General features: G+C 30.4%; 55 protein-coding genes (1 of these 55 cut by a window edge). 3 read left to right on the top strand and 52 right to left on the bottom strand.

The window, feature by feature from the left end; all coding sequences use genetic code 11:
* The 10 genes from whiA to uvrA all read right to left on the bottom strand — a co-directional run.
* A protein-coding gene (whiA, locus tag B3N22_RS15015) for a DNA-binding protein WhiA (RefSeq protein ID WP_073019208.1) crosses the window boundary here: on the bottom strand, positions 1-404 show its 5' end (the start). The gene continues 544 nt to the left of window position 1, outside the view; the window shows 404 of its 948 coding nt (coding positions 1-404); the start codon lies at positions 402-404; its stop codon lies off the left edge, out of view.
* 38 nt (positions 405-442) lie between these two features.
* Positions 443-1,768, bottom strand: coding sequence for a gluconeogenesis factor YvcK family protein (locus tag B3N22_RS15010; protein ID WP_073019206.1), 1,326 nt, complete (start codon positions 1,766-1,768; stop codon positions 443-445).
* Positions 1,765-2,646, bottom strand: coding sequence for an RNase adapter RapZ (rapZ, locus tag B3N22_RS15005; protein WP_073019203.1), 882 nt, complete (start codon positions 2,644-2,646; stop codon positions 1,765-1,767). The genes B3N22_RS15010 and rapZ overlap by 4 nt, the downstream gene beginning before the upstream one ends.
* Before the next feature lie 196 nt (positions 2,647-2,842).
* Complete coding sequence (murB, locus tag B3N22_RS15000) at positions 2,843-3,766, bottom strand: UDP-N-acetylmuramate dehydrogenase (RefSeq protein ID WP_238902209.1); 924 nt, start codon at positions 3,764-3,766, stop codon at positions 2,843-2,845.
* Between the two features lie 68 nt (positions 3,767-3,834).
* Positions 3,835-4,557, bottom strand: coding sequence for a phosphatase (locus B3N22_RS14995; RefSeq protein WP_286908409.1), 723 nt, complete (start codon positions 4,555-4,557; stop codon positions 3,835-3,837).
* A 31-nt stretch (positions 4,558-4,588) separates the two neighbouring features.
* Positions 4,589-6,451 carry an excinuclease ABC subunit UvrC gene (gene uvrC / locus B3N22_RS14990; RefSeq protein WP_181603659.1) on the bottom strand — a complete coding sequence of 621 codons (1,863 nt, stop codon included), beginning with the start codon at positions 6,449-6,451 and terminating at the stop codon, positions 4,589-4,591.
* 15 nt (positions 6,452-6,466) lie between these two features.
* A complete protein-coding gene (locus tag B3N22_RS14985) occupies positions 6,467-7,939 on the bottom strand; it encodes a peptidoglycan D,D-transpeptidase FtsI family protein (protein ID WP_286908407.1) in 1,473 nt (490 codons plus the stop codon).
* Positions 7,940-7,942: 3 nt separating this feature from the next.
* Entirely contained in the window at positions 7,943-9,163 is a 1,221-nt protein-coding gene (locus tag B3N22_RS14980) for an FtsW/RodA/SpoVE family cell cycle protein (protein WP_073019195.1), read from the bottom strand.
* 13 nt (positions 9,164-9,176) lie between these two features.
* Entirely contained in the window at positions 9,177-9,620 is a 444-nt protein-coding gene (locus B3N22_RS14975) for an FHA domain-containing protein (protein ID WP_073019194.1), read from the bottom strand.
* Between the two features lie 204 nt (positions 9,621-9,824).
* Positions 9,825-12,650 carry an excinuclease ABC subunit UvrA gene (gene uvrA, locus B3N22_RS14970; protein ID WP_286908405.1) on the bottom strand — a complete coding sequence of 942 codons (2,826 nt, stop codon included), beginning with the start codon at positions 12,648-12,650 and terminating at the stop codon, positions 9,825-9,827.
* Positions 12,651-12,888: 238 nt separating this feature from the next.
* On the opposite strand from uvrA, the gene B3N22_RS14965 reads away from it, so the two are divergent.
* On the top strand, positions 12,889-13,506 hold the full coding sequence (locus B3N22_RS14965; protein ID WP_286908402.1) for a lactate utilization protein: 618 nt from the start codon (positions 12,889-12,891) through the stop codon (positions 13,504-13,506).
* A 104-nt stretch (positions 13,507-13,610) separates the two neighbouring features.
* Here the strand turns inward: B3N22_RS14965 and B3N22_RS14960 are convergent, their stop codons facing one another.
* The 37 genes from B3N22_RS14960 to B3N22_RS14780 all read right to left on the bottom strand — a co-directional run bounded on the left by B3N22_RS14960 (position 13,611) and on the right by B3N22_RS14780 (position 49,841).
* Complete coding sequence (locus B3N22_RS14960; protein WP_286908400.1) at positions 13,611-14,699, bottom strand: DUF871 domain-containing protein; 1,089 nt, start codon at positions 14,697-14,699, stop codon at positions 13,611-13,613.
* 20 nt (positions 14,700-14,719) lie between these two features.
* Positions 14,720-15,457, bottom strand: a complete 738-nt coding sequence (locus B3N22_RS14955; RefSeq protein WP_286908501.1) for an anhydro-N-acetylmuramic acid kinase — start codon at positions 15,455-15,457, stop codon at positions 14,720-14,722.
* Complete coding sequence (locus tag B3N22_RS14950) at positions 15,454-15,774, bottom strand: hypothetical protein (protein WP_286908398.1); 321 nt, start codon at positions 15,772-15,774, stop codon at positions 15,454-15,456. The genes B3N22_RS14955 and B3N22_RS14950 overlap by 4 nt, the downstream gene beginning before the upstream one ends.
* An 18-nt stretch (positions 15,775-15,792) precedes the next feature.
* Complete coding sequence (locus B3N22_RS14945) at positions 15,793-16,104, bottom strand: PTS lactose/cellobiose transporter subunit IIA (RefSeq protein ID WP_073019188.1); 312 nt, start codon at positions 16,102-16,104, stop codon at positions 15,793-15,795.
* Between the two features lie 230 nt (positions 16,105-16,334).
* Positions 16,335-17,669 (bottom strand): PTS sugar transporter subunit IIC, encoded by a 1,335-nt coding sequence (locus B3N22_RS14940; protein ID WP_238902215.1) that lies wholly within the window; start codon positions 17,667-17,669, stop codon positions 16,335-16,337.
* A gap of 27 nt (positions 17,670-17,696) precedes the next feature.
* Positions 17,697-18,005, bottom strand: coding sequence for a PTS sugar transporter subunit IIB (locus tag B3N22_RS14935; RefSeq protein ID WP_238902216.1), 309 nt, complete (start codon positions 18,003-18,005; stop codon positions 17,697-17,699).
* Between the two features lie 156 nt (positions 18,006-18,161).
* Complete coding sequence (locus B3N22_RS14930) at positions 18,162-19,232, bottom strand: DUF871 domain-containing protein (RefSeq protein WP_286908394.1); 1,071 nt, start codon at positions 19,230-19,232, stop codon at positions 18,162-18,164.
* Positions 19,233-19,381: 149 nt separating this feature from the next.
* Complete coding sequence (locus tag B3N22_RS14925; RefSeq protein ID WP_286908392.1) at positions 19,382-20,791, bottom strand: PTS transporter subunit EIIC; 1,410 nt, start codon at positions 20,789-20,791, stop codon at positions 19,382-19,384.
* 52 nt (positions 20,792-20,843) lie between these two features.
* Complete coding sequence (gene murQ, locus B3N22_RS14920; RefSeq protein WP_286908390.1) at positions 20,844-21,755, bottom strand: N-acetylmuramic acid 6-phosphate etherase; 912 nt, start codon at positions 21,753-21,755, stop codon at positions 20,844-20,846.
* Positions 21,756-21,916: 161 nt separating this feature from the next.
* On the bottom strand, positions 21,917-22,753 hold the full coding sequence (locus B3N22_RS14915) for a MurR/RpiR family transcriptional regulator (RefSeq protein ID WP_021803532.1): 837 nt from the start codon (positions 22,751-22,753) through the stop codon (positions 21,917-21,919).
* 151 nt (positions 22,754-22,904) lie between these two features.
* On the bottom strand, positions 22,905-24,878 hold the full coding sequence (gene uvrB / locus B3N22_RS14910; protein ID WP_286908387.1) for an excinuclease ABC subunit UvrB: 1,974 nt from the start codon (positions 24,876-24,878) through the stop codon (positions 22,905-22,907).
* A gap of 175 nt (positions 24,879-25,053) precedes the next feature.
* The gene (locus B3N22_RS14905) at positions 25,054-26,322 is read right to left on the bottom strand and encodes a PDZ domain-containing protein (protein ID WP_073019181.1); all 1,269 of its coding nucleotides are present in this window, start codon (positions 26,320-26,322) and stop codon (positions 25,054-25,056) included.
* Positions 26,323-26,336: 14 nt separating this feature from the next.
* Complete coding sequence (locus B3N22_RS14900; RefSeq protein ID WP_073019179.1) at positions 26,337-27,593, bottom strand: S41 family peptidase; 1,257 nt, start codon at positions 27,591-27,593, stop codon at positions 26,337-26,339.
* Between the two features lie 71 nt (positions 27,594-27,664).
* Positions 27,665-28,555, bottom strand: a complete 891-nt coding sequence (ftsX, locus tag B3N22_RS14895) for a permease-like cell division protein FtsX (protein WP_238902309.1) — start codon at positions 28,553-28,555, stop codon at positions 27,665-27,667.
* Positions 28,542-29,231, bottom strand: a complete 690-nt coding sequence (gene ftsE / locus B3N22_RS14890) for a cell division ATP-binding protein FtsE (RefSeq protein ID WP_021803535.1) — start codon at positions 29,229-29,231, stop codon at positions 28,542-28,544. Before ftsE ends, ftsX begins: the two co-directional genes overlap by 14 nt.
* 216 nt (positions 29,232-29,447) lie before the next feature.
* Positions 29,448-30,293 (bottom strand): YitT family protein, encoded by an 846-nt coding sequence (locus B3N22_RS14885; protein WP_021803536.1) that lies wholly within the window; start codon positions 30,291-30,293, stop codon positions 29,448-29,450.
* Positions 30,294-30,307: 14 nt separating this feature from the next.
* Complete coding sequence (locus B3N22_RS14880; RefSeq protein ID WP_073019176.1) at positions 30,308-31,156, bottom strand: YitT family protein; 849 nt, start codon at positions 31,154-31,156, stop codon at positions 30,308-30,310.
* Between the two features lie 176 nt (positions 31,157-31,332).
* Positions 31,333-32,277, bottom strand: a complete 945-nt coding sequence (locus B3N22_RS14875) for a transketolase family protein (RefSeq protein WP_286908383.1) — start codon at positions 32,275-32,277, stop codon at positions 31,333-31,335.
* Positions 32,277-33,101: a transketolase gene (locus B3N22_RS14870; RefSeq protein WP_021803539.1), complete on the bottom strand. Its 825-nt coding sequence runs from the start codon at positions 33,099-33,101 to the stop codon at positions 32,277-32,279. The genes B3N22_RS14875 and B3N22_RS14870 overlap by 1 nt, the downstream gene beginning before the upstream one ends.
* Positions 33,102-33,326: 225 nt before the next feature.
* Complete coding sequence (locus tag B3N22_RS14865) at positions 33,327-33,680, bottom strand: type II toxin-antitoxin system PemK/MazF family toxin (protein WP_034856351.1); 354 nt, start codon at positions 33,678-33,680, stop codon at positions 33,327-33,329.
* A gap of 7 nt (positions 33,681-33,687) precedes the next feature.
* Entirely contained in the window at positions 33,688-33,930 is a 243-nt protein-coding gene (locus tag B3N22_RS14860; RefSeq protein ID WP_286908379.1) for a hypothetical protein, read from the bottom strand.
* A 107-nt stretch (positions 33,931-34,037) separates the two neighbouring features.
* The gene (gene alr / locus B3N22_RS14855) at positions 34,038-35,198 is read right to left on the bottom strand and encodes an alanine racemase (RefSeq protein ID WP_286908378.1); all 1,161 of its coding nucleotides are present in this window, start codon (positions 35,196-35,198) and stop codon (positions 34,038-34,040) included.
* Positions 35,199-35,222: 24 nt separating this feature from the next.
* Positions 35,223-35,843: a germination lipoprotein GerS-related protein gene (locus B3N22_RS14850; protein WP_238902224.1), complete on the bottom strand. Its 621-nt coding sequence runs from the start codon at positions 35,841-35,843 to the stop codon at positions 35,223-35,225.
* 53 nt (positions 35,844-35,896) lie between these two features.
* A complete protein-coding gene (locus tag B3N22_RS14845) occupies positions 35,897-37,399 on the bottom strand; it encodes an NAD(P)H-hydrate dehydratase (RefSeq protein WP_286908375.1) in 1,503 nt (500 codons plus the stop codon).
* Positions 37,400-37,407: 8 nt separating this feature from the next.
* Complete coding sequence (acpS, locus tag B3N22_RS14840; protein WP_021803545.1) at positions 37,408-37,779, bottom strand: holo-ACP synthase; 372 nt, start codon at positions 37,777-37,779, stop codon at positions 37,408-37,410.
* 134 nt (positions 37,780-37,913) lie between these two features.
* Entirely contained in the window at positions 37,914-38,222 is a 309-nt protein-coding gene (locus B3N22_RS14835) for a DUF6514 family protein (protein WP_021803546.1), read from the bottom strand.
* Positions 38,223-38,433: 211 nt separating this feature from the next.
* A complete protein-coding gene (locus B3N22_RS14830; protein WP_286908372.1) occupies positions 38,434-39,000 on the bottom strand; it encodes a hypothetical protein in 567 nt (188 codons plus the stop codon).
* A gap of 285 nt (positions 39,001-39,285) precedes the next feature.
* Positions 39,286-39,948: a ribulose-phosphate 3-epimerase gene (locus B3N22_RS14825; protein ID WP_286908371.1), complete on the bottom strand. Its 663-nt coding sequence runs from the start codon at positions 39,946-39,948 to the stop codon at positions 39,286-39,288.
* 23 nt (positions 39,949-39,971) lie between these two features.
* On the bottom strand, positions 39,972-41,501 hold the full coding sequence (locus B3N22_RS14820; RefSeq protein ID WP_286908369.1) for a phosphohexomutase domain-containing protein: 1,530 nt from the start codon (positions 41,499-41,501) through the stop codon (positions 39,972-39,974).
* 30 nt (positions 41,502-41,531) lie between these two features.
* Positions 41,532-41,978: a ribose 5-phosphate isomerase B gene (gene rpiB / locus B3N22_RS14815; protein WP_073019166.1), complete on the bottom strand. Its 447-nt coding sequence runs from the start codon at positions 41,976-41,978 to the stop codon at positions 41,532-41,534.
* 136 nt (positions 41,979-42,114) lie between these two features.
* Positions 42,115-42,786, bottom strand: coding sequence for a ribulose-phosphate 3-epimerase (gene rpe, locus B3N22_RS14810; RefSeq protein ID WP_021803551.1), 672 nt, complete (start codon positions 42,784-42,786; stop codon positions 42,115-42,117).
* A 76-nt stretch (positions 42,787-42,862) separates the two neighbouring features.
* The gene (locus B3N22_RS14805) at positions 42,863-43,894 is read right to left on the bottom strand and encodes a zinc-binding dehydrogenase (protein WP_286908366.1); all 1,032 of its coding nucleotides are present in this window, start codon (positions 43,892-43,894) and stop codon (positions 42,863-42,865) included.
* A gap of 89 nt (positions 43,895-43,983) precedes the next feature.
* Entirely contained in the window at positions 43,984-45,246 is a 1,263-nt protein-coding gene (locus B3N22_RS14800; RefSeq protein ID WP_286908361.1) for a PTS galactitol transporter subunit IIC, read from the bottom strand.
* 87 nt (positions 45,247-45,333) lie between these two features.
* Positions 45,334-45,612 (bottom strand): PTS sugar transporter subunit IIB, encoded by a 279-nt coding sequence (locus tag B3N22_RS14795; RefSeq protein WP_286908359.1) that lies wholly within the window; start codon positions 45,610-45,612, stop codon positions 45,334-45,336.
* A 29-nt stretch (positions 45,613-45,641) separates the two neighbouring features.
* The gene (locus B3N22_RS14790) at positions 45,642-46,100 is read right to left on the bottom strand and encodes a PTS sugar transporter subunit IIA (protein ID WP_286908356.1); all 459 of its coding nucleotides are present in this window, start codon (positions 46,098-46,100) and stop codon (positions 45,642-45,644) included.
* A 75-nt stretch (positions 46,101-46,175) separates the two neighbouring features.
* Positions 46,176-49,127, bottom strand: coding sequence for a sigma 54-interacting transcriptional regulator (locus B3N22_RS14785; protein ID WP_286908354.1), 2,952 nt, complete (start codon positions 49,125-49,127; stop codon positions 46,176-46,178).
* 264 nt (positions 49,128-49,391) lie between these two features.
* Positions 49,392-49,841 (bottom strand): COG2426 family protein, encoded by a 450-nt coding sequence (locus B3N22_RS14780; protein ID WP_286908352.1) that lies wholly within the window; start codon positions 49,839-49,841, stop codon positions 49,392-49,394.
* A 217-nt stretch (positions 49,842-50,058) separates the two neighbouring features.
* Here B3N22_RS14780 and B3N22_RS14775 point away from each other — a divergent pair, with 217 nt between their 5' ends.
* On the top strand, positions 50,059-51,288 hold the full coding sequence (locus tag B3N22_RS14775) for an FprA family A-type flavoprotein (RefSeq protein WP_286908350.1): 1,230 nt from the start codon (positions 50,059-50,061) through the stop codon (positions 51,286-51,288).
* Between the two features lie 44 nt (positions 51,289-51,332).
* On the opposite strand, the gene B3N22_RS14770 is transcribed toward B3N22_RS14775, so the two are convergent.
* Positions 51,333-51,689, bottom strand: coding sequence for a single-stranded DNA-binding protein (locus B3N22_RS14770; protein ID WP_021803560.1), 357 nt, complete (start codon positions 51,687-51,689; stop codon positions 51,333-51,335).
* A 96-nt stretch (positions 51,690-51,785) separates the two neighbouring features.
* Positions 51,786-52,616: a YihY/virulence factor BrkB family protein gene (locus B3N22_RS14765; protein ID WP_286908347.1), complete on the bottom strand. Its 831-nt coding sequence runs from the start codon at positions 52,614-52,616 to the stop codon at positions 51,786-51,788.
* Positions 52,617-52,775: 159 nt separating this feature from the next.
* On the opposite strand from B3N22_RS14765, the gene B3N22_RS14760 reads away from it, so the two are divergent.
* A complete protein-coding gene (locus B3N22_RS14760) occupies positions 52,776-53,657 on the top strand; it encodes an aldose 1-epimerase family protein (RefSeq protein ID WP_286908345.1) in 882 nt (293 codons plus the stop codon).
* Positions 53,658-53,743: 86 nt separating this feature from the next.
* On the opposite strand, the gene dapB is transcribed toward B3N22_RS14760, so the two are convergent.
* The 3 genes from dapB to B3N22_RS14745 all read right to left on the bottom strand — a co-directional run bounded on the left by dapB (position 53,744) and on the right by B3N22_RS14745 (position 57,491).
* A complete protein-coding gene (dapB, locus tag B3N22_RS14755) occupies positions 53,744-54,580 on the bottom strand; it encodes a 4-hydroxy-tetrahydrodipicolinate reductase (RefSeq protein ID WP_286908343.1) in 837 nt (278 codons plus the stop codon).
* 149 nt (positions 54,581-54,729) lie between these two features.
* Positions 54,730-56,829, bottom strand: coding sequence for a peptidoglycan-binding protein (locus tag B3N22_RS14750; RefSeq protein WP_286908342.1), 2,100 nt, complete (start codon positions 56,827-56,829; stop codon positions 54,730-54,732).
* A gap of 137 nt (positions 56,830-56,966) precedes the next feature.
* On the bottom strand, positions 56,967-57,491 hold the full coding sequence (locus tag B3N22_RS14745; RefSeq protein ID WP_286908340.1) for a ferritin family protein: 525 nt from the start codon (positions 57,489-57,491) through the stop codon (positions 56,967-56,969).
* Between the last annotated feature and the right edge of the window lie 180 nt (positions 57,492-57,671).

Raw genomic sequence — 57,671 nt, 5'->3', positions numbered from 1 at the left:
ATATATGCTCTAGCGTTTTCATCACTAGAAACCATTTGTTCTTCTATACCATAGCTTAAAGACATTATTCCTTCAACTTCTTTAAATATACCAGTTTCATAAAGTAGTTCTTTTACTCCCATTTCTTCTGTAACTAGAACCATATAAATATTGTTCTTTTTTAAAGAACTACTCTTTTTAACCATAAGTTTAGAGTGAATACTAAAGTGTTCTTTAAGAAGAGTAAATATTAATCTTGCTGAACCTGGGTTTTCTGTTGTTATCTTAAAACTAATCTGCCTACCACTAAAGGCTAAAGTTCCGCTTACCTTCATTATAGCTGATAATTCAGCTAAAGCCTCTTCCCTAGTTATATCTGTATATCTGCATATTTCTCCTTTAACCTTAGATGAAAATGATGACATAGGATCTCCCTTCCCTTTATACTTCCTTTAATATATAATTATTTACTTTCTTTTAACCTTTGGGATAGATACATATACTCTATTATCTTCTTCTTATCATAAAGAAGAGCTTTCTCCATAACTGTAGTCATTATTACTTTTGCGAGTTCCTCTGAATTATGTCTAATGAAGCCATCTTTATATTTAACTAAATTAGCTTCTATAATCTCTATTCCCATCTTATTTATAATCTCTTTATCAATTATTACTTCTTGAGAACCTTCTTCCCTATATTTTTCAATAAGATTTTTAGGTAATTCTTGAACATTTGCTATAACATAATCGACTATATCTTTCCCACAATGTTTATACAAAACTCTTAAATGATCTGAAACTTTAAAATTATCTGTTTCTCCTGGCTGAGTCATTATATTAGAAACATACATTTTTAAACCACTACTTCTCTTAATGGTTGTCGATATCTTTTTTACTAATAAATTTGGCAAAACAGAAGTATATAAACTTCCTGGTCCCATAATTATTACATCGGCTTCTCGTATAGCTGTTAATGCCTCCCTTAATGGCTCCGCATTTTCAGGTATAATCATTAACTTCGAAATCTTAGTTTTTTGTGCAATAGCTTCTTCTGGTATTTGAGATTCACCCTCTACTGTATTACCATTTTCATAAAATGCTTTCAATCTCATGTTTTCCAAAGTAACAGGTATAACTTTCCCTGTTACTGCTAATACCGAACTCATCTTCTGAACAGCATCCTCAAAATTATCTGAAATTCCATCCATTGCAGCTAAAAATAAATTACCGAAGCTTTGATTCTTAAGCCTTCCATCTTTAAATCTATATTGAAGTAGTTCTTCCATCAAGGGCTCTGTATCAGCCAAAGCTAATATACAGTTTCTTATATCTCCTGGCGGAAGAATACCTAAATCTTCTCTTAAATCCCCAGATCCTCCACCATCATCTGCAACTGTAACTATAGCAGTTATATTAGAAGTATAATACTTTAATCCTCTTAGCATTGTGGAAAGACCTGTCCCCCCACCAATTACTACTATTTTAGGTCCTTTTACTAATAATCTTTTTTCATATATAAGATTTTGCATTTTATCTGAATCTAAGGATACCTTTATATATCCTTTATTTATAAGTGCTATTATTCCCCTCATCACTTCAGTTACTGAAACGTATAAAACAAAAATCCCTGTTATTATTAAAAATACATAAAATACTTTATACATGATGCTATACATACTGTGTAAAGCAAGTTCCGTAAAACCGTAAGCTACTAAAAGCACTCCTAATAATCCAAATAAGATCCATCTTTTAACCCTTATTCCAGGTCTTAACCAGTCTAGGAACCTCATAACTTTCTAGCTCCCTTATAGGTATCTTCATTCACATCCCTATGCTCAATTCCAACCGTATAATCATTGCTTAACCTTTCATAAATGTCATTAGCAATTGCAACAGATCTATGTCTTCCTCCAGTGCAACCTATTGCAATAATCAATTGTCTCTTTCCTTCTTTAGTATAGTTTGGTATAAGGAATTTAAGCATATCTTCAAGCCTTTCAACAAATCCTATAGTCTCTTCTTGAGATAATACATAGTCTTTAACAGGTTTTTCATTTCCAGAAAAAGGTTTGAGTTCTGGTATATAAAAAGGATTTGGAATAAATCTAACATCAAATACCAAATCAGCATCTACAGGTATTCCATATTTAAAACCAAAGGATAATACAGTTACAGATAATTGCTTTTCTATAACCTTTCCATCTCCATAATTCTCATTTATTTTCTCCCTAAGATCTTTTATTGCATATTTTGATGTGTCTATAATTATATCTGCTCTATCCTTAACTTCCCTTAATTTCTTTCTTTCACTTTCTATTCCTGTTATAACTCTTCCATCTGGAGCTAATGGATGACTTCTCCTTGATTCCTTAAATCTTTTTACTAATATATCATCTGATGCTTCTAAAAATAATATCTCATACTTAAATTCACCATCTTTTAAATATATTAAGCTTTCAAAGAGGTCATCAAAAAAAACTCCCCCTCTAATATCTATAACAAGTGCAACCTTATCTATCTTTCCTTCACTTTGAATACATGCTTCTGCAAATTTAGGTATTAATTTAGGTGGTAAGTTATCAACACAAAAATATCCTAAATCCTCAAGGCTTCTTGTGGCTTCCGTTTTTCCCGCTCCTGACAATCCAGTAACAATTACAAATCTCATAAGTTCCCCTGACAATATTGCCTTAAGCAAAATCAGGATTTCACCGTCCTTTCTACTAAAAATCTATAATAAATTATATCATAAATACTTAATTTTTGTATTAATATTTATGTGCTTACCCCCTCCATTATGATGAATATTATTTTAAATACCACTAAGTAAAAAACTCAGCCCTAAAAGCTGAGTTCTTATTTATCTAATTATCTTTTTCTTCTCCAATTATCCTGACTTCAGTATTAAGCTCCACCCCAAATTTTTCTTTTATTGTTGCTTGAATATGAGCTATTAAATCTAAGATATCTTTAGCAGTTGCATCTCCTTTGTTAATTACAAAACCTGAATGTTTTTCAGATACAGCGGCTCCCCCTAAAGAGAAACCTTTAAGTCCGGCATCTTGTATAAGCTTACCTGCAAAGTATCCAGGTGGTCTTTTAAATGTACTTCCCGCTGAAGGATACTCAAGCGGTTGTCTTTCTTCTCTTCTTCTAGTTAATTCATCTACTCTATTTTTAATTAACTCTTTATCTCCAAACCTTAATTCAAAACAAGCGCTTATAACAACAAAACCATTCTCCATAATATACGAAGTTCTATATCCTAATTTCAGTTCATCCTTTGACAACTTTACTAGTTTTCCATCTCCGTCAATTATTTCGGCCCATTTTATAACATGAGATATTTCTCCATCGTAGGCTCCTGCGTTCATATATACAGCTCCGCCAATACTTCCTGGGATACCACAAGCAAATTCAAATCCTGTCAAAGAGTTATCCAATGCAGCTTCTGAAACCTTAGATAATAAAGCTCCGCATTCTGATATTATAGTATTCTCTTTCACTTCTATATTATCTAACTCGCAAAGTTTTATTACAACGCCTCTTATTCCACCATCTTTAACTAAAAGATTTGATCCATTACCAATTATATAGTATGGAATATTTTCATTTTTGCAAATATTTATAATTTCCACAACCTGCTCTTTCTTTTTTGGATTAAGCAAGTAATCTACTGGTCCACCAACTTTAAAATATATATGTTCACTCATTGGCTCATTTATCTTTATGTCATTTTTATCAAGTATTTTCTCTAGCTTATTTAATAAAAAACCGTACTGATTCATATTGAAACCCCTTCTGATTAATAGTACTCTAATATATAAGTATAATAAATAATCCTAAATTTAACAAGCTATATGTCTTTAAGCTTATTTTTCTTCACTAAATAGTTTATTATCCTATCTTTATTTGTGTTCATTATTAACTCTTCTGGAAAAGAAATTTCTTGTAAAAGTTCATGGGCTACATCAAATTTACCTATTTGAGTACATACATGGGCATCTGAACTGACTATTATATTAACCTCATATTTTTTACATAACTCAATTACTTTTTTACAATTCTTTTCACTTCCTGGCCTTGATCTAAATGAACTATTATTTACTTCTATTATTTTATTCTTTTCTTTTGCTTTTTTTATAACTTTCTCTATACATATTGGGAATTGGGGATTTCCTATATGACCTAATATATCAACCTTTGGGTTTTCCATTACATTTAAAAGTGCATTCGTATTCTGCTCTTCAGTTCCAGATTCTATAACAACATCATGTAAAGATGCAATTATTAAATCAAGTTTATTTTGTGTTTCCATTGGTATATCTATATTCCCTTCAAAGTCTACAATATTAGCTTCGCATCCTCTTAAGTGAATTACATCATACATTTCTCTTGGTAAAACCTTAAGATTATTAAAAAAGAATATATGTGGTCCTCCAGGCATAGCTGGTCCGTGTTCTGTTGTTGCTAAAACCTTAACTCCGTTTTCAGATGCCCACTTAATATTTTCTAACCATGTACTATAAGCGTGCCCTGAATCAATAGTATGTGTGTGCGTATCTACTACATATTTCATAGCTAAAGCCCCTCTTTCTTTCCCTATTTATTTAATTGCCACTAAAGTACTTTTTTATACTATCAGCAGCTTTTTTATCTATTCCAGGTGTTTCTAATAATTCTTCCACAGTGGCTTTTTTGATATTATCTACACTTCCGAATTTTAGAAGTAGGTTTCTTCTCCTCTTTTCTCCTACATAGGGGATATCTTCTAATATAGAATGAAGAGTTCTCTTATCTCTTAAACTTCTGTGATAGGTTATAGCAAATCTATGAACCTCATCTTGTATCCTTGTAAGCATATGAAATAAATTGCTTCTTCTTGACAATAATATCTCTTGATTATTATAAATAAGCCCTCTTGTACTATGTTTGTCATCTTTAACCATTCCACAAACAGGTATATCTACTCCAAAACTCTGTAAAACTTCAAGTGCTATATTAACTTGGCCTTTTCCTCCATCCATTAAGATTACATCTGGAAATACCGAGAATTTACCACCTCCAAGAGTTAATTTTCTCTCTTGAATTTGCTTAACTTCCTCTAATCCATGAGCAAATCTTCTTGTTAATACCTCTCTCATACTTTCATAATCATTAGGACCTTGAACTGTTTTTATTCTAAATCTTCTATAATCACTATTTTTAGGTTTACCTTCTTCAAATACTACCATGGTTCCTACAGAATCCACTCCTTGAATATTTGAGATATCATAAGCCTCTATTCTCATAGGCAACTCATCTAACTCTAAAATTTCTCTAAGCTCCTCTAAAGCTACCCTATTTATTTCTTTATCGCTTAATATCTTATCTTTAAATTTATCTAAAGTTACTTTTGCATTTTCTTCTACCATATCAAGAAGATTTATTTTCTCTCCTTTTTTAGGTATCTTTATCCAAACCTTTGACCCTCTTTTTATAGTTAGAAACTCTTCTAATAACTCTAAATCATCTACATCTGGTAGATAAACATTCTTAGGTATTTGCGCTGTTCCACCATAAAAACTAGTAATAAATTCTCTTAAAATTTCTCTTTTATTATATCCCGCTTTATCTTCAAATACAAAATGCTCTCTTCCACTGATTTTTCCATCTCTTGAAAAGAATATTTGTACACAACAATCTTTTTCATCACAATAAAGATTTATATAGTCTTCTTCTCCTTCTTTAACTGTAAACATCTTTTGTTTCTCTATTATATTTTCTATAGCTAATATCTTATCTCTATAACCTCCAGCTTCCTCGAATTCTAATTCATTTGAAGCCTTTAGCATTTTTTCTTTAAGTTCCTTAACTATATAATTATCTTTGCCGTTTAATATATCTATAATCTGATCTATCATCTTTCTATACTCAGCTTTCGATATAAGTGCAGCGCAAGGGGCCTTGCATAAATTAATATGGTAATTTAAACAAGGTCTTGTTTTTTCCCCACCTTCTATAATTGATCTCTTACAAGTTCTTAGTGGGAATATCTTCTTTATTAAAGTTATAGTCTCATAGACAGCTGTGCCATTTACATAAGGTCCAAAATACTTATTACCGTCTTTAGCATAATTCCTAGTAACGAATACTCTTGGAAAATCTTCATTCATCGTTATCTTAATAAACGGGTAAAACTTATCATCTTTAAGTGCAATATTATACTTAGGGCTATGTTTTTTAATTAGATTACATTCTAATAAAAGAGCCTCCATTTCTGAATCTGTAACTATATATTCAAACTCAGAAATATTAGCTACCATCTTTTTAACTTTTTCTGAATGATTTTTAGAACTTTGAAAATACTGTCTTACTCTATTTTTTAAAACCTTTGCCTTCCCAACATATATAATTTCACCTAAAGAGTTTTTCATTATATAAACTCCAGGTTTCTCAGGAAGGTTCTTCAAATGATATTCAAAATCAAATATAAAAATCACCTCTTCCTATTTGCCCATGGCTGTTTTTAATACCTTTCCTGCAGTTTCTGCCGCTGCTACACCGCCGACTCCTCCATTTTCGATTAACACTGCAATTGCATATTGAGGATTCTCTGCTGGAGCAAATCCAATAAACCAAGCATTTGGAACTGCATCTGTTCCATCAGGAAGCTTATAATCGGCTGTACCAGTTTTACCAGCCACATTAAGTCCTTTAAAATAGGTCCATTGACTGTTCTCTCTACTACTTACTACATTTCTCATGTAATCTTTAATTATCGCAGCATTTTCACTTGAAAGGCTTCTCCCTATATTTTTTGTATCTATATTCTTAACGGTCTTCCCATTTTTATCAACTACTGTATTTACAAGTTTAGGCTCAACCATTACTCCATCGTTAGCTACGGCAGAAGCTATTAATGCCATCTGCATAGGTGTAGCTAAAATAGAACTTTGACCTATTCCTGTTTGAGCTATGCTTCCTTTTTCTGAATCATCTATTGTAGGGAATTGAGAAGTTTCTATAACTACTCCATTAGCAGGGATGTTTTTATTAAAATAATAATTCTCTGCTGTAGTCTTAAGCTTATTGTTTCCTAAATCCATAGCTAGTGTACCAAAAACCACATTTGATGAAACCCTTAATGCATCCTTTAATCCTATAGAACCATATGAAGCTCCAGCATAGTTACTTAAGGATTGCTTAGAATTAAACACTATCTTTCCGTTATCATTAAAGGTTCTATTCGTAACTCCAGGTAAATTTTCTAATGAAGATGTTAAAGTTACAATCTTAAAGGTTGATCCTGGAGCATACATACCAGCTGTACTTCTATTAATAAGTGGAAAATTTGATTGCGCTCCTGAATTAGCTGCTTTCATAACATCGTCTAAATTATTAGGATCATACGTAGGACTAGAAACCGAGGCTATAATTTCCCCAGTTTTAGGATTTAACACCACTACTGCTCCTTTTTTATTTTCTAATGCTTGATAAGCAGATTTTTGTACATTAGTATCTAATGAGGTAACTAAAGAATTCCCAACTATATCCTCATCTTCATCTATTCTATTTTTAAAAGCTTCTTTAATTTTTAAAGTATCTAATAAACTATTAACCGAATAAGATATTTTATTATAATTTCTTAATTCCTTGTCATAAGTATTTTCTAATCCTGTTAGTCCATACTTTTCATTTGCATATCCTAAAATATGTGAATATAATGATCCTTGAGTATATTTTCTCTCTTGAGTTAATGCATCTTTTCTTTTACTCTCCGTTAGAGCCACCATATTTCTATCATATATAGTTCCTCTTAAAACCTTATTTCTTTCCGCCCACAATCTCTGATTACCTGTTTTTTCTGCTATATCAGGAGCTTTAAAAGCCTGAAAATAAGCTATATAAGTAATTAAAGCTAAAAGTAAAAAAGAAAAAACTATCATTACTTTTTTTATACTACTTTGAATATCTTTCATACTTTAACCCTCCTCTGATATCTTTTGCATAATTCCAAGTGCAAAAAACATTGTTAGCATAGAAGTTCCACCATAACTTATAAGAGGAAGCGTTATACCAGTCAATGGAATAACGGCAAATACTCCACCTATAATTACTAAAACCTGAGCTGCAATCATTGCTGAAAATCCAACTGAAATCAGTTGAGAAAATCTATCTTCAACCTTAAGTGCACTTCTCATACCTCTATAAAATAAAAGGAAGTAAAGCATTAATATACCTATCCCAAATACCATTCCCATTTCTTCGCAAATAACTGCAAATATAAAGTCCGTTGTATTTACTGGAATGAATCCTGGATACCCTTGCCCTAGTCCTGTTCCTACCATACCACCTGATGATATAGAATAAAGCCCTTGAACTATTTGATAACTTTCGTTATTAGCATATGCCCATAAATCCTTCCATATAAGAACTCTATTTCTTACATGAGAAAATAATCCATAGGCTACTACTGATCCTACAGAAAATAGCCCTAAACTCATAAATACGTATTTCCCTTTAGCTGTAGCTATATATAATATAGTTACTGAAATTCCAAAGAAAATTAAGGCAGAACCTAAATCTCTCTGTAAAACCATACATCCTATGGATGCCATAACTACTGCTGCTGGCTCCACAAGTTGTTTAAAGTCTCCCATTAAATTCTTCTTGTCTTCATAATTTCTTAAAGCCGAAGCCAGGTAGAGAACTAAAAATATCTTTCCGAATTCTGATGGTTGAAATCCAAAACCTCCAAATAGCACCCAGTTTTTTGCTCCATATTGTTCTTTACCGATAAGTAAGGCCATAGGCATAAACAGAGCCGTCGCCGCTAAAAAATAATATCTATATCTATTAAATGTTTTTAGGTCTGGAAGCAATACTATTATAAGAATATAAGCTGTTATTCCTGCTATAAACCATATGATTTGCTTAATAGCAACTTTTTCATCTAATCTATATAAAACTGCTATCCCTATTACTGCTAAAACAGCTGCAAATATAAGTATAAACTTATCTCCATCTGGATAGTATTTTCTTATAACAAAGTGAGAAAACCCTATAAGTATAATTAATACCCCTCCCATAATTAAAGCTCCTATATCTATAGGATCTTTAAGGACTGCTAGATTAACGAAAAGTGCTATGGTTAAAAAGTATACTACTGCTAAAAGTTTTCTTTCATCCTTTAAAGTCTTCATTTTTTCACCCCAGTTACATCACTTTAAATACTACTGTACCTATTTTTATTTCATCATTCATTTTTAACTTCATTCTTCCTTGTAGTTTTTGATTATTAATGTAAGTTCCGTTAGTACTATCTAAATCCTCTAAATAAAACTCATTATTTCTCACATATAACTTAGCATGGTTACCTGAAACAAAGGTATCAGATAAAATAATAGAATTATCATCTTTTCTTCCTATTGTTACAGTGTTTCTAACATGTATAAGAGAGCCTTTCTTTAGATTAGAGTTTTGTCCTTCATTAACAACTTCTAACCCATAGGCTAATTTTTCTTTATTAGATGAACCCTTTGTTCTATTTCCGCCTTTTACATCTTTGTACATAATTTTAAGCGCGTAGTAAATAATTATGTATAATACCACAATAAATAAAATTGCAAAAACCACTCCTATCAATTTCTGAAAACTCATGTACTCACCTCAATTATTATTTCATACTCTTATTTATATTGTCTCACTAGTACATTAATGATTATACAACAAAAAAACTACAAATATTGCATTTTTCAGGTAATCTTAAGAAATTCCTATAAAATTATATATTATTTTAGGGTACCCACTAGTCAATTTATGACACTTTATGGATACCCCAACTCAATCAAGTTACACCTGATCTTATTCTAAATATTTTTTAAGATATTTACCAGTGAATGAACTTTCAACCTTAATAATTTCTTCTGGAGTTCCTGTAGCTACTATAGTGCCACCTCCATCTCCACCTTCTGGACCTAAATCTATAATATAATCCGCACATTTAATCATATCTAAATTATGTTCAATTACTACTACAGAATTTCCGGCTTCAACAAGTCTTCTAATTATCTGAGTTAATCTATTAACATCATCTATATGTAAACCTGTTGTTGGTTCATCAAGAATATATAAGGTTTTCCCTGTACTTCTTTTTGAAAGTTCATAGGCTAATTTTATTCTTTGAGCTTCTCCACCAGAAAGTTGTGTTGATGGTTGACCTAATCTTATGTATCCTAGACCTACATCATACAAGGTTTCAAGTTTATTCTTAATTCTTGGTAGATTCTCAAAGAATTTTAATCCTTCTTCCACTGTCATATTTAATATGTCATCTATATTTTTACCTTTATATTTTACATCTAAAGTCTCTCTATTATATCTTTTTCCTTTACAAACCTCGCAAGGTACATAAACATCTGATAAAAATTGCATTTCTATTTTTATAATTCCGTCTCCAGAGCAAGCCTCACATCTTCCACCCTTTACATTAAAAGAAAATCTGCCTGGTTTATACCCCTTCATTTTTGCCTCAGTAGTTTGAGAGAAAAGTTCACGGATTATATCAAAAACTCCAGTATATGTGGCTGGATTAGAACGTGGTGTTCTTCCTATTGGACTTTGATCTATATCTATTATCTTATCTATAGCCTCATATCCTGTTATTTCTTTATGTTTACCTGGAACGATATTAGCTCTATTTATAATTTTATATAATCCTTTATACAAAACTTCATTAACTAGGGTACTTTTTCCTGATCCGGATACACCTGTAACCATTGTTAGTAATCCTAATGGAATTTTAACATTAACATTTTTAAGATTGTTTTCCTTTGCTCCTTTTATAGATAAGAAGTTACCATTTCCTGTTCTTCTCTCACTAGGTAATTCTACTACTTTTTCTTTTCTTAAATATTGGCCTGTTATAGACTCTTTGCAATTCTTAATAACATCTAAAGTTCCAGCAGCTACTATATTTCCACCATGTTCTCCAGCTCCTGGTCCTATATCTACAACAAAATCAGCTTCTTTTATTGTATCATCATCATGTTCAACTACAATAACCGTATTTCCAACATCTCTTAGGTGTTTTAAGGTCTTAATCAGCCTGTCATTATCTCTTTGATGAAGTCCTATACTAGGTTCATCTAGTATATATAAAACTCCCATTAAAGATGATCCTATTTGAGTTGCTAATCTTATTCTTTGTGCTTCTCCTCCTGATAGAGTTCCTGAGTTTCTTGCTAAGTCTAAATAATCTAATCCTACATCCTTTAAGAAACTTAGTCTGCTTTTTATTTCTTTTAGAATTTGTTCACTTATTACCTTATTTTTTTCTGATAACTCCAAAGAATTTATATAACTGAGTTCATCATTTACGGATAATCTTGTGAATTCGCTTATATTTTTCTCTCCTACAGTTACAGCTAAAGCTTCTGGCTTAAGCCTATGTCCTTTACACTTAGGACAATGATTATTGCTCATAAACTTTTCTACTTCACCTTTAATAAGATCAGAGTTAGTATCTCTATATCTTCTTTTAAGATTATTAATTTCTCCCTCAAACGCATGATTGTAGGTTCCTTTAATCCCTTCCTTTGTATAATCTACTGAAACTCTCTCACCCTTAGTTCCATATAATAATAGCTCTACAATATTTCTTGGAAGATCTTTTATAGGAGTATTCAAATCAAAACCATATTTTTTGCTTAAAGAATTTAATACTGCAAAAGTCCATGCATCTTCCTTAAGTCTTCCATCTCCCCAAGAGGCAATAGCTCCCTCCATTATAGACAATTCCTTATTAGGTATTACTAAATCTTCATCTATTTCCATTAAAGTTCCTAAACCATCACAGTGGTCACATTTTCCAAAAGGAGAGTTAAAAGAAAATAATCTAGGTGCTAATTCATCTATACTTATTCCACAATCAGCACAAGCAAAATTTTCTGAGAACAATACATCTTCTTCTCCAACTTTATTGATTATTACTAAGCCACCACTAAGTTTTAATGCCATCTCTAAAGAATCAGTTAACCTTCTCTCTATATCTGACTTTATAACTAATCTATCTACAACAGCTTCTATATTGTGCTTGTTATTCTTTTCTAGCTTTACTTCCTCTTCAGTAATCTCGTATATTTCTCCATCTATTCTTGCTCTTACAAAGCCATTTTTTCTTATGCTATCTAAAATCTTTTCATGAGTCCCTTTTCTGCCTCTAACAAGAGGAGATAATACTTGTATCTTTGTTTTTTCCCCCATTGCCATAACATGATCTACAATTTGATCCACTGTTTGCTGGGTTATCTCTTTTCCACACTTAGGGCAATGTGGAGTTCCTATTCTAGCATATAACAGTCTTAAATAATCATATATTTCTGTAACTGTACCAACTGTAGAACGTGGGTTTTTTGATGTAGTCTTTTGGTCAATTGATATAGCAGGAGAAAGTCCCTCTATGTATTCAACATCTGGTTTATTCATTTGTCCTAAGAATTGCCTAGCGTAAGCTGATAGGGATTCAACATATCTTCTTTGTCCTTCTGCATAAAGAGTATCAAATGCTAAAGAAGACTTCCCAGAGCCTGATAATCCAGTAAATACTACTAGTTTATCCCTTGGAATTTCTAAACTTACATTCTTTAAATTGTGAACTTTTGCACCTTTAATAATTATCTTATCCTTCATTTAATCCTCCTGTTGATCAATATACTTCTATAAATTCCTATCTAATATTTTTGCCTAAAATTCTGAGTAAATTCAAATTTGTTATATATATTGTTGAACATCTGTTCGTATAGTTTATATTTTAAATCTTTCAAGTGCATTAGTCAACAATCTATTCTATAGAAATATATATTTCTATATATTGCTGCTCACTTATTTATTTGATATACTATTTCTCAAAAGTCTTAGAGGTGAGTAAATGAATCAAAATATTACAAAATTAATAAATAATCTTGAAAAGAATAATATGGCTGGATACTTTGTAAATAACACTCAAGAATTATTAGCTCTATTATCTGAACTAATACCACAAGGTTCTTCAGTAGGTTCAGGTGATTCCGTAACTTTAGAAAATACAGGTGTTTTTAAGTTTTTAAGAAATGATAATTACAGATTTTTAGATAAATTTAATCCAAACTTATCTAAAGAAGAAAAACGTGATTTATATATAAAGAATTTTAATGTTGATACATTTATTACTGGTACAAGTGCCATTACTCTAGACGGAAAAATTTTCAACATAGATGGTAATGGAAGCCGTGTTGCCCCTATGCTATACGGTCCTAAGCAAGTAATTATTGTGGTTGGTATTAACAAAATAGTTGAAAATCTAGATAGTGCAATCAAAAGAACTCGCCAAATAGCTGCCCCCTTAGATGCAAAACGTTTAGGGAAATCTACTCCCTGTACTAAATTAGATAGATGTATAGACTGTAACCATAAAGAACGCATATGTAATGATTTTGTCCTAATAACAGGTCAATTTATAAAAAATAGAATAAAAGTTATAGTAATTAATGAATCTCTAGGTTATTAGAACTTTAAACAATTAAAACTTTATAACTTTTTATAAAGTTTTAATTGTTTAACTATATAAAGCTATAACTTTTCCACAAAAAAACTGCTGCAATGCAACAGTTTCTACTTAACCTCTTTTAATCTAAATTTTTGCCATGGTTCAATAAAATCTAATAAGAATTGTTCTTCTGGAACTATTCTCCCCACAACATTAGATTTTCCTGAGTTTTTCATTTCTTTTTTTACTAAATGCAGTTCCCCTGCATAATGTCCATAAAGAGAAGTCTCTATAACTAGATCTCCCTTTTTCATATCTATTGTGTTAAATGGAATAAATTCATGCCCCTTAAACTTAACTCTGCTTTGTGTACTCCTAATAACATAATCCGAAACATCTCCTCTGTTAAAATGCAATTCTTCTAAAAGAATTTTTCTTTCAACATTAGGTACATCTTTATTTATTTCTACATTAAATGATAAACAATATGGATCTATCTCGCTTAATTGCCTCAATTCCTCTTCTGACGCAAAGCAGTTAGCTATTATTATATCATCAATCAATCCAGTAGCCCATAAATGTTTAGCTTGTGCTACTATACCCATTTCTCTATGAATTTCTAAAGTACATAACCCTTCATTTACTGGCCAAGGACCAAATGTAGCCTCAGTGGAGTTTACAAATGCTGCTGTAGTTATTCCTAATTCTTTATACTGTTTTGAGCACTTTATAAAATGATCATAACTTAATCCTGTATATCTATGTGGATAAAAATTATGACAAGCCATTATGTTATTCATATTAGGTTTATAAGATTGAATATTATCTATATACTTTGTTCCTGAGCTCATATTTAATTCTATCTTTAATCCTTGGGGATTATAAGTCATTAAGGATTCCTCGTTCCCTGTAAAACCCATGTCTAACCTTACTCCATAGGCTCCTATTTCCTTAAAAAAGCTTAGGTCTTCATAACTTATATTTAAGTCTCCAAAGACTCTAGGGGATACGTCAGTCATTACCTCCATATTGTATTTGTTTGCATGCTCAATTGTTTTTTTAAATTCTTCAACAATCTTTTCTTTATCTCCCTCAACGGATAAAAGACAAGTAAAAACTCTCGTAAACTTGTATTTCGCAGCTAAATCTATATAAGCTAAATTTTCTTCTAATGTTGCATGTGTAGGATAAATTGAAATTCCTAGTTTTCTCATATCTCTATCTCCTTTTATTTTTATATAGGTGGTAATGTTATATTTCCTAGTATAACTCTTTTGCTTGCCCCTGTAGCTCCCAAAACATTTCCGGCCCTTCTATTAACAGTTTCATAAGCTAATAAGGCAAATGCCACTGCTTCTTTTGCATCTGATGATAATCCTAAATCTTCTTGTATTAATACTTTAACATCCTTAAGTTCTTCTTTAAGCATATTGATCAGGGTTTTATTATAACTTCCCCCTCCACCTAAAATTACTTCGTCTATTTTTAGTTTTGGAAAAATAAATTTTTTATAATTATAAGCTATAGATTTAGCGGTAAACATGGTCATAGTTGCTATTATATCTTCAGCCTTTAAATCCCCATATTTATTTAAAATACAATCTACTAATTGTTTTCCAAACAGCTCTCTTCCAGTAGTTTTAGGTGGTTTCATAGATATATATTCTATACTCATTAGTTCATTAAGTAGGTCTTGCTTTATACTTCCAATGCTTGCAAAATAACCATCTTTATCATATGCAATAATTGCTGGTTCTCCTATTTGTAGTGTTGATTTTGTATGTTCTCCATAAGCTTTTGGAATATGAAAAATAGTCTGACCGTGTGATCCTATAATATCCAGCTTATCAATATCAAAATTTGCTTTTTTGCACAAATTTTTTACAGCATTACTAAATGCATATCCTAATTCAAAATTTAAACTGCATATGAGTTCTACATTAGAACTTTCTTTACTTAAGGCTCTTTTTATTTTTTCTTTTTGTATTTTGGGGTAGTGTTATTATAGATTACTCCTTTTAATTCCTTCTTCTCAATCATCAATCTTGTTGTCTCAAAGAATATTATACAACTCATGCCAAATACAAATCCCGATATTTGTAATACAAATTTAGGTAAATTTTCAAATGCTACTGTAGGAATTATTATTATAAAAGGAGCTATAAAAGCAATATACCATCTATATTTCATCAAATTCCATTTTTTCACTTCAATCATGTATTTTGTGAGTTTTGCAGTTATAGCTACAAAAGCTATTAATAGTAATATATTTAAAAGAGTGTTTATCATAAAAAACACCTCCATTTTTTATTTTTTTAATTCTTTTATTTCTTTACACATTTCTATCATTTGAACTATCAAATTTTGTTCTGAGATTGCTGTCATAAGCTGATCTTGTGCATGAACCATTAACAAGCTCATTTCAACTTTTTCTCCATTTATTTCTGATTGTATAAGCTCTGTTTGAGTCTTATGAGATAACCTTAGTTCTTCTTCACTTTTTTTAATTGAATCCGCTGCCTCATCAAACCCTCCTTCTCTTGCAAATTTTAAAGCATCAAAAGCATGTCCTCTTGCGTCACCACAGTGTAATATTATTTCAAAAATTTTTTCTTCCATTATTTTTCCTCCTAATGTTATTATTTTTCTATAAAAAAATATAGCATCATCTATATAACTATATATATAGATAACTATATATAGTATTCATGCGGATTATAAGCACTTTCATATCTTTGGCTTTAAGTTTCCTAAAGAAACTACATATCAAAATATAATCTAAAAAGGGAGCAGTCGCTAATAAAATTTATCTGCTAATGCGACAACTCCATGATTATTTTATAATTTAACTATACTTGAACAGCTCCGTCAACTTGGGCATTTTCTTCTTTAATAAGTTTAGCTTCATATGATTTAAAGAATGGATAGTATATTGCAACACCTATTAATATATTTATTATTACTAGAACAGGTGCTTTCCAGTCACCACCAGTAGCTAGATATGCTCCTATAGGTGCTGGTAGAGTCCATGGAGCATTAACTACAAATCCTGATATCATTCCCGATTTAACTGCTATATAACTTAATATTGTCATTACAGTTGGTGCTAATATAAATGGTATAGCTAATATTGGATTTAAAACTAATGGTACACCAAATATCAAAGGTTCATTGATATTAAATAGTCCTGGAATTAATGAAAATCTTCCGACAGACCTTAAGTAAGTTGATTTTGAGAATATTAGAAGTAGGCACAATGATAATGTGGCTCCTGATCCCCCTATCCAAACAAACCATTGATAAAATTGTTCAGGTGCAACATACGATAGTTTATTTGATGCAACTCCATTAGATAAGTCTAACGCATTTTGCTCTAACATTATTAACCACATAGGTCTCAATATAGATCCTATTATTGATACTCCATGAACGCCTGCTGACCATAATAGAGTTATTAATATAACAGGTAGTACTACTCCAATTAAACTATTTCCAACTATATTATTTATTGGCTTAAAAACATTTATAATTGCTTGATTTAAATCAAACCTTAATACTACTCTAACTACCCAAGATACTATTATAACAACAGCTGCTGGAATCAGAGCTTCAAAACTTCTTGCAACAGATTCAGGAACTTGATCAGGCATTTTTATAGTTATCTTATGTTTCTTTAATATTCTTAATGTTTCAACTCCAAATATCATCATGATTATTCCGGTGAACATTCCTGCTGCCCCTAAATTTCCCATAGGCAATATCCATCCTGGAGCAGTTATTTTATCTGCACCTTCTACACCTGCCTTAATAGCATTGTTTATTACTCCATCAATGTTTAGTGGAACTGTCATCATTAAAAAACCTGCTAATGATAGTACTCCTCCACTCATTCCATCTAGTTTATATGATTTCGCTAAACTATACCCCATACCGTATACTGCATAGATAGACATTAGTCCCATTGTTATTCTGTATGGAATCATTATATTGGCTACATGAGGTGCTACTAAAGTCTTTAATGAATCTATAGGTGGTTGAGCTACGATAATGAAAAAACATCCTACTATGATAAGTGATAAAGCTGAAATAATTCCGTCTCGTATTGCCTTTAAATACCTCTGTTCAGCAAGCCTAGCCATAGGTGGCATAAACTTTTCTTCAATCCACGTTAAAAATTTTTGCATATCTCTTCCTCCTACTTATTAAATTAATCATTTTTTATACTTTTTAATTTGTTCTAAAGTTTTTGAAGCTCCTAGTGGGGTATATCCCATTGGAATTATGAGTTCTATTGGAACATTATACTGAGATGCCTGACTTTTAAAAGTTTCAAATCTATGCTTAACTTGTGGTGCTACAATTGCTAAATCATATTCCTTTGTTGCTAGTTCATCCTCGAATTCTGAAGTTCCTACTGCATTTATTTCTAAATCAAATTTCTGCCTATCAGCTTCTGCTTTTACAGCTTTCACAACTATTGCTGATGACATTCCTCCAGAACATACCATTAATACTTTCATAAATCTTCCTCCTAAACACTTCTGAAATAAAATTTCTCAATTTGTATTATATATACGAAATAATATTTTATTTTATTACTCTTTACATCAAAAAAAGAGCTAGTATTTCTAAATACAAAGAAATACTAACTCTTTCTATATAAAATATTTTAAAAACTAAATCTTTTCTAGTAACTTAAACTTAACTTCCCCTTTGATAAAATCTATCAAGCACTTATCCTCATTTATGATTTCTCCTATAACATTAACATTTTCATTTATTACTAATGTTCTTTTTGTTATTTGGATTTCTCCCATATATCTTTTATAACCATTATTATCAATAGTTATAGAACCTCTTACTCTTTCTTTAATGTTATCTCGCTCTACATTAATATCATTTATACTAGCATATCCTCTAGATTCCATTGCTCTAATTACATCCCTAGCCTCATCTGGTCTATTAGTATAAATTTTATTTAATAAATCATCATAAGACCTGATTGTATTTTCTTTATAATAATATAATATTATTGTATTAGCTTTTAAATAGCTCATTCTTTCTAATGTACTTCGTTCTGCTTCTATATCTCCAACATAAACATTATCTACATTACAATCATATAATAATTCTACAGCATTATGATAAGTGCTTCCATCTCTATGTTCTTCTAACGTTGGAAGTCCTAAATGTAAGGGTCCTCTCTTAACTTTATCTCCTTCAACATAAGCTGATACCTTCATTCCGTAATTCTTAAATAATTGATTTTTCTCAATCAAGTACTCTTTACTCAGTCCAGTTTCAGGTCTTGGATAAAAATTATGCCATGCTTCTATGTTTTGAAAATTTGCCCCTAAACTTTTTAAACTTTTAACCTGTTCTTCTGATACTGTGCTAGCATTTAAAAATATCTTAATCTTATGTGAAAGATCAGCTATCTTATTATCACTGTATCCATAATCAACTCTTACTCCACTTAATCCAAAATTATGAATCTTATCTATTTCATTAAGACTAAGATTTAACCTTTTAAAGCTGTCTGGTCCAAAATCTCCATATACCTCCATTGAGCAGCTTTTAGCTTTATCACATATCTTTTTGAAAAGTTCAGCTTGTTTATCTTTATTATCATCCTCTGGTATATGAAGTGATGTAAATATTTTATCAAATCCATACTTTGAAGCTTCCTCTATTCTTCTATAATTCTCTTCTTCCTTCTCAGTTAAATATATTGAAATACCAAGCATATCATTTCCTCCTTTTTATCAATTAAATTTTATATTTACATGTCCTAATATCCTAATATCCTAATGTCCTAACATTCGGATATTAGGACATTAGGATATTATAATAATAGAGGATAAACTAAAAATTAAGTTTATCCTCATTTTAAAAACTAATCGTATAATCTTTCTACCATTTCTTCTTTAAAGCCCCATACATATGTTATTATAAAACCTGCAACATATGAAATTATAAGAGCCATAAAGTATGCAAAGTATTTACTTTGTGCAATAAGTGGTATTAAAGCTAATCCTGATGGACCTACAGCTATAGCACCTAAATGATATATAGCGCTCCATGCTCCACCAAAACCTGCACCTATACAAGCAGCTATAAATGGTCTTCCAAGTGGTAAAGAAACTCCATATATTAATGGTTCTCCTATACCTAAAAATCCTACTGGTAAAGCACTTGCAATTCTTTTCTTTAAATTCTTATCTTTTGTTTTTACATAAATTGCTATAGCACTTCCAACCTGTCCTGCTCCAGCCATTGCAAGAACTGGTAGCAAAGTTGTAAATCCATTTTGTTCTATTAATTGTAAATGAACTGGAGTTAATCCTTGATGCAAACCTACTGTTACAATAGGTAAGAAGGTTGCACTTAAAATGTATCCTCCTAATGCTCCAAGTTTATATAAACAGAAATCTACTAAGAACCAAGTAATTGAATTCATCACTATTCCTGATAAAGGCATTATAATAGCAAGAGTTATAAAAGAACCTATTAATATTGTTAATAATGGCGTTACTAATAAATCTAATGAATCTGGTATAAATTTTCTTAAATAGTTTTCAATAGTAGAAAATATATATGCAGCAAGTATTACTCCAAGTACTCCTCCAAGTCCTGTTGATATTGATAAATTCATTCCTAAAATATTTAAAGTTTTTACTTGAGATAGAACTGGTGAATAAATTAATAATCCCGCTATACCTCCAAGTATTTGAGTTCCCCCAAATTCTTTTGCAGCATTTATTCCAGTGAAAACTCCTAGAGAACCAAACATTAACGAACCTATTGTTTTTAGTATAGTAAACCAAGATGCATCAATAACACCTTTATCAATGATTCCTGCTGTAGCCATGTTAGTTATTACATTGGCAATTCCTAATATAAGTCCTGCTGAAACAAATCCTGGTATTAAAGGTACAAATATATTACCAACTACTTTTAAGACTTGGTGTATTTTTTTATTTTGTTTTTTCTTATACTTTGCCTTTGTTTCTTTTGCTAGATCTTCTTTAATGTTACCCTCTTCTATTTGAGTTACCTGTATTCCCACAAGTTTTCCAAACTCATCTGCAACTTTTTTTACTTTACCTGGTCCTATTACAACTTGAATTGTTTCATCCTCTACAACACCAAGAACTCCTTCAAGTTTCTTAAGTCCACTTATATCAACTTTTTCTACATCCTTTACCTTAACCCTTAATCGAGTCATACAGTTTGCAAAGCTGACAACATTATTACTACCACTTAACTTTTCTAATATTTGTTTTGCTAATTCTAAATTTGTCATTATTATTCCACTCCCTTCTTATATTTAAAGAGCTAATGCTCCTTTCAACAAACTAACTTTCCAAGGCTTCTATAGCTTTAGATATATATCCCTTACTTTCCTCTAATCTTTTCTGTGCTTCGTTCCTTTCCAGACAAGAAGCAATCATAAATATAGCTAATTTCACATTATATTCTGCTTTTTCTAGCGCTTCTGTAGCTTCCTCTCTAGTCACCCCAGTAGCTTCTACTACTATTCTTTTTGCTCTTTCAACAAGCTTTTCATTACTCGCTTTAACGTCAACCATTAAGTTTCCGAATACTTTACCTATCTTTATCATTACTCCTGTTGATATCATATTTAAAACTAACTTTTGTGCTGTACCAGCTTTCATTCTAGTAGATCCAGTTACTACTTCTGCACCTACTACAGGGCTTATAGCAATATCTGCTATGCTACTAATCTCTGAATCAGGATTGCAAGTTAAAGAAACAGTTGTAGCTTGTATACTTTTAGCATACTCTAATCCACCTATTACATAAGGAGTCCTTCCAGATGCAGCAATTCCTACTAAGACATCTTTATTAGAAAACTTTATATTTTTTAGGTCTTCTGCACAAAGTTCTTTTGAATCTTCCGCACCTTCTATTGCACTAAACATTGCTTCTTTACCTCCAGCAATGAGAGCTTGAACCAAACTTGAATCAACTCCATAAGTAGGGGGACACTCAGATGCATCTAATACACCTAATCTTCCTGATGTTCCTGCTCCGCAATAGATCAGTCTTCCTCCATTTTGAACTGCTTCCGCTACGGCATCTACAGCTTTAGCTATATGATGTATTTCTTTCTCAACTGCTAATGGAACACTTTTATCCTCATTATTTATTAGAGTAAGCATTTCCATGGTAGTTACTTTGTCTATATTTTTAGTGTTTTTATTTCTGCTTTCTGTTACTAGTTTATTTAAGTCAACTCTTTTCAAAATATCACCCCGCGTAAATGTTTTCATTTTCAATTATTATTATACACTTTTGAAATAATATTTCAAGTATATTTTTCATTTTATGAAATAAAATTTTATTTTATTCCTATTTTTATGAAATAAAAAGACATCTTCTAAATTTAGAAAATGTCTTTTTACTTCTATTTTAACTTTTTTACTATTTCCTTTGTTTCCATTAGCATATCCTCAATTTTATCCAAGTCTCCAATAGCTATACCTAGAAATAGTATATCTATCAGTGCCAATTGATCCAATCTAGAAGATATAGCTCCAAATCTCAGTTGTCTCTCCTCATTAGGTATATTTAAGGATATATCACTCATGCTTGAAAGCGGATTTTTGTTACAGTTAGTAATACTTATTACTTTGGCTCCTTTTTCCTTGGCCCTTATTATACCTTCATTCACTTCTCTTGTTTTCCCACTATATGATACCCCTATAGCCACATCTTTTGCCGTAATATGTACTACAGCTGAAAGTTGTAAATGACTGTCTATATTAAATATAACTCTTTTGTTTATTCTCACTAGTTTATGCATCAAATCCATTGCTACTAAAGATGATGCTCCTATCCCAAACAAATATATTGTTTCAGCTTCTCTCATTAGACTTATAGCTTCTTCTAAATCCTTAATATTTATTAGGCTATATGTCTCTTTTAGAGAAGTGACTGCTCTATTTATCACTTTTTCTGTTATATCTGATACTGAATCTTTAGGTGAAATAATAGTATCTAACTGTTCCTCTTCAGAACTAGTAGTTTTAGCTATCTCAATTTTCAATTCTCCAAATCCAGAAAATCCTAGTTTTCTAGAAAATCTTACAATTGATGCTGGAGAAGTTCCTGTTTTTTCTCCTAATTCTTGAGCAGAAAGATTAACTACCTCTTCCTGATTTTTTAATATATATTCACTTATCTTTTGTTCCGATTGTGTAAAGTCCTCTGAGTATTGTTTCATTCTAACATGAAATCCCATATAATCCTCCAAATTGTTTATTGCTATATAATTAATAATTTTATCATAAATTTTATTAACCTGTTATATTATTTAAAAATACTTATCCCAACAAGTATCCTTAACTATCAAATAAAATAAGGTTGTAGCACTATTAGCTAGTGCTACAACCTTATTTCTTACCTTTAAGTTTCTTTATCTTATCTCTTAATTCTGCTGCTCTTTCAAATTGTAGATTTTTAGCTGCATCCATCATTTCTTCTTCATATTTCTTTATTAATTCTGCTTTATTTTCTATACTTTCTGTAACTAACTCAGATAATCCGTATACTTCTTTATCCTCAGCAACCTTGGTAGCCTCAATAACTTCTCTTACATCTTTAATTATTGTGGTTGGAGTTATCCCATGTTCTTCATTATATTTAATTTGAATATCTCTTCTTCTATTAGTTTCTTTTATAGCTTTATCCATAGCATTAGTTATTTTATCAGCATACATTATAACTTTTGATTCAGCATTTCTAGCTGCTCTACCAATAGTCTGAATTAGTGACGTTTCAGAACGAAGGAATCCCTCTTTATCGGCATCCAATATAGCTACTAAAGCTACTTCAGGTATATCTAATCCCTCTCTTAACAGATTTATTCCTACAAGAACATCTTCCTCACCCAGTCTAAGATCTCTTATTATTTTCATTCTTTCGATTGTATCTATATCGGAATGCATATATGTTGTTTTTACTCCTAGATCTTTAAGATACTTAGTTAAATCTTCAGCCATTCTCTTTGTTAATGTAGTTACTAGAACTCTAAACCCCTTATCTACAGTATTTTTTATTTGACTGTATAAATCATCGATCTGTCCTTCTACAGGCCTAACTTCAATTACAGGATCAAGAAGTCCTGTTGGTCTAATTACCTGTTCTGCTACATTCGTAGAATTATCTATTTCGTATACTGCCGGTGTTGCAGATACGAAAACAACCTGATTTATTTTTTTCTCAAACTCTTGGAATTTCAGTGGTCTATTGTCATATGCACAAGGAAGTCTGAATCCATATTCCACCAAAGATTCTTTTCTACTTCTATCTCCTGCATACATTGCTCTAACTTGTGGTAAAGTTACATGAGATTCATCTATAAAAAGCAGAAAATCCTCTGGGAAATAGTCAATTAAAGTTTGAGGCGAGGTTCCTGGAGCCCTTCCATCTAGAATTCTAGAGTAATTTTCTATTCCTGTACAATACCCCATCTCTCTAATCATTTCTATATCAAAATTTGTTCTTTGTTTTAATCTTTGAGCTTCTAAAAGTTTTCCTTCTGCATTTAGTTCCTTAAGTCTATCCTCCAATTCAACTTCTATGGTTGTTAAAGCTTTTTCTACAGTTTCATTAGATGCAGCAAAGTGGGATGCAGGAGTTATAGATACATGTTTTCTATCTCCAATTATCTTACCGGTCAAAACATCAAATTCTCTTATCTTTTCAATTTCATCTCCAAAAAATTCTACTCTTATTCCTTTGTTAGATGATGATGCTGGTATTATGTCTAGAGAATCTCCTCTAACTCTGAATGTACCTCTAGCGAAGTCTATATCATTTCTTTCATATTGAATTTCTATAAGTCTTCTCATTATTTCATCTCTATCTTTTTCCATACCAACTCTTAAAGATATAGTAAGTTTCTTATATTCTTCTGGGTTACCTAATCCATATATACAAGATACGGAAGCAACAATTATTACATCTCTTCGCTCTAGTAATGCTGACGTAGCTGAGTGACGTAACTTATCTATTTCGTCATTAATTGACGCATCTTTTTCTATAAAAGTATCTGTATGAGCTACATAAGCTTCCGGCTGATAATAGTCGTAATATGACACAAAGTATTCAACAATATTGTTTGGAAAAAACTCTTTAAATTCAGCACATAATTGGGCTGCAAGTGTTTTATTATGTGCAAGTATTAATGTAGGTTTCTGAACTTCTTCAATTATATTTGCCATAGTAAAAGTTTTACCGGAACCAGTTACACCTAATAAGGTTTGCCCTCTTTCACCATTTCTCAAGGAATTTACAATACTTGCTATAGCTTGAGGCTGGTCGCCTGTAGGTTTAAATTTTGATTCTATTTTAAAGTTACCCATATTTTCCTCCTACTCCTTAATAAAACTAACTTAAATTACTCATCGAACATAAGTTCCTAAATATATTCTATATTTATATTCTCTCTTAGTCAATATTTACTCATTAATTAAAAATGTAAGCTAAACCCATAAATAAATACTTATTTTCAGATTAGCTTACATTACTTATTAGTCTTTATTCTTTATTGTTTTTCCTATTTCTAACCTTCTCTAAAACACTTCTAAAATCATTATCTAAAGGCATAGCATCTTCTTGCTTAACCATTTTAGGAACTAATACTACCCCTATTCTTCTATTTATATCTGGTTTTAATGTATAGTCGCATATTATCCCATTTATATTTTTCACTTTTAATTTTACATCATTGAAGCTTTCTTTAACAATTTTATATATTTCAGCTTCATTGCTAATTATTTCTTCATTTATACCAAGTATCTTATCACCACTTTTGATACCAACATCAAATGCAGGTGATCTTGGTGCTACTTCAAGCACACATATTCCTTCTTCATCGCTGGTATATATCGGCGACTTTTTTTCTTCTATGTAGCTAGATAACCTAAGCATTGCTTCATGGGCTAGAGGCATAAATATCAAAGCAATTATACTTCCTGCAATCCCAAGGCCAGCTATCAATGCAACACCACATAATAAAATTCCATAAAGAGAAATTAATGAACCAGACAGTAATGTCTTTTCTCTTTTGGTACTGGAAAAAGTAATAGATGAATATCCTACAACTCCATAATAGGGAAATAATCCTATTATTGCTGTCTTTAAAATATCTAGTGTATAGCTGTGATTAAGTATTGGCCACCAATCAGGGGTTCCTACACTTTGTGTTCCTATATAACTTCCTGATGAATTCATTATTATTAACACAGCTATAGGCAAAGACCAGTATCTATTAAGTGCAAACCCACCTAATATCTTACCATTCTTATTAGTAAATACAGGTATAGCTCCTCTGCTTCCATCAATAATAACTAAAAACCCTTCTACTATATGAATAATTCCTACAAACATTACTAAATGTACTATATCTAGTTTTATTGGAGATTGATCTCCATATATAAACGTTAAAATTAATGTTAAGGCTCCTATTATAGCTCCACTATATGAAAAACATACGAATCTAGGTTTATATAACATCAATAACATTGATACTAAAAACAACCACTCTATCCTTGAATTTTCATTAAACATTATACCAAAGTAAGTTAATAATAAGCTTCCAATTGCACCTGCAAAAATACCTAAAACTATTTGTGACAAAGTAAGTTCTAGGGGAGAGTTAATACTCTCCCCTACTATCATTTTTTGCATAAATGATATCTTCTTATTTTTAAAATAGAACATTACCCCTAATAATATAACAACTATTATCGATGGTCCTATTATCGCAGATGCTACAGATCTTAATGTATATAAGGTTAGATCCATAGTCTTAAATCCTCCTATTTTAATTTTTCTGTTATCAACTCTAAAGCTTTAGCAAATTGAGGATCTTTACTTCTATTATATTTTGCAGTTGCCAATTCTTTTGGATACTCCACTTCATAATCAGCTTCAATTCCACTTTTATGAATATTGTTTCCATTAGGAGTATACCACTTAGAAATTGTTACCTTTAATAAAGTCCCATCGTCTAATTCTAGAGGTCTTTGAACTACACCTTTTCCGAAAGTTTTAGTTCCAACTAAATCCGCTACTTTATAATCTTTAAAAGCTCCGGATACAATTTCTGAAGCTGATGCTGTTCCATTATCTATAAGTACCACTAGAGGCGTTCCAATGAAGCTACCACCTTGTGATAAAGCATGTTCTTCTTGATTATACTTATCTTTTGTTGCTACTATTACTTTATCTTTTTGAATAAATTGAGATGCTACAGATACTGCGGTATGCATATATCCACCTGGATTTCCTCTAAGGTCTAATATTATACCTTTCATTCCTTTACCCTTTAAATTGTTTAAGGTATCTAAAAATTCTTTATCTGTATGTTCATCAAAAGAACTTATTGTAACATATCCAACTCCGTTTGATAACATCTCACCTTCAACAGATTTTACTGTTATAGTATCTCTTTTTAGTTTAATATCAAAATTGCCTTTATCTTCTCTATATAATGTTAGGGTAACGTCTGTTCCTTTTTCCCCTCTGATCATAGCCACAGCTTTGTCATACTCTTTAGATGAAACGTCTTTTCCGTCAACCTTTAATATAACATCACCTTTTAAGATACCTGCTTTTTCTGCTGGAGAACCTTCAATAGGTGTTACAACTACTATATTCTCATCCTTTATGTCAAGTTGTATCCCTACTCCTGAGAAGTTTCCTTGCATTTTACTATTAAAACTTTCAGCCTCTTCTTTTGTCATATATACTGTGTAAGGATCTCCTAATGATTCAGTCATTCCTTTAATAGCTCCATCTACTAATTTATCCTCATCGATTTCACCATCATATTTTAAATAAAGCTCATCTCTAATTGAAAATAGTTTTTTAAATTTCTCTACATTGTCTATTCCTTTAAGTGATTCACTTATTTCCCCTCTTCCCCAAGGAATTACTAGTCCATTTAATGTTAGCCTATTCCCTAAGAAAAAGAAGAAAATATTACTCCCTAGAAATAGCAAGGCAATTATTACTGCTATCAAAATCTTAGGAAATTTTGATTTTCTTTTTACTTCAACAAATTTATTATTCATATTTTGTCTTCCTTTCATACATCCTTGCTTTAAATATATTAACATATGTAGAGAATATTATACCATATTTGTTAAACTATTAAGAATTTTCTAAGAGCTATGAAACTTCCAAATGCACCAATTAATATTCCACCTATTATAAACTCTCCAAGCATCACTGTTAATACATAACTAGGAGATACCAATGTCATAGTAATAAGTTGTTTAGATATTACAGAGAATAATACACTATAAGATGAATATAGAACAATATTAGATAATACAGCACCTAATAAACCTATAATTACACCTTCTATTATAAATGGCCATCTAATAAACCAATCTGTAGCTCCAACAAACTTCATTATTCCAACTTCTCTTCTTCTTGAGAAAACTGTTAGCTTTATTGTATTTATAATTAAGAATAGCGATACTCCAACTAATATTATAAATAGTACTACGCCTACCCATCTTATAGCTTTTGTAAAAGAAGCAATTTTATTAATCAATTCTTGATCATTTTCTACGCTTTCTACTCCAGTCATATTAGATACAGAATCAGCCACTTCTTCAGCATATTCTGGTTTCTCTAGTTTTACTAAAAATGAATTGGTAAGTGGATTGTTTTTATCATCATATCCATTAAGTAAATCTTTATATTCATTTAATTGACCTTTAAATTTTTCTAAAGCTTCTGCTTTAGATTCATATACAACATCTTTAACTCCAGTTTCTTTTCTTAGTTTTATTTCAATTTCACGTTGATCCATCATTGTAACATCGTCTTTAAGTACTACCATTATCTCAACTTTAGATTCTATATCCGCTACACCCTTACCTATGTTTAATGCTGTTAACAAGAAAACTCCAAATATAAGTAATGTAACTAAAACTGTAGCCATTGATGCAATACTAATAGTTAAATTTCTTCTTATACTTTTAAATGCATCTACTATAAAATATTTTATACTACTTAATTTCATCTTCATACCTACCTTTCATGATGTCTCTTGCTATCGTACCTTTTTCTATAGCTATAACTCTCTTTTTCATGGTATCAACTATGTCTTTAGCATGCGTAGCCATTAGTATAGTAGTACCTGCTCTATTTATGTCATCTAATAAATTCATTATTTCTGTAGAAGTTTCTGGATCTAAGTTCCCTGTAGGTTCATCTGCAATTAACACTGATGGATTATTAACTATTGCCCTTGCCAAAGAAACCCTCTGTTGTTCTCCACCAGAAAGTTCATTTGGGAACATTTTGTATTTGTGCGATAATCCAACTAAAGATAATACCATTGGAACTCTTCTTCTTATTTCTCTTTGAGATGCTTCAACTACTCTCATTGCAAACGCAACATTTTCATATACATTAAGAGTAGGAATAAGTCTAAAGTCTTGAAAAACCATTCCAATTTTTCTTCTATAGTATGGTACTTGTGCTCTTTTAACTGCTGATAAATCAGTTCCATTAACTATTATTTTGCCATTAGTAGGATCTACTTCTTTTATAAGCATTTTTATAAATGTTGATTTACCTGCACCGGAAGGACCAACTAGGAAAACGAATTCTCCATTTTCTATTTTTATGTTAACATCTACCAAAGCTTTTACGTTATTATTATAAAGCTTACTCACATTCTTAAATTCGATCATATAAACACCTCTCAATTTTTTCATCAAAATAGTTAGCCAGTTTTGTCATATATGGTTTTATTATAGCATACAAAAAATTTATTATGAAATCCAATTTTTAAAAGTTTTTTAATAATTTCTATTTTTCTGTAGAATTATATCAATATATTTAATATTTTAAAGAAAAAAAGAAGAACTTAGATACAAAACCTAAATTCTTCTTTTTATAAAAATCATCTACTCAGGTAGTATGTTAAATCCCTCGCCTAAAACCTCTCTTACGTCATTAACTGTAATAAATGCTCTTCTATCAATTTCTTTAATTTTACCCTTTAGTTTAATAAAATCTCTTCTATTTAAAACTGTATATATTATTTTGGTTTCTTCCTTAGAATAACCTCCAGTACCATTAATTACCGTACACCCTCTATCTACTTCATTAATAATATAATTAACAATTTCTTCACCTTTTGATGTTATTATCATTACCTGCTTACATATATTAAACCCTTCTATAAATTTGTCCACTAAATTCCCTACCATAAATACACTTATTAAACCAAACATACCTAGGTCTATACCAAATATATATATTGCAAGTAACGTTACTATAAAATCTGAAATTAGAAGACACTTACCTATATCTAAATGAATGTATTTATTTAATATTTTAGCTATAATAGCGGTTCCACCTGTAGAAGAGTTTTGAGAAAACACTATGGCAATCCCTATTGAGCTTATTACACTTCCTATCACAGTAGCAAGTACTAAATTTTCTGTAATTGCTACCGGATTCAAAAATTTTTCAACTACCCAAAGTGATGCCGAAAGCCCAAATGCCGCATATAAACTCTTGGTGCCAAAGCTTCCTCCTATTAATAAAAATGCTAAAGAGAATAAAATAATATTTGCTCCAATCATTATAATCCCTGTAGAAATACCAAAAATCCTGTTAACTACTAGTGCTAATCCTGATATTCCACCTGCTGCAATTTCATTCGGATAAAAGAAATACTCCAACGCAACAGCTAGTAATAATACTCCCAGTGTTATTAAGAAGTATTCCTTTATATATTTTTTCATCTTTTGTCCCCCTATTACTCTAACTCTCCAAACCCTTCACCTAATACTTCATGTGCCTCTCCTACTGTAATAAATGCTCTAGGGTCTATTTCTCTTATATAATTCTTAAGTTTAATAAATTCTGTTCTCCCTAATACTGTATATAAAATACTGATATTATTTTTATTAAATCCACCCTTTGCAGTAAGAAATGTACACCCTCTATCTAAATCATTTAATATAAATTCACTTATTTCCATATTCTTATCACTAATTATCTTAATTTCTTTTCTAACTTTGAATCCTTCTATTACCTTATCTATAGTTAATCCATTCAATATAACACTAAAAAGTGCATATAATCCAACATCAATTCCAAATGTAATAGCTCCGGCTAAGGTTACTAAAAAATCCACTGCCAACAGAGACTTACCAATATCCAGCATTATATACTTATTTAGAATCTTTGCTAATATATCAGTTCCTCCTGTTGATGCATTTACATTAAATATAAGTGCCATACCGAGAGAGCTAATTAATGTCCCAAAAACTGCCGCTAACATTAATTCTTCAGTTACAGCTACAGGATTTAAAAACTTTTCAACAGACCACATTACAAACGATAAACCAAAACTTGCGTATATAGTTTTCGCTCCAAAACTTCCCCCAATAAGTAAAAATGCTAATGCAAATAATATTAAGTTCAATATAAACACGAATGCCCCAGTATTAATCCATGGTAAATAGCTTGTTAGTACTATAGCAATACCAGTAACCCCTCCAGCTGCTATTTTATTAGGTATAAAAAAATACTCTAGTGAAAATACCACCAAAATTATTCCTAATGTTATAAAAAAATAATCTCTAAAAACAGTTTTTTTCATAGCTACCCTCCTCATAAAATAGTTTTTCATATTAACAATTATTTTATCCTTTTTTTATCATTCTATTTTTTGTATTGGAAATTATTAAGTTTTAATATCACCTTTAATATTTTAGCTCAAAAATTAAAAACAGTATAGCAAATTATTCTTGCTACACTGTTTTTTCTGTTTTTAAATTATCTTTTTAAAGAAATAGACTTTTTAACAGCCTTAACTATTTCCTCTGAAGTTAATCCGTAAACTTTAAGAAGTTCTTCTGGTTTTCCACTCTCTCCAAAAGTATCTTTAACACCAACTTTAACAATTGGAACTGGATATGTTTCTGCTAAAACTTCTGAAACTGCTGATCCAAGTCCACCTATAACATTATGTTCTTCAACTGTAACTAATGCACCTGTTTCTTTAGCTGCCTTTACTAGCAGTTCACTATCTATAGGCTTTAACGTATGTATATTAATAACTCTAGCATTAATTCCTTCACTTTCTAATATACCTACCGCTTCCAAAGCAACATCTACCATTATTCCGTTAGCTATTATAGTTACGTCATTACCTTCTTTTAAAGTTACACCTTTTCCTATAACAAAAGAGTATTCAGGGTTGTCGTTTATTACATTAACTGCCGCTCTACCTAGTCTTACGTAACAAGGTCCATTATATTCTGCTACAGCTTTTATCGCTGCTTCTGTTTCTACGGAATCACTTGGCGAAATTACTGTCATATTTGGTATACTTCTCATAAGTGACAAATCTTCTATTGCTTGATGAGAAGCCCCATCTTCTCCAACTGTTAATCCAGCATGTGTAGCACATATCTTAACATTTAATTTAGGATAACATATTGAATTTCTGATTTGTTCAAAGGCTCTTCCAGCTGCAAACATAGCAAAGGTACTTACAAACGGTATTTTCCCACATGTAGAAAGTCCAGCTGCTACAGACATCATATTTCCTTCAGCTATTCCCATGTTTATAAATCTATCTTCACAAACATTTTTAAAATCTGCTGTTTTTGTTGACTTAGATAAATCTGCATCTAATACTACTATGTTCTTATTAACTTGTCCTATTTCTGCCAAAGCCTTTCCATATGCTTCTCTTGTAGCTATCTTTTTACCCATTAGTTTTCTCCTCCTATTTCTCTTAACGCTTGTTCGCATTGCTCTTTATTAGGTGCTGTTCCATGCCAAGCTGCTTCATTTTCCATAAAAGATACCCCTTTACCTTTTATTGTTTTAGCTATGATAGCAGTTGGTTTATCTTTCGTAGCCTTCGCTTCTTCTATAGCATTCAGTATATCTTCATAATTATGCCCATCTATTATTATTGTTTTCCATCCAAAAGCTTCAAATTTTTTATCAATTGGAGATGGATTCATTACTTCATGTATATCTCCATCTATTTGAAGTCCATTAAAATCGACAAATATAGTTAAATTATCTAATTTATAATGTGCAGCACTCATAGAAGCTTCCCATACCTGTCCTTCTTCTAATTCTCCGTCTCCAAGAAGGGCAAAAACTCTATAATCTTTATTATCTAATTTTCCTGCCAAAGCCATTCCTACAGCAGCAGATATTCCCTGACCTAATGAACCTGTTGACATATCTACACCTGATAAGTCGTTCATATTAGGATGTCCTTGAAGATTTGAGCCAAGTTTTCTTAAAGTTTTTAATTCTTCTACATCAAAATACCCTTTTCTTGCCAAGGTTGCATATAAGACTGGAGCAGCATGGCCTTTTGATAATACAAATCTATCTCTATTTGGATTTTGAGGATCTTTAGGATCTATTTTCATCTCATTAAAATATAGTGTTGTTAGTATATCAGTTGCTGATAAAGATCCACCTGGATGACCTGACCCTGATTCAGTAAGCATGGATACTATATCCTTCCTTATTACTTTAGCTATTTCTTTTAGTTCAGCAATTTTATTACTCATACTTATCCCCCTGCTTAAAAATTTATTTTTCTACGATTATTTTCCAGTTGCAATTATAACATATAATATAATATTTTGTATATACAATTTCCTTATATAAGCTATATTTTTCACTATTTATTTTTATTGTGCTATACTATTTATTCAAAAATAAAAATAGGTTATTTAAAATTAATCAATTTTAAATAACCTATTAATATAATAACTTTTAAATTAAGTCTTTTCTTAAGAAAGTCCTAAGCTTATCAATAAAGCTTTGTCTACTTTTTTCATATCGCCTTCAGTCATATGACCAATTTTTTCCTTTAACCTTCTCTTGTCCAAAGTTCTAACCTGCTCAAGCAATACTACTGAATCTCTATTTAATCCATATTCTTCAGACGAAATCTCTACATGAGTAGGCAGTTTTGCTTTGTTTATCTGAGAAGTTATTGCAGCCACAATAACTGTTGGACTATACCTGTTTCCGATGTCATTCTGGATTATAATAACCGGTCTTATGCCGCCTTGCTCAGATCCTATTACCGGACTTAAGTCAGCATAAAAGACATCTCCTCTTTTTACTACCATATTGGTCATCTGTCTATCACACTCCGCATAACCACTTCTCGTATTCATCAGTTTCTTGTATACAAGAATCCATACAAGTTTCAGCTAATTCTAAATTAATCTGTGCCATTTCTTCGTAGGCTTTAATTATTTCTGATTCGTTTAAAACTACTTCTTGACCCTCAATATATAATATTAAGTTGTTTTCATTAAATTTACTATTTTTTTCATTATTATTGAATAAATTTAACTTTTTTGAATTATCCTTTGATATAGACATAACCATTCCTCCTAGGTAGAAAAAGAGTTTATGTACTAATTATATTGCAAATTATGTCAATATGTCAAAGGATTTTATCTCTTCATTTTCCATATTTTAGTTTTTAGTTACACATAGTTTCTTATTTTGACAATTTTCTCGTTGTTTATGTAAACTCTTGGCACTCTTCTGCCAATCATACATATAATTTCATAATTTATTGTATCTAAAAGTTCTGCTAAATCATCTGCATTAAATCTTGTATTACCATGTTCACCTAAAAGTATTACCTCATCCCCAACTTTTACTGTACCTACATCAGTTACATCAATCATACACTGATCCATACACACAGCTCCTACTATCGATGCTAATTTCCCATTTACAATAACCTTTCCTTTATTAGAAAGTGCTCTTGTATAACCATCAGCATAACCTATAGGCAATGTTGCTATGACTCTTTCCTTATCTGTTTTATATTTTCTTCCATAGCTTATATACATATCTTTAGGAAGTGTTTTAACATGAACTACGCTGGTTTTGAGAGTTAATGCTGGTTTTAAATCTAGTCTTTCTTTTATAACTTCATTAGACGGATAATATCCATACATTATTATTCCTGGTCTTACTGCATTAAAATGTGCCTCTGGTAAATCCATTATTCCAGCACTATTTGATGCATGCTTTATATTAATTTTAATTCCTTCATTCTCTAGGTCATCAACAAACTTATTAAACTTAGCTAGTTGCTCTAATGAATAAGTTTTATCAGCTTCATCCGCTGTAGAAAAATGAGTAAAGATTCCTTCAATATTAATATTAGGTAATTTACTTATTTGTCTAACAGCTTCCATTCCTTTTTCATTTGGCAAGAATCCTATTCTTCCCATACCTGTATCTACTGCAATATGAATTTTAGCCGTTTTATTTTTTTCTTGAGCTATTTCTGAAAGTTTCTTTGCGTACTCCAGATCATAAACGGTCTGCTCTATATTATTATTTAATATATCTTCTGCAAAAGTTAATGGTGTAAAACCTAAAATTAATATCGGTACATTTATTCCAGATTTTATAATCTCTAAAGCCTCTGTTATTAAGGCTACAGCTAAATCAGTAACTCCAGATTTTAATAATACTTGAACAATATCCAAAGCTCCATGTCCATATGCATCTGCTTTAACTACTCCATATATTTTCTTGTTTTCACAAAGATTTTTTATTTGTTTTACATTATGCTCTATACGTCCTAAATCAACTTCTGCCCATACAGGTCTAATACTATTTTCCATTACTCACACCTCTTAATACTCTCTCTATTCTCCTAAATCAAATAGAGTTTCATCCACCTTAGCATCTCGTATAAAATTATTATAAAAGGCTTCTACTACTAATTCTCCTTTTTTATTAAACACTAAAAGCTTTTCTGGAACTCTTTCGTATATATCTACATATAATATGGCTCTATCTAAATTAGGATTATTATTATCAAGCACTACGTTAACTTTAAGATATCTCTTATTTATCTCTTTATCATACTCCATCTCCATAGTACTTCCATCATTTAAATACTTAGAAAGATTGTTAATAAAACTAATTGAATAAAAACTATAATCTTGAGTTGTAGTCTCATAGCCCTTATTTAAAATTTTATCCCAAACTTTAACCTTTCCTTCATTATTATACACCTGTATTCTATCTTCTCCAAAGTCCACTCTATTACCTTTATTGTCACTATAAAGTTGATTAGTTTCTTCTTTTATTTCTCCTCTTGAATTTTTAATAACATACCTTACGTCACATTGATAACTTTTAAGCTCTCTTATGTCACTTATAATTTTTTCATCACTTCTTGAGAACTTCAAGTACACTATTGAGCAAAAAGATAAGCCTATTACTAAGAATATAAGTATTAAAAACAGGATTTTTCTCTTCATAATTCCTCCAAACTAATTAATCCTACATTAATACTATTATCACATAATTTTATTTATTCATCCTTTGATACAAACTCTTTTAAAAACAAAGGTAAATTTTCTACTATATTGCTGGCATTAACTATATACATTATTTTTGATAGTTTTTCTCCTATATACCCATGCAAATATGCGCCTAATTTTGTTGCTTGAAATACATCTACTCCTTGTCCCATCAAAGCACCAATTATACCAGACAAAGTATCTCCCATTCCCCCTGAAGCCATGGCGCTATTTCCAGTTGGATTAACACATACTCCATTTCCATCAGATATTACCGTATACAATCCCTTTAATAATAAAACTATATTATATTCTTTGCTAAATTTTTTTACTAATTCTATTCTATTTTCATTTACATATCTTATGGATTTACCAGTTAATCTACTCATTTCTCCTGGGTGAGGAGTCATCACTACCTTACATTTACATTTATGTAACAGACTCAAGTTATTTTCTAGTACATTAATTCCATCAGCATCTATTAAAAGGTTACCTTTAAAAGTTTCAAGAATTAATTTTAATTTATCAAGAGTTTCAATTGTATTTTCAAGTCCAGGGCCAAAAACAATGACATCAGATTTATCTATAATTTCTTTGAATTCCTCTGATTCATAGTCTCCAACCATAGCTTCCGTTAATTTGCTATCCAAAGATGGTTTCAACGTTTTATCTGTATACAGATAAACCAGACCCGCTCCTGCTTTTACTGCAGCTTGAGTACTAAGATATGCTGCTCCTGAGTACCTATTACTTCCTGCAACAACACACACTCTACCAAACTTACCTTTATGATAATGTCTTTTTCTTTTGGGTATAAGATTTTTTACATCTTTCTCTTCTAACATCCAAATACTCTCTGATACTTCTTTTTCTATTTCATTTGGTATTCCTATATTCTCTACCATTAGTTCACCGATATAATCTAATGCTTCGTAATTTATAAAACCTTTTTTAATCGATTGAAAGGTTATTGTTTTATCAGCAAATATAGTTTCTCCTAAAGGAACTCCCGTGTCGCTACAAAGTCCTGATGGAATATCTATAGAGATCTTATACGCTTTAGACTTATTTATTTCATTTATCAGCTTTAAATATATTCCATCAATATTTCTATTCAAACCAGTCCCAAATATGCAATCTACCAAAACCTCGCACTCATTTATGTTTTTTTCAAAGGCACTTAAATTCTTATCCTCTGATAGCAAAGTAATTTCTACTTTCAAACATTCTAATAACTTAAAATTAGTATTGAAATCGCTTGTTTTTCCACTAGTATCAGCTGCTATAAATACCCTAACTTTCTTATTAAGGTTAAGTAGATGACGTGCTAATGCTAGGCCATCACCTCCATTATTTCCTGGACCACATATAATTAGTATGTCATCCAAATTTTCAAAGTGTTTTAATAGAGAGAATACTGCATTCTCCATCAATAAAATACTTGGAATACCCCACTTGTCTATCGAGATCTTATCCATTTCTCTTGAAGACTTAGAGGTTAGGATTTCTATCATATCTCCTCCTATATTTTTTCTAATACTACATATGCAACTGCATTTGTAGTATTATGAGATATACTTAAATGAATATTTAGATTTTCTTTTTCCACCAATTCCTTAGCCTTTCCATGAAGTAAAATACCTGGCTTTCCTAAAGTATCTCTTGTTATCTCTATCTCTCTTAAAGAGAAACCTCTTACACCTGTACCTAACGCTTTTGAGAAGGCTTCTTTAGCTGCAAAATTTCCTGCTAAACTCTCATACTTATTTTTTTTATTTTTAACATACAGTATCTCTGATTCATTAAAAACTTTTCCTAGAAAACTTGTAGTTCTTTCTATTGCATTTTCAACCCTATTTATTTCTATTATGTCAACTCCTATACCATAAATCATAAGCTTCCTCCTGAAGTTTCACTTTATATCTAAAATTTTATACTTAAATTATATAATTACAACTAACAAGTTTTCAAAATAATAATTTTTTCATAATAAAAAGAAAGAGCTCTAAACCCTTTCTATATTATTCTTTAATTAGGAAAATCCATAACACATTCATCTATTGTTTCTCCTAAAACATCCACTAGATGTATGGGTGATACTCTATACTTATAGAGTAAATCTACCATATTTTCTACTTTGTTATATACTGGAGAAATCTTATTTATACATTCCCTTTCTATATTTATTAAATTTTCATCATTGAAGTCCATCCTTTCAACTTCTATGCCGTAGGCAACCATATTTCTATAGTCGGTTTTAACTAATCTGTACGAATACTCATACCTACTGTTATCTTGTACACTTTCAACAACTTTTTCATTCTTTAAAATAATCATTGATTTTTCTCCCCCTTAATAACTTATAAATCCCCTTTGGCATAAAATAAACTCTAAAAAAATCATATCATAATCTACTAAAAAAACTTTGTCAAACAATGGTCTAAATTTAAAAAACTTTCTATTATTTATAGACAATTTATTTGTAAAAAGAGCAAATCTGTAAACAACTTCCTCCAAATACCCTTTATTAATGGGGGTTAAAATCGAATTATTTAGTTTTTTGTGGTATTATTTTTGTTAATTCTACATCAAAAGACAAATATGCACATATATCTTCTAAAATAAGTATTGTTGCTATTGACATGGGTAGCATATCTTCCCTTACATTAGCTAGTGAATACCTATTTTTATAACTTTCTGCAACTTCTTTTCTGTATTTTATATCTTTATATATTTCATTCAATATTCTACATAAATCTTCATATATATTAATTATAAAAGTCTGCTTCTCTTCATAAGAATACTTTTCACTTAACCCTATTAAAGTATCTATATCAGTATGTTTATATGTAGTTTTTAAATTTTCAATTAAAATTTCTCCTACATAACTACCAATTATCTCTTCATTAATTAAAGCAATCTCACCTTTTGTATTAAATAAAACCATAAATTCTACACTTATTTTCCCTATGGTCTTTAGCTCCTCTATAATCTGCTTTATATTATTATTAAACTTAGTAGTATAGTTAGACTCTAGCATGAAATACTCTACTTCTCTTGCACATACTAAATTTATAAACTCAAAAAAACTTTTTGATGATATTTTTTTATCCAAGCTAATCCCCTCCTTATGCCAAATTATTCTTACTATTCAAGTACTATTTTATGCATAAACAGTTAATTTTATTACGAAAAAAGAATCGGATATACCGATTCTTTTAAAAACATCTCTCTAAAAATTCCCTTTTCCATAGCTGAAATTTGTGTATACGTTGACAACCCTAATTAAATTATACCAATATTCGTAAATAAAATCAACTCTAAAATAAAATTGCTATTATTATATTTCATATAAATAGAGAATGTTACAAATTTCAAACTTATAACATTCTCTTTAACATTATTCAAATATTAGTTCTCTTACTATTCTTGCTTTATCTTTATAGCTCTCTTTATCTTTATTAAACAATGCTGATGTTCCTAATACATACGTATCTATGTCCCTATTCTTCAACTCTAAAATAGTGTTTTTATTTATACATCCATCTACTTCTATAACAGGTTTTCTGTCAAATGAATTCATATATTCATTCAATTCATCTATTTTTTTTAATACGCTATAATTAAACTTTTGGCCTGCAAACCCCGGGTTTACAGTCATCATTAAAACCATATCTATTCTTTTCAAATATGGCTTAATACTCTCAATAGATGTTTCTGGACTTATTGCTAAAGATACCTTTATTCCTTTTTTTCTTATACGTTCAATATCCTCATCAACATTTTTACTTGCTTCTATATGAAATGACATAACTTCCGGTTTTAAATATGAATACATATCTATGTATTTTGGCACATCTACCGTTGCTAAATGTATATCTAATGGTATCCTAGTAGCCTTACTTATAGCCTCTAATACATATGGTCCCATAGCTAAGTTATTAACAAAAACACCATCCATAACATCACAATGTAGAAGTTCAATATTTGCTTCCTCTAGCCTCTTTAATTCTATAGCTAACTCTAATTGATTAGCACACATTATAGATGCAGCTAACTTCATATTACTCAACCCCTTATAAATCATTATACAATTATAGTATATTTAGATATATTAGATAAGTCTAGTTCACTATACTTTTCTAAAAAAGGTGCTAATCTATCTAATATTTTATTTACTCCGCCTATACTATCTGATTCAACATTAAGAGGAAGTACTGGTTCATGTAGGGACAATCTAAGTAGAAACCACCCATCTCCAGAATTTTCATTACAGTTTATCTTTATTCCTTCAAAGTTTTCATGATCTACACTCCAACCTTCAACTTTATAAGCATACTGCTTTACTCCACTTATTACCTGTTCCCCATATGATTTAAAATTCTCTCTTCTTATCTTAAGTCTTATATCTTCACTTTCTTTTGGGTGTTTTAATCCCCTAATAAGACTTGATATCTCTTTTCCTTCTTCTTTAAGTTTAGCCATTTTTATTAATATTTTAGCTATAAGATAAGCACCATCATCTAAAAAGTAGTTTTCCTTTAAAGCTGCATGTCCAGATGTTTCTATAGCTAATTGACTATCTGTGCCTTCTTCATTTAGTCTTTTAGATTCGTTTATTACATTTTTATATCCTCTTTTGAATCTATGATGAACTCCACCTAAAGTACTTATAAACTCAGCTAATCCTGTAGATGTTACTGAATCAGTAACTATTACTGATTTTGGATGTTCTTCAAGCACTATAGAAGATATTAGCCCTATAAGAGAATTTTTATTTATTTCTTCTCCTGTATTAGATACTATTGCAGCTCTATCTACATCAGTATCAAAGATTATCCCAAGATCTGCATCCCATTTTAACACGGCCTTTTTTATAGATTCCATGGCCTTTTTATTTTCTGGGTTAGGAATATGATTGGGGAAAGTTCCATCAGGGTCTAAGAATTGACTTCCTTCTGTATCAGCTCCAAGCTCCATTAATACTTTATTAGCAAAGAAACCTCCAGCCCCATTTCCAGCATCTACTATTATTTTTGCTCCATCTAATGGTTTATTGTAATTTTTCTTTGAGTTTACTGATGACCTGATTTTATCAACCAACAAGTTTGAATACTCATCTATTAAGTTTACTTCTTTAAGTTCTCCCTTAGTTGTATAGCTCATCTCGGAGTTGTAGGTTGAGAATAAGATATCTTCTATATCTTTCTTCTCACAACCCCCTTCTTTAGTGAAAAATTTAAGTCCATTATAGTAATAAGGAAGGTGACTTGCCGTTATCATTATAGCTCCATCACATTTGTAATTATCTAATAGTGTTGTCATAAACATAGCTGGCGTTGTACTCATATTACAGTCATACACATCACACCCTACATTTATAAGTAAATCTATTAAAGAAGTTCTAAGCTCTGGTCCTGACAATCTTGAATCCATACCTACTGCTATTTTTATCTTACTTTTACCGCTACATTTATTTTCTTTTAACCACTTTACAAATCCATTTCCTATAAATCTTATTACCTGAGGTGTTAGATTTACTTTATGCTCTGACGTTTCTATAGCTATTCCTCTGATATCTGTTCCATTCTGTAACTTCTTTAATTCTTCTATCACAATAAATCCCCCCTTTATCTATAAAAACTTCTATATATTACCTTGTTCTACAGCTGTAATACAATCTAATCTATCTTGATGACGTCCACCTTGAAACTCAGCATTAATCCATATATCCACTATATCTAAAGCTAGGCCTTCTCCTATAACTCTTTCACCTAAACATAATATATTTGTATTATTATGTTCCTTAGTAGCTTTAGCTGAAAAAGTATCTCCAACAACTGCTGCTCTTATACCATCAATTTTGTTTGCCACTATAGACATACCTATTCCTGTACCACAACATAATATTCCTAAATCACTTTTTTTATCTACTACAGATTTTGATACATTTATAGCATAATTAGGATAATTAACGCTTTCAGAACTAAATGTACCATAGTCGTCTACCTCTATATTCTTAGATGTAAGGTATTCCTTAATCTTTTCCTTCAATTTAAAACCACCGTGATCGCAACCTATTGATATTTTCATTTTTATCATCCTCTCTATATATTCAATATTTATTCTGTTGTAAGAAAGTAAATGACGTAGTATAATTAATTATTAATAAAAGAATAGGAGAATACTCGCAATATTCTCCTTATCTTTATTATTAAAATGTGAGGGGTTAAGGGGTATTAATAATTTCATTTATTTTATTATTAAACAAATCAATATTCTCTGACAAATCTTGTTTAAATAAAGATGAACCTATAACAATATCTCTAGCTCCACACTTAATAACATCTTCTATGTTATCTATGTTTATTCCCCCATCTACTTGAATAGTAAAGTCGTAATTACCATCCTCTTTTATCTTATTTAATTGTTTTATTTTCTCTAAAGCAAAAGGTACAAATGCTTGTCCTCCAAATCCAGGCTCAACAGACATTATTAGAACTCTATTTAGTAGTGGATAAACATATTCTAAGCACTGTAGTGATGTAGCTGGATTTATTGCTACCCCTGCCTTAATTCCAAAACTTTTTAAATAATGTATACTTTTATATAGATGAGTCGCTACTTCTGCATGTATTGTTATACTGTTTGTACCTGCCTCAACCAAAGTTTCAACAAATTTATCTGGATCAGTAACCATAAGATGAACATCAAATTCTGCATCTGTTAATTTTCTTAAAGAAGCTATTTGGTCCAATCCGAATGATATGTTGGGAACATAGTGTCCGTCCATAAGGTCTATATGGATTGATTTTATATCTTTTTGATTAAATACTCCGAAATCCTCTGCGTAATTACATACATTTGCTGATAACAATGATGGTGAAATTATTATATCCATTTATATCCCCCCTCAATCTTAAGTTCTACTTCTAAAGCTACTTTATTAACTTTATCTTTTATTACGTCTTTAGTTATTAAGATTTTATAACAACCTTAATTTCGCTTCCTTGCATAGCTGCATCTATACCGTCTCTCCAGTTCTCAAGGTCTACCATTTTAGTTACTAATGTTTCAGTATCAACTTTCTTATCTCTTAGTAATTCTAAAGATGTTATCCAAGAACTTGGTTTTTGAGATCTAGATCCAATATATCTTATTTCTCTTTGAATAATAGCTTCTTGATCTAATTCATTTTTTACTTTAGCGAATAAGCCTACTTGAACAAAGTCACCTTTTTTCTTTGTAAGTCTTAATCCTTGATTTACTGCATGGATAACTCCTGAACAATCAAATACCTTATTAGCTCCATATCCATTAGTTTTTTCCATTACTATCGCATCTAAATCTTCTTGAAGTAAATCTACAACTAAATCTATACCTAACTTTTTAGCTAATTCCATTCTCTCTTTATCTTTTGTAACTCCTGCTAGTATTACGTAAGCACCTTGAGATTTTACTACTTGGCTAAGAAGTAATCCTATTGGACCTGGTCCAAATACTAATGCAACTTCGCCTGCATTTATAGTAGTTTTTTCTAATGCTGCATGTACACAACAAGCAAGTGGTTCTGTTAATGAAGCTGCTAATAAGCTAACATTTTCAGGTAATACATGAACACTTTCTTCTCTTGATAATACATACTCTGCAAAACTTCCATTTGCTTGAGTTCCTATACCTTTTCTAGTAGAGCATAGATTATAATCTTTACTTTTACAGAAATCGCACTCACCGCAAGTTTCAAAAGTAGTTTCACTAGTTACTCTGTCTCCAACCTTTACCTTTGTAACACTTTCACCAACTTCTACTACTACACCTGAAAATTCATGACCTAGTACTACAGGTGTTTTTATATTTCCATATTCACCTTTAAAAGAGTGTAAATCCGATCCGCATATTCCACTATATTCAACTTTTATTTTTACTAGATTCTTTACTGCCTTTGGCTCTTCGATATCTAGTAATGCCATTTTATCGTATCCTTTTTCTGTTTTTGTTAATGCTTTCATAACTATATACCTCCTAGTTTTGTACTTCTTTTTTTTATTTTATCTAAAATTAAAACTTTACAACATAATCTAGAGATATGAGTAATTTATTAGTTGAAGAAAGGTTGTACAAGTTGAGATAATTTTAATACTAACCAGTTAAGTAAGTTACCACCTGTATCAAAGTTAGATACTAAAGTTGCTCCTTCTGGCATATTAAAGTCTGCACCTGATAACATTTGTGTAAATACTGGAGCAAAGTCAGTTGCCATATATAATGAGAATGCCATTACGATTGTACCTGTTATAACTGATTGAACTATATTTCCTTTTCTTGATCCTACTATAAATGCCACAATGAAAGGAATTGTTGCTAAGTCAGCAAATGGTAATACTTTATTTCCTGGTAAAATTATAGCTAAGAATATTGTTATTGGTACTAAAATTAATGCTGTTGATATAACTGCTGGATGTCCAACTGCAACCGCTGCATCTAGTCCTATATATAAATCTCTGTCGCCATATTTCTTTTGTAAGAAATCTCTTGCTGCTTCTGAAACTGGTATTAAACCTTCCATGATTATCTTAACCATTCTTGGCATTAAAAGCATAACTGCTCCCATGTTTATACCTGTTTTGAATATTCCACCTGCATCATATCCTGCTAAAAGTCCTAATATCCAACCTATAAATATTCCCATCATCATAGGTTCTCCGAATATACCAAATTTCTTTTGAATAGTTTCTGGATCTGCTTTTATCTTATTTATTCCTGGTATTTTTTCAACTAAATATCCAACTGCAAAACCTAAAGGTGCAAAAGATGCTGTTGAAGCTGTAGGTAATGATACACCATCTAAGTCATAGAATTCTGCTACCATTGGAGCAGTTTTATCTGCTATAAATAATGTTACTACTTCTAGTAAAATTGCACAGAAAATTGCGAACCACCAACTATTTGTTAAAATATATGCAGTTGCTCCTGCTGCTATAAAGTGCCAATAATTCCAAATGTCTATATTTAAAGTTTTTGTTGTTCTAGTTAATATCATTAATATATTAACTCCCATGATTATAGGTATTAATATCGCTGCTACTGGAGAAGCCCAAGCTCCTGCTGCTGCAGATGGCCATCCTGTATCAATTACTGTTAAATTTAAACCAAATCTTTCTACCATTGTTTGTGCTGCTGGTCCTAAACTTCCGCTTAGTAAGTCTATTACTAAACTAATACCAACAAATCCAATTCCTATTGTAAATCCAGCCTTTATAGCCTTTTTAAATCCTGTACCAAATACTAATCCTATTAATAGAATAGCAATCGGTAAAATTACTGTAGGTCCAAGTCCTAATACGTATTGAATGATTTCCATAATATATTACCTCCTAAAATATTAAATAATTTTTATTTAAACTGTCTCTTTAAGCTTTTTAATAAAAAGACAGTTCTAAATCTTTTTTTATCTTAAATAGCTTAATATTTGCTCATCTAACTTTGGCATACCAATTCCAGTAATATATGCTGTTGCTTTCAAAGCTGGGATCTTATATGTCGTAGGTAGAATTGTTGTTGATACAATTAAATCTGCATTATCTTGTTTAGATGCCACCTCTGCTATTTTACATTGAATTATCTCTGCATCTATTCCATTCTCTTTTACTAATCTTTCCACTTTGTCACACACCACTGTTGATGTTGCTATTCCTGCTCCACATGCTACTAAAATACGTTTTTTCATATTAATATCCTCCTCGTAATATCTTTCTTTTAACTTGCTTCTAATATACTTTTAATTTCGTTTACATCTTTTGATGAAATAATCTTTTTTACTACTTCTTCTTCTTGAATTAAACCCATCAATTCTTTTAGTACTTCTAATTGACTATGAGGTTTATTTAAACCTAACATGAAAATTAAATTAACCTCTTCTTCTTGGGTTTCATCATCCATCAACTTAAATTTTACTGGTTTTTCAGGTACTATTACTGCAATGAACTGTTCCTTTATATATTCTGCCTCTGTATGAGGAATGGCTACACTATAGTTTTCCAATTTTATTCCTGTAGGGAATACATCTTCTCTCGACAACAAACCTTCTAAGAAGTCGCGTTCCACATAGCCATGTTTAAATGCTTCGTCATGCATCATTTGAAATAATTCATTTCTATTTTTGCAAGGTAGATTTACTTTTATCAATTCTTTCTTAATATAATTATTTATCTCCATCCCCACTTCTCCTTCCTGAGCTAGATACTATTTATATTAGCAAGGGACATGCCAACATTATGGAATATTTTGATTTCATGAAAACATTTTCTTGATATCTTTTACAGATTGAGCTGTTTTCAGCTTTTCAGTAAGATCCTCTTCCCTAATCATGGAAAATAATTTTTTAATTTCTTGTCTATTATTTTCTTTTAATGCCAACATCACTACTAAATCTACCATTACTTCCCCTTCCCACTGGACTGGATTATTTAGTTTTGCTATGGCAATTGCCGGTTTTATCACGGTTTCTGGTAATCCGTGAGGAATTGCTATTGTATTATTAAATATTCCACTACCCATGGCTTCTCTTTTATATAGACTTAATATAAATTTGCTATTAACATATCCCTTATCTTCTAAAGTTTCTGCCATCTTGTCTATAATACTCTCTTTAGATAATTCATCCATATCTAAAAATACCAGGTCTTCTTGTATTAAATCTATTAACCTTTCTTCAATTACAACGTCTTCTTGCGTGTATATATCCATAAATTTAGATATTCTGTTTATTCCTTTACCATTTAATATACTTTCGTAGGACACAAATGGAACGTTGCTTATCTTAGGATTTATTGTTCCACAAACTGCTACCACATTATATTCCTCTGAAAGTAACTCTATCTCCTCCTCTATATCTTCTTTATTTATAAAGCCCATAGGGAATATTTCTATATCTTTATTATCTCTTTTTAAGTGATTTTCAAGATATTTTTTTATACTTAGGGCATTACCTTCTCCAGTTAAGCATATTGTTACTAAAGCTTTTTTCTTTTCATCTACATTTGCTCTACTAGATATCTCTGACTTAAATGTACCCTGATATAATCTTGACTCCTTTAATTCTTCCATTATGTTATCAAGACTATCTCCTTCTATTGAAGCTTTTCTAACTGCTTCCAAAGCTAGCAGTGTATCAACTCTTCCTATTGTTTTAGCTCTAATTCCAGTCCTTTCTTCAATAGCACTAGCAAATCCACCTAGGGACCCCATATCTACAAGTAAAAGACAACCTTTACCTTCATCTATTTGTTTAACAACCTTTATAGTTCTCTCTAGTGCACTTTCTGGGGATTCATCTAGAGCGATTTCTATTCCTATGGTATCATCTACTCCTAATAGTTGATTTACTACATCTGCCATCCCTTCTGCTACATGACCATGAGTTATTATAATTACTCTTACTTTAGGTTCTAGTATTAACTCGTCTGAACAAAACTTATTAATATATAGCGCTATATATCCAGCTTCATCGTTTGGTATTGGTAGATTAGTAGCTTTTTCTATAGTCTTTCTAATCTTTTCTGCTACTTGAAACTCTTGGGGAAGCACCTTTTTAGTAACATCTATATTTGATTTTGTTATGCTCTTCCCAGTAAGTACTCTCTCAATAGTAAAGTTAATGTGTATTGCAAGTGCTATAAAAAAGCTGTTATTTATAAACTTATATTTATCCCTTACAATATCTAGTATTTTTTCGGTTATGTTTATAACTTCAGGTCTTACTATAGTCTTTAATTCATTTATATTAAGAACCTTTGTAATATTTTTATTATCAATTATCCTTCCTAACTTACCTTCAACTTTTTGCAAAAGAATCTCATCAATTTTTTCTGACTTCATCCCTTGACTCTCAAGATTCTGGAACTCATTTTCTATATATTGATATATCTCGTTCTCATTTACGTACTTAGTAATTTCACTTTTATGACTTTTCATATTTTTAATATCAATATATAGATCGTCAGTAACTAAGCTCATTATTGTTTTGTTTATTTTATTTCCTTTTAAGAACTCACTTTTAATAATGTTACTTAAGTCTTCCATATCAATAATTACTTCGCTGATGTTTTTAGACATGTATTTAACATATCCTTTTGCACATATTACTTGTATATCACTCTTAAGCTGTCCGATATTTCCTTGACAGTTATATAACATTAAGCACATAAGCACATCTCTAGTTACTAAAAGATTCCTATTAACTCTATTGGCTTCTCTAACTAAAAACATTGTTATAATCTCAAGTTTTTCTGATAGCGGTCTATCTGTTAGCTTAGGCAACTCTATTAACATTGGAATTCTTCGCCTAAAGGTTAATAGCAGATTAGATTCTGGATTTTCTGTGGTAGCTCCTAGTATTAAAACATTTACATTTCTTTCAGTATTTGTCTCTCCAAGTTTTCTATACTTACCTTTATCTATTAAATAAAATAGAATTTCTTGTCCTTCTGGCGGCAGTCTATGGATTTCATCTAAAAATAGTACTCCTCCATTAGCCTTTTCCACTAATCCTTCCCTATCTGAGTTGGCTCCAGTATATGCACCTTTTACCACACCAAATAATTGAGATATTAGAAGATTTGGGTTTTCAGCATAATCTGCACAGTTAAATATGATAAATGGAGCGTCTTTGGATTTAACATTGTTAGCTACAGCAAATTCATACATGCATTCTGCTAATTCACTTTTACCGACTCCCGTTCCCCCGTATATTAATGTATGTAATCCATTTGGGGGGTAAAGTATAGCTGCTTTTGCTAAATCAATCTTGTTTTTAAGACTTCCTCTATAACCTATTAATTTTTTAAATCCTGATTCATCTTCCTCTGCTTTTTCTTGTCTTTTTATATATTCTTTAAATGTATTAGAAGATTTTTTTAAATCTTTATTATCATCATTTTTTGATTCAGTATCCTCTAATAAATCTTTCATATTTCTAGCCACAATATTTCTAGAGATATTGTATCCTCTTTCAATCATCAGATCAGTTAACTTCCTCTCTGACATGTTTGGATTTTTAGTTAGAATATCTTTTAAGTCCTCTAACAATATTTTTTTTCTTCTATCTCTAGAGTCTGGAATATTTAGTTTGTTTCTTTCACTTATAATCTTTAATCTAGGTAAAGATAATATTTTAGCTAATTCTTGATCTGTATAAGGATTCTTTTTATCTTCTTGTTTAATAATTTCTACTAGTTTTTCCATATCTATATCACCCCGTTACTGAATCTAGCTTATATTTCGACTGATCTATTATCACCACCTTTCCATAATAATAATTAATTTTATGTTAATAAATTTCTAATGAAATATTATTATATACTGTTTTTTTTATTTAGCATAGTTCATTATCTTATAATCTGAACTTTTTATACCAATATAACAAGCAATATTTATGCCAATTTATCCTTTTATTCCAAATAAAAAAGGCTATCAAATTTGATAACCTTCTTTAACAAAGTATTTCCCTTAAAATAAGGCTGGGAAAATCATACATAAAACTGTTATTAATATAGCTGAACCTGCTGCTCCTACTGCCGCACAAAACATTGACTTTTTAAAATCCAATCCTAAAAAAGCCGCTATAGCTGTTCCTGTCCACACACCTGTAGTAGGAAGTGGTATAGCTATAAAGGTTATAAGCCCAATCTCCTTATACTTTTCAAGATTATGTTTATTTTTACTTATTTTATTATCTATAAGATTTGTTATCTTTTCAAATTTAGGATATTTTTTTAACCACTTATAAATCGCATTAAATAGTAGCAAAATAAAAGGAGCTGGTATTAGACTTCCTAAATAACCTACTATAAATGCTTGTAGTGGTTCCATTCCAGCATAAATAGCATATGGAATTGCTCCTCTTTGCTCTATTAGTGGTGTTGCAGACAATAATAAAACCCAAAAAACTGAACTCATTAATTTATATCTCCTATTCTAAAACTTAACAACTTATTGTTAGTTCATAATTATATTGTAAAATAGCTATTTTATCAACAAATTATTACCATTTAATAAATTTGTAAATTAATTCTACAGTATTTATTTTTATCAACAATTATTATATAATAAGATTAATGGATAATTATTATTATATAATAATAAAATATTATAATATATAAGGAAGGTGTAAAATATGCGCTCTTTAGAAATAAAAAAAGATATTCATTGGGTTGGAGCTTTAGACCCAGATTTAAGAATTTTTGATATTATAATGTATACTCCTTATGGAACAACTTATAATTCATATGTTGTTAAAGGAAGTGAAAAAGTTGCTGTTTTTGAAACTGTAAAAGAACAATTTTTTGATCAATATTTAGCACGCTTAAAAACTCTAGATATTGATGTTACCAAAATAGATTATATAGTTGTAGATCATACAGAACCTGATCATGCAGGTTCTGTCGCAAAATTACTAGATTTATCTCCTAAAGCAAAAGTAGTAGGTTCTGCACCTGCAATTAAGTTTATGGAGAAAATAGCTAATAGAGATATAGATGCTATTGTGGTATCTGATAACGACAGTATAAGTTTAGGAAATAAAACTCTTAAATTTATATCTGCTCCATTCTTACACTGGCCAGACACTATATATACCTATATACCAGAAGATAAAACACTTATTACTTGTGACTCCTTTGGAGCACACTATTGTTTTGAGGACGTATTTAATGATAAAATTCCTGATCAAGAGCAATATAATGAAGCGTTAAGATATTACTTTGATTGTATAATGGGACCTTTTAAATCTTATGTTTTAAGTGCAATAGATAAAATTAAAGATCTGGATATAGATCTTATCTGCCCTGGTCATGGTCCAGTTTTAAGAGAAGATCCATGGAAGATAGTTTCTTTGTATAAAGAGTGGAGTACTCCTCCAGCTCCTAAAGAAATAAAAAAAATTACAATTTCTTATGTATCAGCCTATGGATATACAGAGCAGCTAGCTAACAAAATATCTGAAGGAATTCAATCCGTAGGTAAATTTGATATTAAGTTATATAATGTTATTCATAATGATTTAAAAGATATAGTAAAAGATATTTCTGATTCTGAAGGTATTTTATTTGGTTCACCAACAATAGTTGGAGAATTGCTCGAACCAATCAGAGATGTTTTAGCTAAACTTAATCCTGTAATTCACGGTGGAAAATTTGCAGGAGCATTTGGTTCATATGGTTGGAGTGGTGAAGCAGTTCCTAGAATGGAAGCTCGTTTAAAGGAATTAAAAATGAAAATGTACACTCCTGGCTTAAAGATACTATTTAAACCATCTCCTGAAGACTTGAAAAAAGCCTTCGAGTTTGGTGTTGGATTTGCTCAAACTATTATGGATAAAGAGGTTAAAAAAGGAGCTTTAGTTTAATATATAGCTTAATCAAATAATTCCTGGGGATAAACCCCCAGGAATTATTTGATTTCATCCAAAACCGCTTCTTTTTCTTGTTGTCTTCTTTGCAAAAACTTAAAATCTTCTGCGATAACTTCTGCTATGTATTTTTTGTTTCCTTCTTTATCTTCATAACTTCCTGTTCTTAAGCGGCCACTTAATGTTAGCATAGTTCCTTTTTTTCCATACTCACAAATTACTTCTGCTTTTCTTCCCCACATTACTACAGGGATTAAGTCTGATTTTCTAGTTCCATCTGATGCTTTAAAATTTCTTTCTACAGCTATAATAAATTTAGTAAATACTTTTTCTGTCTCTTCTAGTACTCTAAGTTCAGGGTCTTTGATTATTTTTCCCATTAAAACTATTTTATTCATTAATTTAACCTCCTGAATTACTTTATTGTAAATTCTAACCATAATTCAGGATATTATTCAAATATAATTTATAATCTTTATAAATTTAAAAACTATTTATTCCATTAAAATCGCATTAATTTCTCCACCTAAAAGAAGTATAACAGAAGTTATATAAAGCCATGTCATCAATACAATCACAGCACCTAAACTTCCATAAAACCTAGAATAATTGGAAAAATTATTTACATAAAATGAGAATAAAGACGACACACCAATCCATCCTAGTGTTGTAGTTACCGCTCCTGGTAATGCGTCATGCCACTTTAATCTTTTACAAGGAGCAAAATGATATAATGTGGCAAATACAAATATCATAACAAATATAAGTATTGCAAATCTCAGTATATCCCAAGCGAAGGTTATAATATTATCAAAAGGGAGTTTGGCAATTAAAAACTCTCTAATAACTCCTCCAAATACAACTAAAAATAATGTTAAAATTATAATTAATACTACTCCGATTGTACAAAGAATAGAAATTAAAGTCCCCTTTATATATCCCCTTGTTTCTTTTATTCCATAAGCTTTATTTAATCCTTTTATAACTGCTGCAAATCCTGACGAGGAGGACCATACAGATAATATTACTGAAAACCAAAGCAACTGGCCCTTTTGTCCGTCTAAAACCTCTACAACAGTAGATTCAATAAGTAAATAGGTATTTATAGGTAATAATCCTTCTAAATATTTTAGTGTATCTGTTGTACTTATATTACTGAATCCTACAATAATCATAATTAACATTAGAAGTGGAAAAAATGAAAGTAGTAAATAATAGGCTAATTGAGCAGAAAGTGCAAAAATTTCATCCTCATTAACTCTAACTATTAACTTTTTAATAAAACTCCAAAGGCAATTCTTATCCATAAAACAATCTTTTTTCATGCCATTGTCTCCTTAACTTAATTGCTATAATTTATAATTACACTCTCGTACTACTTATTATACCAAAATACCTACATAAAGATTTATAATAACTTACTATTTCTTTTATTAATGATATAATTGTAGTGAATTAGTTATTTTGCAGGAGGTAATACATTTATGAACTTGTTGATAGAAAATGAATTTTTAAAAGTTGAAGCTAATGCTTATGGTGCTGAATTACATAGTATTAAAACTAAAGATAATGCAACAGAATTTCTATGGAATGGTGATGAAAATTATTGGAAATACCATGCTCCAATTTTATTCCCAATAGTGGGAAAGGTTTCAGAAAATAAATATAGAGTTGATGGAAATACCTATGAGCTTCCTCAACATGGATTTGGTAGAGTATGCAATTATGAAGTAATAAATAAATCTCAAGATTCTTTAGAATTTCTTTTGAAATATAACGAAAAAACTTTAGAAATATATCCTTATAAGTTTTCACTTAAAGTTAAATATACCCTTATAAATAATTCTATAAAGGTAAGTTACACTGTAGATAATTTAGATGATAAAGATATCTATTTCTCAGTAGGCGCTCACCCTGCTTTCCTTTGCTCAATAGAAGAAGGTGAAACTATAGATGACTATTATTTTGAGTTCTCTGAAAAGGAAACTACTTCTATAATGGAACTTTCTCCAATTACAGGACTTTATACAAATAAGAATATTCCTTATCTAGATAATGAGAATAAGATTCTTTTATCAAAGGAAATTTTTAAAAACGATGCTTTAGTATTTAATAATTTAAAATCCAACAAAATTTATTTAAAGTCTAAAAACCATAATAAATATATGTCTATGGATTTTAGTGGATTCCCTTACCTAGGTTTGTGGTCTAAGCCTACAGGTGCACCTTTTGTATGTATCGAACCTTGGTATGGCCATGCTGATTACGAAGGTTTTACTGGAGAATTTAAAGACAGAGAAGGCGTAGAAAAATTAGAAATAGGAAGTACTTTTGAATGCTCTTACATTTTAGAGTTTTTTAGTTAAAATCATATAAAAGGTGTTGAAAAATAATTTTAAAAATAATTTTAAAAATAATTTTTTCAACACCTTCTTTATTTAAATCATATTCACTAATTTTCCATTTGATTTACTAATATACTTCTTTCTGAGAACTTATTCATTATTTCCTTTAGATTAAGAACATCATCCATCTCATAATAACCAATCTTATCAATGATAAATCTTACTGCTCTTAATGCCCCTAATGCAAAAGCCTTTCTAGAAAAAGACTCATGTGTTATCTCAATCTTATCATGTTCTCCAGCCATTATCACCTTATGTCTACCCACTATTCCACCAGCTCTTACTGATAATATAGGGATAGAATTAATATCAATGTTATTAATATTTTCTTCATAAGCATGTCCTTTTACTATTTCATTTGCAATCTTTTTAGCTGTGCTTGTAGGAGCTTCCTTCTTTTCTTTAAAATGAGATTCTATAATTGTAGAATCATAGTCTTGGAGAATACCTGCTGCTATGTTAGTAAGCGTCATTAATACGTTTACTCCTACTGTTATGTTTGGCGCATGAACTATGGCTGTTTTATTTTCTCTAGTTAAGTTAACTAACTTTTTGTGTTGCAATTCATTAAAACCTGTAGTTCCAATAATTATTTTAACTTTCATCTTAGACAATATTTTTGCATTTTCTATAGCAGCTTCACTTTTAGAGAAATCTATTGCTACTTGAGGTTTATATTTTAATATATAACCTTCAAGATCATCGGACTCTATGATATTTACCCCAGTATTACTTATATTTAATACTTCTCCTAAATCCCTATTAGCCTTTTCACTATCTTTACTACATACCACAAAAGTTAGGTCTATATCCTCTTCTTCCAATAAAACTTTAGCTATTTCTTTTCCTGTTCTACCTAACCCTAATAAACAAACTTTTATCATCAACAGTTCTCCTTTCACTTTAATCACAACTTAATTATATTTTATAAGTTGTCAGTAGTCAACTTGTTTTGTTCCATAATATAGAAAAAAATAAATAAACAGTTATTTAAATCTCTTGCAATAACTGTTTATTTATCTTCTAAGGATTTCTAATGTCTTTTTCTTTTAACAAAATCTCCTGTATATAAGGCTTTATAAATTGATAAAATTTTATTCCATGTGGCTTCATCTACCTTACCAGTAGGAGGTAAATCAAATTCTTTTTGAAGCTTCTTTACTGCAAGTTCAGTTTCTTCGTTGAAGTATCCAGTAACCCTTACTTGATGTACTCTATAATTATTCTTAGATAAAATGTTTATATACTTTTGTAAAATAGTCACGTATCCATCTTCATCTTCAATCATAATCGGTAATCCTGGATAATCATATATATTTTCAATTCTCTTATTCTCTTTTTCATCACCTAAAGATTTATATACAGATATTAATTTATTCCAATCGTTATATCCTACTTCCCCAGTAGGACTCAATCCGAAGAGTCTCTGAAAAGAACTTACAGCATTTCTAGTCCTTTTTCTATATATACCATCTACAGCTATAGTCGGTACCTCTTTATAAAATTTAGCTATTGCATTTAAGTAAGTCTGTAGCCATTTTATATCATCATTAATTAAATATTCTTTTAGCATATATCCCGGATAATCAGAAGAATATATATAGGTTTCTCTAATATTTTTTCGCTCTAATTTTTTATACACGTTATAAATCATATCCCAAGTATTAACACCTACTACTCCATCTGCGTCCAATCCAAATAACCTTTGAAATTCTATAACAGTTTGCTTGGTTATATTCCCGAATATTCCATCTGGAAGTATACTTGGTATATTATAATATTTAGAAATTTCAGCAAGATAGCTTTGCATCTCCCTTACTTTCTCTCCCCTTGATCCATATTTTAATAAATATCCTGGATACTTTCCATCTCCCTCTGGCTCTTTAATCTCTTCTTCTGGTTCTTGCTCTAATTCAGCTAGTCTTTTTACTCCAACATAAATACTAGATATTCTATACCAAGTAGCTCTACCTACAATACCATCTGGTGTCAAATTAAAAGTTCTCTGAAAAGTCTTGACTGCTTCCTCAGTTTCTTTTCCAAAATTCCCATCTTTTAAAGGTATTTTCGGTATTGCAGGAAAATTTTTAGCTATTCTATTTAATTGCTTTTGAATTACTTTAACATTTTCATTTACATCATTAAGTCTTAAAGGGGTTCCTGGATAAGATTCCGGTATCCCTTCAATCATGATAGCTCTAACTAACTCCTTATCCTCACCAAAATAATACTTAACAATCCCAAATGCCTCCATTCCTGCTTTGGCTAAGTCCACAGTTCCCCATTGAGATAGCCCATCACATGTAACGGTGGTTCCATTGCAATATTGAGCAAAAAATGGAGTTTTGTTTCCTATAGTTATAATATACTTACTAAAAATATCATCAACAATCTTGCTTATGTTCTCAAATATATTTCTACCTTTTATAAAATATTGGTCATAAGCAGTAGAATTCGTTATTTGAAAAGAATACCCTTTATTTCTATACCATTCTGTATAAATTCTATTTAATGCAAAAGATATCTGACAATAAATATTGGCTTTTAAAGCTTCTTCTGGCCAAGTTGGATAAATTTCACTTGAAGCAACATTTTTTATGTAGTCAATAAATCCTACTGTAACATTTTCTGCCGCTGCACTTGGGGCTCCTAAATGAACTATAATAAATTCTGGTATATATACTTCATCCAAAACATATGGTGTAATTGAAATTCCTTGTTTTTCGCCTAATCCATTCTTCATAACAAGCTTTTGAGGTGAAATAACTATTTGTTTTGGTGAACTCTTAAAATTATTCTTATTACTCTCCTCAACTATTTCAATGTTTTGTATAGATGTATTTTCTTCAAATACACTTACTCCCTCTACTATAACCTTACCATCTTTTTCTGAATCTACCTCTATATCATATACTCCATAAGGAAGTACCCCCTCCTCATAAGGTTTTAAGGAAAGAGACTTTTCTGGAGTTATAACTTCTATATTCCTACTTCTTCCACTTATATCAAATGCATCCTCATTCTCATAAACTACTTCCTTATTTTCAGCATTTATAATTTTAAGCTTAGCTTTTGTTATAGGTAATGCATCCTTTACTTTAAATAATCTAACTAATATATAACCTTTTGCCAAAATAAACACCCTTACAAATTATTATTTATAATATACTATTCAAATAATATGTGAGAGTGTTTTTATTAATTTATAACACTTGATTTTCTTTTATAGTGAAAAAGTGATGCACAACATTTTGCATCACTTTTTCTAGTTTATAAATCCCAGCCTATTGGCCCATAAGTATCCTTATCTAAAAGTACTAAAACCTTAGTAAGTTCTTCAACATGTTCTTTTTCTTCTTTAGTTATACTATTTATAATCTTATTTACATACTCATCACAAATTTCATTAACCATGTGATCATAAAGTATTATTGCCTCCAACTCTCCTTTAATAGCATCTCTTATAAATTTTAATAAATCATCTTTTGCTGGTCTATTTTTTACCCCTAACTTTTCTCTTCCTCTATTAGATAGCTTAACTTCATTTTTCACTTTTTCCTGCATAGCACTTTCTTCATCATCTACTTTTCTTAAAGCATCTAAAAACATTCCATAGTGTCTTTTTTCTTCTTCCATTATATGATGAAGTATTTCTTTTACTTCCCTATTATCGGTATAACTAATGAAATAGCTATAGTCATCTATAGCAACTAATTCTGCTATCATACCTTCTCTAAGTAGATTAGCAGTGGACCTTGCTCTCCCCTGAGGTTGTCTATCTGTAGTATAACTCATAAATTTTCTCCCATTTTTATTGATATATTATATATTATTAAACTTATAAATTTAGTGATACTAAAAGCATTTATAATTGTATGCATACATTTTAATTTTTTATATATTTGCGTTAAGATATATTCAATTAAGTGAAACTTGATTCAGAGGGGTTTTATCCCATCTGAATCTTAGTTGAAC

Source organism: Clostridium sp. UBA1652 (assembly GCF_002320975.1).
In the GTDB taxonomy this organism is placed as follows: Bacteria; Bacillota; Clostridia; order Clostridiales; family Clostridiaceae; genus Clostridium_T; species Clostridium_T intestinale.
Note: the sequence above shows the minus strand (reverse complement) of the source record. Positions and strands in the feature narration are given on the sequence as shown.

Bases quoted from the DNA above. Each gene is read 5' to 3' on its own strand.
- B3N22_RS15010 (WP_073019206.1), bottom strand. From the start codon at position 1,768: ATGAGGTTCCTAGACTGGTTAAGACCTGGAATAAGGGTTAAAAGATGG.
- rapZ (WP_073019203.1), bottom strand. From the start codon at position 2,646: ATGAGATTTGTAATTGTTACTGGATTGTCAGGAGCGGGAAAAACGGAA.
- murB (WP_238902209.1), bottom strand. From the start codon at position 3,766: ATGAATCAGTACGGTTTTTTATTAAATAAGCTAGAGAAAATACTTGAT.
- B3N22_RS14995 (WP_286908409.1), bottom strand. From the start codon at position 4,557: ATGAAATATGTAGTAGATACGCACACACATACTATTGATTCAGGGCAC.
- B3N22_RS14985 (WP_286908407.1), bottom strand. From the start codon at position 7,939: ATGAAAGATATTCAAAGTAGTATAAAAAAAGTAATGATAGTTTTTTCT.
- B3N22_RS14980 (WP_073019195.1), bottom strand. From the start codon at position 9,163: ATGAAGACTTTAAAGGATGAAAGAAAACTTTTAGCAGTAGTATACTTT.
- B3N22_RS14975 (WP_073019194.1), bottom strand. From the start codon at position 9,620: ATGAGTTTTCAGAAATTGATAGGAGTGGTTTTTGCAATTTTATTTATT.
- uvrA (WP_286908405.1), bottom strand. From the start codon at position 12,650: ATGAAGGATAAGATAATTATTAAAGGTGCAAAAGTTCACAATTTAAAG.
- B3N22_RS14965 (WP_286908402.1), top strand. From the start codon at position 12,889: ATGAATCAAAATATTACAAAATTAATAAATAATCTTGAAAAGAATAAT.
- B3N22_RS14960 (WP_286908400.1), bottom strand. From the start codon at position 14,699: ATGAGAAAACTAGGAATTTCAATTTATCCTACACATGCAACATTAGAA.
- B3N22_RS14950 (WP_286908398.1), bottom strand. From the start codon at position 15,774: ATGATAAACACTCTTTTAAATATATTACTATTAATAGCTTTTGTAGCT.
- B3N22_RS14945 (WP_073019188.1), bottom strand. From the start codon at position 16,104: ATGGAAGAAAAAATTTTTGAAATAATATTACACTGTGGTGACGCAAGA.
- B3N22_RS14940 (WP_238902215.1), bottom strand. From the start codon at position 17,669: ATGCAAAAATTTTTAACGTGGATTGAAGAAAAGTTTATGCCACCTATG.
- B3N22_RS14935 (WP_238902216.1), bottom strand. From the start codon at position 18,005: ATGAAAGTATTAATGGTATGTTCTGGAGGAATGTCATCAGCAATAGTT.
- B3N22_RS14930 (WP_286908394.1), bottom strand. From the start codon at position 19,232: ATGCTTGGTATTTCAATATATTTAACTGAGAAGGAAGAAGAGAATTAT.
- B3N22_RS14925 (WP_286908392.1), bottom strand. From the start codon at position 20,791: ATGACAAATTTAGAATTAGCAAAACAAATATTAGAAAAGTTAAGTGGT.
- B3N22_RS14915 (WP_021803532.1), bottom strand. From the start codon at position 22,753: ATGGGATTTCATGTTAGAATGAAACAATACTCAGAGGACTTTACACAA.
- uvrB (WP_286908387.1), bottom strand. From the start codon at position 24,878: ATGGGTAACTTTAAAATAGAATCAAAATTTAAACCTACAGGCGACCAG.
- B3N22_RS14905 (WP_073019181.1), bottom strand. From the start codon at position 26,322: ATGGATCTAACCTTATATACATTAAGATCTGTAGCATCTGCGATAATA.
- B3N22_RS14900 (WP_073019179.1), bottom strand. From the start codon at position 27,593: ATGAATAATAAATTTGTTGAAGTAAAAAGAAAATCAAAATTTCCTAAG.
- ftsX (WP_238902309.1), bottom strand. From the start codon at position 28,555: ATGAAATTAAGTAGTATAAAATATTTTATAGTAGATGCATTTAAAAGT.
- ftsE (WP_021803535.1), bottom strand. From the start codon at position 29,231: ATGATCGAATTTAAGAATGTGAGTAAGCTTTATAATAATAACGTAAAA.
- B3N22_RS14885 (WP_021803536.1), bottom strand. From the start codon at position 30,293: ATGAAAAAATATATAAAGGAATACTTCTTAATAACACTGGGAGTATTA.
- B3N22_RS14880 (WP_073019176.1), bottom strand. From the start codon at position 31,156: ATGAAAAAAACTGTTTTTAGAGATTATTTTTTTATAACATTAGGAATA.
- B3N22_RS14875 (WP_286908383.1), bottom strand. From the start codon at position 32,277: ATGGGTAAAAAGATAGCTACAAGAGAAGCATATGGAAAGGCTTTGGCA.
- B3N22_RS14870 (WP_021803539.1), bottom strand. From the start codon at position 33,101: ATGAGTAATAAAATTGCTGAACTAAAAGAAATAGCTAAAGTAATAAGG.
- B3N22_RS14865 (WP_034856351.1), bottom strand. From the start codon at position 33,680: ATGACCAATATGGTAGTAAAAAGAGGAGATGTCTTTTATGCTGACTTA.
- B3N22_RS14860 (WP_286908379.1), bottom strand. From the start codon at position 33,930: ATGTCTATATCAAAGGATAATTCAAAAAAGTTAAATTTATTCAATAAT.
- alr (WP_286908378.1), bottom strand. From the start codon at position 35,198: ATGGAAAATAGTATTAGACCTGTATGGGCAGAAGTTGATTTAGGACGT.
- B3N22_RS14850 (WP_238902224.1), bottom strand. From the start codon at position 35,843: ATGAAGAGAAAAATCCTGTTTTTAATACTTATATTCTTAGTAATAGGC.
- B3N22_RS14845 (WP_286908375.1), bottom strand. From the start codon at position 37,399: ATGATAGAAATCCTAACCTCTAAGTCTTCAAGAGAAATGGATAAGATC.
- acpS (WP_021803545.1), bottom strand. From the start codon at position 37,779: ATGATTTATGGTATAGGAGTTGACATAATAGAAATAAATAGGGTTGAA.
- B3N22_RS14835 (WP_021803546.1), bottom strand. From the start codon at position 38,222: ATGATTATTTTAAAGAATGAAAAAGTTGTTGAAAGTGTACAAGATAAC.
- B3N22_RS14825 (WP_286908371.1), bottom strand. From the start codon at position 39,948: ATGAAGTTAGCTGCATCTATAATGTGTGCTAATCAATTAGAGTTAGCT.
- rpiB (WP_073019166.1), bottom strand. From the start codon at position 41,978: ATGAAAATATCAATAGGTTGCGATCACGGTGGTTTTAAATTGAAGGAA.
- rpe (WP_021803551.1), bottom strand. From the start codon at position 42,786: ATGGATATAATAATTTCACCATCATTGTTATCAGCAAATGTATGTAAT.
- B3N22_RS14805 (WP_286908366.1), bottom strand. From the start codon at position 43,894: ATGAAAGCATTAACAAAAACAGAAAAAGGATACGATAAAATGGCATTA.
- B3N22_RS14800 (WP_286908361.1), bottom strand. From the start codon at position 45,246: ATGGAAATCATTCAATACGTATTAGGACTTGGACCTACAGTAATTTTA.
- B3N22_RS14795 (WP_286908359.1), bottom strand. From the start codon at position 45,612: ATGAAAAAACGTATTTTAGTAGCATGTGGAGCAGGAATAGCAACATCA.
- B3N22_RS14790 (WP_286908356.1), bottom strand. From the start codon at position 46,100: ATGGAGATAAATAATTATATTAAGAAAGAATTGATAAAAGTAAATCTA.
- B3N22_RS14785 (WP_286908354.1), bottom strand. From the start codon at position 49,127: ATGGAAAAACTAGTAGAAATTATTAAACAAGAAGATAAAAAGAATCCT.
- B3N22_RS14780 (WP_286908352.1), bottom strand. From the start codon at position 49,841: ATGAGTTCAGTTTTTTGGGTTTTATTATTGTCTGCAACACCACTAATA.
- B3N22_RS14775 (WP_286908350.1), top strand. From the start codon at position 50,059: ATGCGCTCTTTAGAAATAAAAAAAGATATTCATTGGGTTGGAGCTTTA.
- B3N22_RS14770 (WP_021803560.1), bottom strand. From the start codon at position 51,689: ATGAATAAAATAGTTTTAATGGGAAAAATAATCAAAGACCCTGAACTT.
- B3N22_RS14765 (WP_286908347.1), bottom strand. From the start codon at position 52,616: ATGAAAAAAGATTGTTTTATGGATAAGAATTGCCTTTGGAGTTTTATT.
- B3N22_RS14760 (WP_286908345.1), top strand. From the start codon at position 52,776: ATGAACTTGTTGATAGAAAATGAATTTTTAAAAGTTGAAGCTAATGCT.
- dapB (WP_286908343.1), bottom strand. From the start codon at position 54,580: ATGATAAAAGTTTGTTTATTAGGGTTAGGTAGAACAGGAAAAGAAATA.
- B3N22_RS14745 (WP_286908340.1), bottom strand. From the start codon at position 57,491: ATGAGTTATACTACAGATAGACAACCTCAGGGGAGAGCAAGGTCCACT.